The sequence below is a fragment of the Herminiimonas contaminans genome (assembly GCF_015645465.1).
Lineage (GTDB): Bacteria > Pseudomonadota > Gammaproteobacteria > Burkholderiales > Burkholderiaceae_D > Oxalicibacterium > Oxalicibacterium contaminans.
In genome coordinates, this window is the sequence record NZ_JADOEL010000004.1 from 229,204 (window position 1) to 285,983 (window position 56,780).

At 54.2% G+C, this 56,780-nt stretch carries 56 protein-coding genes, 2 tRNA genes and 1 pseudogene (2 of these 59 only partly in view); 45 read left to right on the plus strand and 14 right to left on the minus strand.

Going from position 1 to position 56,780, the window contains the following annotated elements; all coding sequences use genetic code 11:
• The 14 genes from soxC to IXC47_RS07795 form a co-directional block, all read left to right on the plus strand.
• Positions 1 to 23, plus strand: the final stretch of a protein-coding gene (soxC, locus tag IXC47_RS07730; RefSeq protein ID WP_175627042.1) for a sulfite dehydrogenase. Its footprint begins 1,336 nt before the window's first position; the window shows 23 of its 1,359 coding nt (coding positions 1,337–1,359); its start codon lies beyond the left edge, outside the window; its stop codon occupies positions 21 to 23.
• On the plus strand, positions 7 to 1,083 hold the full coding sequence (locus IXC47_RS07735) for a c-type cytochrome (RefSeq protein ID WP_195875179.1): 1,077 nt from the start codon (positions 7 to 9) through the stop codon (positions 1,081 to 1,083). The genes soxC and IXC47_RS07735 overlap by 17 nt, the downstream gene beginning before the upstream one ends.
• A gap of 89 nt (positions 1,084 to 1,172) precedes the next feature.
• Positions 1,173 to 1,607, plus strand: a complete 435-nt coding sequence (locus tag IXC47_RS07740; RefSeq protein WP_124575535.1) for a pseudoazurin — start codon at positions 1,173 to 1,175, stop codon at positions 1,605 to 1,607.
• Positions 1,608 to 1,659: 52 nt separating this feature from the next.
• Entirely contained in the window at positions 1,660 to 2,121 is a 462-nt protein-coding gene (gene soxY, locus IXC47_RS07745) for a thiosulfate oxidation carrier protein SoxY (RefSeq protein WP_195875180.1), read from the plus strand.
• Positions 2,122 to 2,164: 43 nt separating this feature from the next.
• Entirely contained in the window at positions 2,165 to 2,476 is a 312-nt protein-coding gene (soxZ, locus tag IXC47_RS07750; RefSeq protein WP_195875181.1) for a thiosulfate oxidation carrier complex protein SoxZ, read from the plus strand.
• Between the two features lie 86 nt (positions 2,477 to 2,562).
• Entirely contained in the window at positions 2,563 to 3,366 is an 804-nt protein-coding gene (gene soxA / locus IXC47_RS07755; protein WP_195875182.1) for a sulfur oxidation c-type cytochrome SoxA, read from the plus strand.
• 30 nt (positions 3,367 to 3,396) lie between these two features.
• Complete coding sequence (gene soxX, locus IXC47_RS07760) at positions 3,397 to 3,993, plus strand: sulfur oxidation c-type cytochrome SoxX (protein WP_407651090.1); 597 nt, start codon at positions 3,397 to 3,399, stop codon at positions 3,991 to 3,993.
• A gap of 116 nt (positions 3,994 to 4,109) precedes the next feature.
• Positions 4,110 to 5,828, plus strand: a complete 1,719-nt coding sequence (soxB, locus tag IXC47_RS07765) for a thiosulfohydrolase SoxB (protein WP_195875184.1) — start codon at positions 4,110 to 4,112, stop codon at positions 5,826 to 5,828.
• A 21-nt stretch (positions 5,829 to 5,849) separates the two neighbouring features.
• Positions 5,850 to 6,434, plus strand: a complete 585-nt coding sequence (locus tag IXC47_RS07770; protein WP_195875185.1) for a rhodanese-like domain-containing protein — start codon at positions 5,850 to 5,852, stop codon at positions 6,432 to 6,434.
• A 48-nt stretch (positions 6,435 to 6,482) separates the two neighbouring features.
• Positions 6,483 to 6,998: a TlpA disulfide reductase family protein gene (locus IXC47_RS07775; RefSeq protein WP_195875186.1), complete on the plus strand. Its 516-nt coding sequence runs from the start codon at positions 6,483 to 6,485 to the stop codon at positions 6,996 to 6,998.
• 7 nt (positions 6,999 to 7,005) lie between these two features.
• Positions 7,006 to 7,533: a thioredoxin family protein gene (locus IXC47_RS07780; protein WP_175627050.1), complete on the plus strand. Its 528-nt coding sequence runs from the start codon at positions 7,006 to 7,008 to the stop codon at positions 7,531 to 7,533.
• Positions 7,534 to 7,651: 118 nt separating this feature from the next.
• A complete protein-coding gene (locus IXC47_RS07785) occupies positions 7,652 to 7,984 on the plus strand; it encodes an ArsR/SmtB family transcription factor (protein ID WP_175627051.1) in 333 nt (110 codons plus the stop codon).
• Positions 7,981 to 8,412: a YeeE/YedE family protein gene (locus IXC47_RS07790; RefSeq protein WP_195875187.1), complete on the plus strand. Its 432-nt coding sequence runs from the start codon at positions 7,981 to 7,983 to the stop codon at positions 8,410 to 8,412. Before IXC47_RS07785 ends, IXC47_RS07790 begins: the two co-directional genes overlap by 4 nt.
• A 10-nt stretch (positions 8,413 to 8,422) precedes the next feature.
• Positions 8,423 to 8,860, plus strand: a complete 438-nt coding sequence (locus IXC47_RS07795; protein WP_175627053.1) for a YeeE/YedE family protein — start codon at positions 8,423 to 8,425, stop codon at positions 8,858 to 8,860.
• 95 nt (positions 8,861 to 8,955) lie between these two features.
• On the opposite strand, the gene IXC47_RS07800 is transcribed toward IXC47_RS07795, so the two are convergent.
• From IXC47_RS07800 to mutL, 3 genes are all read right to left on the minus strand, one after another.
• Positions 8,956 to 9,032 (minus strand) — tRNA-Met (locus tag IXC47_RS07800).
• Positions 9,033 to 9,128: 96 nt separating this feature from the next.
• Positions 9,129 to 10,073, minus strand: a complete 945-nt coding sequence (gene miaA, locus IXC47_RS07805) for a tRNA (adenosine(37)-N6)-dimethylallyltransferase MiaA (protein ID WP_195875188.1) — start codon at positions 10,071 to 10,073, stop codon at positions 9,129 to 9,131.
• A gap of 1 nt (position 10,074) precedes the next feature.
• On the minus strand, positions 10,075 to 11,916 hold the full coding sequence (gene mutL, locus IXC47_RS07810) for a DNA mismatch repair endonuclease MutL (RefSeq protein ID WP_195875189.1): 1,842 nt from the start codon (positions 11,914 to 11,916) through the stop codon (positions 10,075 to 10,077).
• A gap of 127 nt (positions 11,917 to 12,043) precedes the next feature.
• Between mutL and IXC47_RS07815 the strand changes: the two genes are divergently transcribed.
• On the plus strand, positions 12,044 to 12,688 hold the full coding sequence (locus IXC47_RS07815; RefSeq protein WP_175627056.1) for a VTT domain-containing protein: 645 nt from the start codon (positions 12,044 to 12,046) through the stop codon (positions 12,686 to 12,688).
• Positions 12,689 to 12,740: 52 nt separating this feature from the next.
• Here IXC47_RS07815 and IXC47_RS07820 read toward each other — a convergent pair whose 3' ends face one another.
• The 5 genes from IXC47_RS07820 to IXC47_RS07840 all read right to left on the minus strand — a co-directional run bounded on the left by IXC47_RS07820 (position 12,741) and on the right by IXC47_RS07840 (position 18,386).
• Positions 12,741 to 14,045, minus strand: coding sequence for an N-acetylmuramoyl-L-alanine amidase (locus IXC47_RS07820; protein WP_175627057.1), 1,305 nt, complete (start codon positions 14,043 to 14,045; stop codon positions 12,741 to 12,743).
• Positions 14,009 to 14,494 carry a tRNA (adenosine(37)-N6)-threonylcarbamoyltransferase complex ATPase subunit type 1 TsaE gene (tsaE, locus tag IXC47_RS07825; RefSeq protein WP_175627058.1) on the minus strand — a complete coding sequence of 162 codons (486 nt, stop codon included), beginning with the start codon at positions 14,492 to 14,494 and terminating at the stop codon, positions 14,009 to 14,011. The genes IXC47_RS07820 and tsaE overlap by 37 nt, the downstream gene beginning before the upstream one ends.
• A 179-nt stretch (positions 14,495 to 14,673) precedes the next feature.
• Entirely contained in the window at positions 14,674 to 15,564 is an 891-nt protein-coding gene (locus tag IXC47_RS07830; protein ID WP_175627059.1) for an AEC family transporter, read from the minus strand.
• A gap of 91 nt (positions 15,565 to 15,655) precedes the next feature.
• Positions 15,656 to 16,249, minus strand: coding sequence for a response regulator transcription factor (locus IXC47_RS07835; RefSeq protein ID WP_175627060.1), 594 nt, complete (start codon positions 16,247 to 16,249; stop codon positions 15,656 to 15,658).
• 100 nt (positions 16,250 to 16,349) lie between these two features.
• Positions 16,350 to 18,386 (minus strand): ATP-binding protein, encoded by a 2,037-nt coding sequence (locus tag IXC47_RS07840; protein WP_175627061.1) that lies wholly within the window; start codon positions 18,384 to 18,386, stop codon positions 16,350 to 16,352.
• Between the two features lie 253 nt (positions 18,387 to 18,639).
• Between IXC47_RS07840 and IXC47_RS07845 the strand changes: the two genes are divergently transcribed.
• The 7 genes from IXC47_RS07845 (at position 18,640) to IXC47_RS07875 (ending at position 25,600) form a co-directional block, all read left to right on the plus strand.
• Entirely contained in the window at positions 18,640 to 19,659 is a 1,020-nt protein-coding gene (locus IXC47_RS07845; RefSeq protein WP_175627062.1) for a DctP family TRAP transporter solute-binding subunit, read from the plus strand.
• Between the two features lie 418 nt (positions 19,660 to 20,077).
• A complete protein-coding gene (locus IXC47_RS07850; protein WP_175627063.1) occupies positions 20,078 to 21,055 on the plus strand; it encodes a tripartite tricarboxylate transporter substrate binding protein BugD in 978 nt (325 codons plus the stop codon).
• 179 nt (positions 21,056 to 21,234) lie between these two features.
• On the plus strand, positions 21,235 to 21,696 hold the full coding sequence (locus tag IXC47_RS07855; protein ID WP_175627064.1) for a tripartite tricarboxylate transporter TctB family protein: 462 nt from the start codon (positions 21,235 to 21,237) through the stop codon (positions 21,694 to 21,696).
• A 12-nt stretch (positions 21,697 to 21,708) separates the two neighbouring features.
• A complete protein-coding gene (locus tag IXC47_RS07860; protein ID WP_175627065.1) occupies positions 21,709 to 23,211 on the plus strand; it encodes a tripartite tricarboxylate transporter permease in 1,503 nt (500 codons plus the stop codon).
• A 568-nt stretch (positions 23,212 to 23,779) separates the two neighbouring features.
• Positions 23,780 to 24,280: a methylated-DNA--[protein]-cysteine S-methyltransferase gene (locus tag IXC47_RS07865; protein ID WP_195875190.1), complete on the plus strand. Its 501-nt coding sequence runs from the start codon at positions 23,780 to 23,782 to the stop codon at positions 24,278 to 24,280.
• Positions 24,277 to 25,182 carry a site-specific tyrosine recombinase XerD gene (gene xerD, locus IXC47_RS07870; RefSeq protein WP_195875191.1) on the plus strand — a complete coding sequence of 302 codons (906 nt, stop codon included), beginning with the start codon at positions 24,277 to 24,279 and terminating at the stop codon, positions 25,180 to 25,182. The genes IXC47_RS07865 and xerD overlap by 4 nt, the downstream gene beginning before the upstream one ends.
• 163 nt (positions 25,183 to 25,345) lie before the next feature.
• Complete coding sequence (locus IXC47_RS07875) at positions 25,346 to 25,600, plus strand: hypothetical protein (RefSeq protein WP_407651086.1); 255 nt, start codon at positions 25,346 to 25,348, stop codon at positions 25,598 to 25,600.
• Positions 25,601 to 25,630: 30 nt separating this feature from the next.
• Here the strand turns inward: IXC47_RS07875 and IXC47_RS07880 are convergent, their stop codons facing one another.
• Positions 25,631 to 26,620, minus strand: a complete 990-nt coding sequence (locus IXC47_RS07880) for an endonuclease/exonuclease/phosphatase family protein (RefSeq protein ID WP_175627068.1) — start codon at positions 26,618 to 26,620, stop codon at positions 25,631 to 25,633.
• 36 nt (positions 26,621 to 26,656) lie between these two features.
• On the opposite strand from IXC47_RS07880, the gene ybaK reads away from it, so the two are divergent.
• Both ybaK and plsY read left to right on the plus strand, forming a co-directional pair.
• A complete protein-coding gene (gene ybaK / locus IXC47_RS07885) occupies positions 26,657 to 27,148 on the plus strand; it encodes a Cys-tRNA(Pro) deacylase (RefSeq protein ID WP_195875192.1) in 492 nt (163 codons plus the stop codon).
• Between the two features lie 45 nt (positions 27,149 to 27,193).
• A complete protein-coding gene (plsY, locus tag IXC47_RS07890) occupies positions 27,194 to 27,799 on the plus strand; it encodes a glycerol-3-phosphate 1-O-acyltransferase PlsY (RefSeq protein WP_175627070.1) in 606 nt (201 codons plus the stop codon).
• Positions 27,800 to 27,838: 39 nt separating this feature from the next.
• Here the strand turns inward: plsY and tsaD are convergent, their stop codons facing one another.
• Positions 27,839 to 28,867: a tRNA (adenosine(37)-N6)-threonylcarbamoyltransferase complex transferase subunit TsaD gene (gene tsaD, locus IXC47_RS07895; protein ID WP_175627071.1), complete on the minus strand. Its 1,029-nt coding sequence runs from the start codon at positions 28,865 to 28,867 to the stop codon at positions 27,839 to 27,841.
• Positions 28,868 to 28,970: 103 nt separating this feature from the next.
• Here tsaD and IXC47_RS07900 point away from each other — a divergent pair, with 103 nt between their 5' ends.
• The 4 genes from IXC47_RS07900 (at position 28,971) to IXC47_RS07915 (ending at position 32,949) form a co-directional block, all read left to right on the plus strand.
• A complete protein-coding gene (locus IXC47_RS07900) occupies positions 28,971 to 29,642 on the plus strand; it encodes an ANTAR domain-containing response regulator (RefSeq protein ID WP_175627072.1) in 672 nt (223 codons plus the stop codon).
• A 302-nt stretch (positions 29,643 to 29,944) separates the two neighbouring features.
• Positions 29,945 to 31,168, plus strand: coding sequence for a CmpA/NrtA family ABC transporter substrate-binding protein (locus tag IXC47_RS07905; RefSeq protein ID WP_254873264.1), 1,224 nt, complete (start codon positions 29,945 to 29,947; stop codon positions 31,166 to 31,168).
• A 9-nt stretch (positions 31,169 to 31,177) separates the two neighbouring features.
• Complete coding sequence (gene ntrB / locus IXC47_RS07910; RefSeq protein WP_195875193.1) at positions 31,178 to 32,095, plus strand: nitrate ABC transporter permease; 918 nt, start codon at positions 31,178 to 31,180, stop codon at positions 32,093 to 32,095.
• Between the two features lie 41 nt (positions 32,096 to 32,136).
• Positions 32,137 to 32,949, plus strand: a complete 813-nt coding sequence (locus IXC47_RS07915; RefSeq protein WP_195875194.1) for an ABC transporter ATP-binding protein — start codon at positions 32,137 to 32,139, stop codon at positions 32,947 to 32,949.
• Between the two features lie 54 nt (positions 32,950 to 33,003).
• Here the strand turns inward: IXC47_RS07915 and IXC47_RS07920 are convergent, their stop codons facing one another.
• Both IXC47_RS07920 and IXC47_RS07925 read right to left on the minus strand, forming a co-directional pair.
• Positions 33,004 to 34,719, minus strand: a complete 1,716-nt coding sequence (locus IXC47_RS07920; protein ID WP_195875195.1) for a bifunctional protein-serine/threonine kinase/phosphatase — start codon at positions 34,717 to 34,719, stop codon at positions 33,004 to 33,006.
• A gap of 36 nt (positions 34,720 to 34,755) precedes the next feature.
• Positions 34,756 to 35,970 (minus strand): nitrate/nitrite transporter, encoded by a 1,215-nt coding sequence (locus IXC47_RS07925; RefSeq protein WP_175627076.1) that lies wholly within the window; start codon positions 35,968 to 35,970, stop codon positions 34,756 to 34,758.
• A gap of 273 nt (positions 35,971 to 36,243) precedes the next feature.
• On the opposite strand from IXC47_RS07925, the gene nirB reads away from it, so the two are divergent.
• From nirB to dnaG, 10 genes are all read left to right on the plus strand, one after another.
• Complete coding sequence (gene nirB, locus IXC47_RS07930) at positions 36,244 to 38,682, plus strand: nitrite reductase large subunit NirB (RefSeq protein WP_175627077.1); 2,439 nt, start codon at positions 36,244 to 36,246, stop codon at positions 38,680 to 38,682.
• A 94-nt stretch (positions 38,683 to 38,776) separates the two neighbouring features.
• A complete protein-coding gene (gene nirD / locus IXC47_RS07935; RefSeq protein ID WP_195875196.1) occupies positions 38,777 to 39,130 on the plus strand; it encodes a nitrite reductase small subunit NirD in 354 nt (117 codons plus the stop codon).
• Positions 39,127 to 41,943 (plus strand): nitrate reductase, encoded by a 2,817-nt coding sequence (locus IXC47_RS07940; protein WP_195875197.1) that lies wholly within the window; start codon positions 39,127 to 39,129, stop codon positions 41,941 to 41,943. Before nirD ends, IXC47_RS07940 begins: the two co-directional genes overlap by 4 nt.
• 80 nt (positions 41,944 to 42,023) lie before the next feature.
• Positions 42,024 to 43,031, plus strand: coding sequence for a DNA-binding protein YbiB (gene ybiB, locus IXC47_RS07945; protein WP_195875198.1), 1,008 nt, complete (start codon positions 42,024 to 42,026; stop codon positions 43,029 to 43,031).
• Positions 43,003 to 43,803 (plus strand): uroporphyrinogen-III C-methyltransferase, encoded by an 801-nt coding sequence (cobA, locus tag IXC47_RS07950; protein ID WP_195875199.1) that lies wholly within the window; start codon positions 43,003 to 43,005, stop codon positions 43,801 to 43,803. Before ybiB ends, cobA begins: the two co-directional genes overlap by 29 nt.
• A gap of 71 nt (positions 43,804 to 43,874) precedes the next feature.
• Complete coding sequence (locus tag IXC47_RS07955) at positions 43,875 to 45,071, plus strand: BaiN/RdsA family NAD(P)/FAD-dependent oxidoreductase (RefSeq protein ID WP_195875200.1); 1,197 nt, start codon at positions 43,875 to 43,877, stop codon at positions 45,069 to 45,071.
• An 87-nt stretch (positions 45,072 to 45,158) separates the two neighbouring features.
• Entirely contained in the window at positions 45,159 to 45,581 is a 423-nt protein-coding gene (locus IXC47_RS07960; RefSeq protein WP_195875201.1) for a VOC family protein, read from the plus strand.
• A 140-nt stretch (positions 45,582 to 45,721) separates the two neighbouring features.
• Complete coding sequence (rpsU, locus tag IXC47_RS07965; protein WP_011870001.1) at positions 45,722 to 45,934, plus strand: 30S ribosomal protein S21; 213 nt, start codon at positions 45,722 to 45,724, stop codon at positions 45,932 to 45,934.
• Between the two features lie 128 nt (positions 45,935 to 46,062).
• Entirely contained in the window at positions 46,063 to 46,512 is a 450-nt protein-coding gene (locus tag IXC47_RS07970) for a GatB/YqeY domain-containing protein (RefSeq protein ID WP_195875202.1), read from the plus strand.
• A 25-nt stretch (positions 46,513 to 46,537) separates the two neighbouring features.
• Entirely contained in the window at positions 46,538 to 48,337 is a 1,800-nt protein-coding gene (gene dnaG / locus IXC47_RS07975) for a DNA primase (RefSeq protein ID WP_195875203.1), read from the plus strand.
• Positions 48,338 to 48,503: 166 nt separating this feature from the next.
• Here the strand turns inward: dnaG and IXC47_RS19345 are convergent, their stop codons facing one another.
• A complete protein-coding gene (locus tag IXC47_RS19345; RefSeq protein ID WP_230089446.1) occupies positions 48,504 to 48,866 on the minus strand; it encodes a hypothetical protein in 363 nt (120 codons plus the stop codon).
• Here IXC47_RS19345 and rpoD point away from each other — a divergent pair.
• From rpoD to IXC47_RS08010, 7 genes and pseudogenes are all read left to right on the plus strand, one after another.
• Positions 48,778 to 51,018: an RNA polymerase sigma factor RpoD gene (gene rpoD / locus IXC47_RS07980; RefSeq protein ID WP_407651088.1), complete on the plus strand. Its 2,241-nt coding sequence runs from the start codon at positions 48,778 to 48,780 to the stop codon at positions 51,016 to 51,018. The two genes, IXC47_RS19345 and rpoD, sit on opposite strands and share 89 nt — an antisense overlap.
• A gap of 17 nt (positions 51,019 to 51,035) precedes the next feature.
• A tRNA-Ile gene (locus IXC47_RS07985) sits at positions 51,036 to 51,114 on the plus strand.
• Positions 51,115 to 51,596: 482 nt separating this feature from the next.
• Positions 51,597 to 51,944 carry a helix-turn-helix transcriptional regulator gene (locus IXC47_RS07990; protein ID WP_195875204.1) on the plus strand — a complete coding sequence of 116 codons (348 nt, stop codon included), beginning with the start codon at positions 51,597 to 51,599 and terminating at the stop codon, positions 51,942 to 51,944.
• Positions 51,910 to 52,848 carry a replication initiation protein gene (locus IXC47_RS07995; RefSeq protein ID WP_230089448.1) on the plus strand — a complete coding sequence of 313 codons (939 nt, stop codon included), beginning with the start codon at positions 51,910 to 51,912 and terminating at the stop codon, positions 52,846 to 52,848. The genes IXC47_RS07990 and IXC47_RS07995 overlap by 35 nt, the downstream gene beginning before the upstream one ends.
• A gap of 649 nt (positions 52,849 to 53,497) precedes the next feature.
• Positions 53,498 to 54,892, plus strand: a complete 1,395-nt coding sequence (mobV, locus tag IXC47_RS08000) for a MobV family relaxase (RefSeq protein WP_195875205.1) — start codon at positions 53,498 to 53,500, stop codon at positions 54,890 to 54,892.
• Positions 54,893 to 55,371: 479 nt separating this feature from the next.
• Positions 55,372 to 55,596 (plus strand): hypothetical protein, encoded by a 225-nt coding sequence (locus IXC47_RS08005; RefSeq protein WP_195875206.1) that lies wholly within the window; start codon positions 55,372 to 55,374, stop codon positions 55,594 to 55,596.
• 26 nt (positions 55,597 to 55,622) lie between these two features.
• A pseudogene (locus tag IXC47_RS08010) lies at positions 55,623 to 55,814 on the plus strand (transposase); the annotation flags it as partial.
• Positions 55,815 to 55,875: 61 nt separating this feature from the next.
• Here the strand turns inward: IXC47_RS08010 and IXC47_RS08015 are convergent.
• Positions 55,876 to 56,780: the 3' portion of an amidase family protein gene (locus IXC47_RS08015; RefSeq protein ID WP_195875207.1), read on the minus strand. Its footprint extends 493 nt past the window's final position; 905 of the gene's 1,398 nt are visible here — the last part of the coding sequence; its start codon lies beyond the right edge, outside the window — the gene reads right to left on this strand; it ends in the stop codon at positions 55,876 to 55,878.

Below are 56,780 nucleotides of genomic sequence, written 5' to 3' on the forward strand. Positions count from 1 at the left end.
TGTCGAATGTACAGGTTTACTAAAACTGTCGTCGCCCTGTTGCTGGCGACGAGTAGCACGATGGCGCTGGCACAGGCTGCCTATACAAATATTGGTCGTCCTGCGACTGCGAAGGAAATTGCAGCCTGGGACATCGATGTGCGTCCAGACTTCAAAGGCCTGCCGCCCGGTTCCGGTACGGTCGCCAAAGGCATGGCGGTGTGGGAAGGCAAGTGCGCTTCCTGTCACGGCACCTTCGGTGAATCGAATGAAGTGTTTACGCCTATCGTCGGCGGCACTACCAAGGAAGACATCAAGACTGGTCATGTCGCTGCATTGTCCAACAACAAGCAACCGCAACGCACCACCATCATGAAAGTGCCGACGGTGTCGACTTTGTGGGACTACATCAATCGCGCGATGCCATGGACTGCGCCGAAGTCGCTGACGACGGAAGAAGTCTACGCGGTGACAGCATACATCCTGAACATGGCTGAAATCCTGCCCGACGATTTCACGCTGTCAGACAAGAACATCGCCGAAGTGCAGCAGCTGATGCCGAACCGGAATGGCATGACACGCAACCATGGTATGTGGGATATCAAAGGCAAGCCTGATGTGAAAAGCGTGGCCTGCATGAAGGATTGCAAAGTCAGTACGGATTTGCGTTCCACCTTGCCGGAACCATCACGCAATGCACATGGCAATATCCAGCTGCAAAACCGTACCTTCGGTGAAGTGCGCGGCGTAGATACTACCAAGCCTGCGTCGACCAAACCGATCTCTGCGATCACAGCTGATCAAAAACTGGCGATGGCAGCACCGGCCAAGCCAGCAGCGTCTGCCAAGGCAGATGGCCTGGCCTTGGCCAAGCAATATGCGTGCGTAGCCTGTCACGGTGTCAGCAGCAAATTGATAGGCCCGGGCTTCAATGAGATCGCGGCCAAATACAAAGGCGATGCAGCTGCATCGGCCGCGCTGACCACCAAGATTAAGAACGGCAGCACCGGTGCATGGGGCCCTATCCCCATGCCAGCCCAGGCCCATGTCAAGGATGAAGACATCAAGACCCTGGTGGGCTGGATACTGGGCGGAGCCAAGTAAATGTAGCAACAAAAAACTGCAGGAAAAGATGGTTGGCAGGATGTGTAGTAAGTAGGTGTATTAATCAAAACTAAAACGAGGAGATGTAAATGTACAAACTGGTAAGCGCTGTGACCCTGGCATTATTTTCATTGAGCGTGTCGGCTGCCGAGCATCAGGTGAAGATGGTAAATAACGGCAAAGACGGCATGATGTCATTCGAGCCTACCTTCCTGAAAGCTGAAAAAGGCGACACCGTTAAATTCATCAAAACTGATGCAGCGCACAACAGCGCATCCGTCCTGGTACCTGCCGGTGCCAAGGAATGGAAAGGCAAGATGGATGAAGAAATTGTTGTGTCGCTGACGCAAGAGGGCGTGTATGTTTATGTTTGTGATCCACATAAAACCATGGGCATGGCTGGTGTGATTCAGGTCGGTAAAGCGGGCAACCTGGATGCAGCAAAAGCTGAAGCCGACAAACTCTCGAAGAGCTTTGTCATGAACAAGGATCGTTTGACCAAAGCACTGGCGCAAGTGAAGTAAGTGGCAGGCGTGCCATCTCGCGATGGCATCAATTTTTCAAGAGGAGAATCTAATGAATCAGAAACGACGTGACGCGTTGCGCATAGCAACGGTACTCGGATTGGCTATTTCAGCCGGCATATTGAAGCCTACGGACGTACTTGCTGCTGATTGGAAATCCAGCGGCTTCGATGCTAAATCGCTGCAGGAAGCATTGGCTGCACTGGGTGCGGACAAAGCGGCAATCAGCACCGATATCGCAGTCAACGGTCCTGATATCGCAGAAAACGGTGCAGTCGTTCCAGTCTCGGTATCGAGCAATGTGCCGAACACGGAATTCATGGCCATCCTGGTGGAGAAAAACCCGACACCACTGTCCGCCACCATGACCCTGCCAGCCGGCACGGAAGCCAACGTTAGTACCCGCGTCAAGATGGGCGGTACCTCGAACGTGCATGCACTGGTCAAGGCAAATGGTAAGTGGCTGATCGCCAGTAAAGAGATCAAGGTCACTCTCGGCGGTTGCGGCGGTTAATTACGCCTGCTAGTTATCCACACCAATTTTTGAGGGAAATATCATGGGAAATCCGATGCGCATACGCGCCAATGCAACTGGCGACGTCGTAGAAGTCAAAGTCCTGATGCGTCACGATATGGAAACCGGCCAGCGCAAAGATGCTTCCGCCAAAGCCGTACCGGCGCACTTCATCCAGACACTGACCGCAAAATGCAATGACAAGGTTGTGCTCGATATGTTGATGGGTACGTCGATTTCAAAAGATCCGTTCTTGTCGTTCAAGTTCAAGGGCGGTGCCAAAGGTGACAAGATCACCATCAGCTGGACCGATAACACGGGGGACAGCCGTACCGATGAAGCAGCAGTTTCCTGAAGCTAATTAAGCAAACGGGAGCAGAAGTACCCAAGTGATACGAATGTGGCATCAGACCGCATCCACTTAAATTTGAGGAGGGCGTAATGAGACAGAGAAGCTTGTATCTATTTGCAGCGGTCGCGATCAGCGCAACTGCATCTGTAATGGCGCAATCGACTACAGATGAGATTGCCAAGTATCGCCAGCTGCTGGCTGACGGTAATCCCGCTGAGTTATGGGAAATGCGCGGTGAAGAACTATGGCGCACCAAAGCCGGTCCGAAAAATGTCAGCCTGGAACAATGCGATCTGGGCAAGGGCGCTGGCGTGGTAAAAGGCGCTTATGCTGAATTGCCGCGTTACTTCAAGGACGTCAATAAGGTCATGGACCTGGAGCAGCGGCTGATCTATTGCCGTATGAACCTGCAGGGCTTGACGCGTGAACAGGCGGTGAAGGTGCCATTCGGTTCAGCCGGGAAACCGTCCGATATTGAACCGATGGTGGCCTACATCACGTCCGAATCGCGCGGCATGAAGATGTCGGTGTCGACTGCGCATCCGGAAGAAAAGCGGGCCTATGAAATCGGCAAGAAGATTTTCTTCTATCGCGCCGGTTCGCATGACTTTGCCTGCGCGACTTGTCACGCCGTTGACAATCAACGCATCCGTTTGCAGGACCTCCCCAACTTGCTGAACAAGAGCAATGCCCAGGCTGCGTATGGCACCTGGCCTGCTTATCGCGTATCGCAAGGCGAAGTGCGCACCATGCAGCATCGCCTCAACGATTGCTTCCGTCAGCAACGCTTCCCGGAACCGCTGTACGGCTCTGACGTCATCACTGCCGTGACGATGTTCCTGGCCAAGAGTGCAGATGGTGGTGTCTATAACGGCCCCGCGCTGAAACGATAGGGAGGCGATATGAAAAAAAGAATAGGTATCATGATAGCGTCCGTCGTCACCATAGCCGGTTGTGCGACGGTGGCGGCAGATACGGACTATGGCAAAGAGACGATAGCCATGCTGAAAGCCGACTTTAAATCCAAAGGTCCGGCCACCATGGAGCGTTTGCTGAACCAGGATGAGGCGCAGCAACTGTGTAGTGAATATCCAACCGATGTGCCGAAGGACAAGGCCGCAGCGCTGGAAGCTTCGCAACTGAAGCTGGTGAAGTATCCGGCTGACGGCAAGTACCTGGGTGACTGGAAAGAAGGCGAGAAGATTGCCCAGAACGGTCGCGGCATGCAATCGTCGGATGCGGTCGGTAGTGTCAATGGTGGCAACTGTTACGCCTGTCACCAGATCGGCAAGGCAGAAATTTCATTCGGCAATATCGGTCCTTCCCTCTATCAGTACGGGAAGATACGTGGCCAGAGCGAAGACATGCTGAAGTACACCTGGGCCAAAATCTACAACGCCCAGGCCTTCACTGCTTGCTCCAACATGCCACGCTTCGGTCATAACGGCATCCTGCAAGAGAAGCAAATCAAGGATGTCATGGCCTTGTTGCTGGATCCGGCTTCGCCCGTCAACAAGTAAGCAACCGGGCAATCAAGGCGCAGTGTCACATGCTGCGCTTTGATTGCTGTCACCTTATCGCATCGCTTGCACGTGCAGGCATGGCGAGGTCGTCTACCGAATAATCAGAGGAAAAAATGGGTTTGAATCGTCGTGAGTTCATTCAGGTCATGGGTATCGCAGCTGCAGGCGGTATGTTGCTGGATTCCAAAGGCGCGCTGGCTGCACCCTCCGCCAGCAAACTGTATGACGTGCCGCGTTTCGGCAATGTCCATTTCCTGCACTTCACCGATTGCCATGCGCAATTGAAACCTATCTACTTCCGCGAACCGAATGTCAATCTGGGCATAGGCGACGCGGTAGGACGCATGCCACATCTGGTCGGCGAAAAATTACTCAAGGAAGTCGGCGTCAAACCGAATACGCCGGAAGCCTATGCCTTCAGCTATCTGAATTTTGAAAAAGCAGCACAAACCTACGGCAAGGTCGGCGGCTTCGCGCATTTGTCTACACTGGTCAAACGTATGAAAGCCAGCCGTCCTGGCGCATTGCTGCTGGATGGCGGCGATACCTGGCAAGGCTCGGCGACTGCGTTGTGGACTAATGGCCAGGACATGGTCGACGCGTGCCTGGCATTGGGCGTGGATGTGATGACCGCGCACTGGGAAATGACGCTGGGCGACAAACGCGTGAAGGAAATTGTTGAGAAAGACTTCAAAGGCAAAGTCGATTTCGTTGCGCAAAACATCAAGACCACCGACTTCGGTGACCCGGTATTCCCGCCATATGTGCTGAAGGAAATGAATGGCGTGCAAATCGCCGTCATCGGCCAGGCTTTCCCGTACACACCTATCGCCAACCCACGCTATCTGGTGCCGGAATGGAGCTTCGGTATCCAGGAAGAGAATATGCAAAAGATGGTCGACGAAGCGCGTAGCAAAGGTGCGAAAGTTGTAGTCGTGCTCTCGCACAATGGTATGGACGTCGATCTGAAAATGGCGTCGCGGGTACGCGGCATAGACGCCATCATGGGCGGCCATACGCACGATGGTATGCCAGCGCCGGTCATCGTCAGCAATCCGGGTGGTAAGACACTGGTCACCAACGCCGGTAGTAATAGCAAATTCCTTGGAGTACTCGACTTCGATGTGCGCGGCGGAAAAGTACAAGGCTATAAATACCGCTTGTTGCCGGCGTTCTCCAACTTCCTGCCGGCGGACAAGGAGATGGATGCATTGATCACCAAGATACGTGCACCGTATGAATCCAAGCTGAACGAACGTCTGGCGATGACGGAAGGTACTTTGTACCGTCGCGGCAATTTCAACGGCACCTTCGATCAGCTCATCGTTGATGCGCTGATGGATGTCAAAGGTGCGGACATCGCGTTCTCTCCCGGCTTCCGCTGGGGCACTTCGCTGTTGCCGGACAGTCCTATCCTGATGGAGCACCTGATGGACCAGACCGCGACGACTTACTCGTATAGCACACTGACCGACATGAGCGGTGCAACCATCAAAACCATATTGGAAGACGTGGCTGACAACCTGTTCAATCCTGATCCTTACTACCAGCAAGGCGGTGACATGGTGCGCGTCGGTGGCATGAGCTACACGATAGCGCCGAAAGAAAAAATGGGTGCACGCATCCAGGACATGCGTCTGGACGGCAAGCTGATCGACGCCAGCAAGACCTACAAGGTTGCGGGTTGGGCGCCAGTCGCAGAAGGTGCGTCCGGCGAACCGGTGTGGGATGTGGTGGCGCAGTGGTTGCGTACCAACAAGGTCGTCACACCACGCAAACTGAATACACCGCGTATCGTCGGCATGGATGGCAATCCGGGGATCGCGAATTAAATTGCTTGAGGTTGATTCAAGATGAAAAAGTTGATTGCTGGTTTGATACTGGGTGTGACTTGTGTGTTTGCCTGGGCTTACGATGCGACGCAAGTGCCGGATATCAAGCAGACCAAGGCAGGGCTGTATCTGGATGCAAAGGAAGCTTACGCACTTAAGCAAAAGCTGGCTGACAAGGCTTATTTTGTTGACGTGCGTACGCGTGGTGAAATCACCTACGTTGGCATGCCGACCATAGTCGATGCCAGCATACCTTATGTAGAGCATCCGGATGACGCGCCGTGGGATGACAAGAATGGACGTTTCAAGCTGGACGTGAATAGCGACTTCGGGCCGGAACTGGCGCGACGTATGACCGCAGCAGGACTCGGTAAAAACGATACCGTGATCCTGATCTGTCGTTCCGGTGACCGCAGCTCGCGTGCGGCCAACTTGCTGACCGATCTTGGTTACACCAAGGTGTATTCGGTCGTTGACGGTTTTGAAGGTGACCTGGCAAAGAGCGGGCCGCAGGCAGGTCAGCGCGCAGTGAATGGCTGGAAGAATGCCGGGCTGCCGTGGAGTTATAAGCTGGACAAGAGCAAATTGTATTTCCCCAAGTATTGAAATTCGCTGCGCGCCATTGCGCGTAGCCTGCTTCCTTAGGTGAGTAGCATGATGAAGCGCCTGTCCCTCGCCGTATCTCGTTTGCTATTTTTGGCATGCGTGGCCGTGTCCGGATCGGTGTGCGCAGCCGATGTGCGGCCAGGCGACACGCCGGTATTGCCGACACTGACGACGCTGGACGGCAAGACCATCAATCCGGCCAGCTTGCGCGGCAAGGTCATCGTCATCAGTTACTTCGCGTCCTATTGCCCGTTCTGTGCAAACGAGGCACCGAAATTGCAAAAGCTGTATAGCAAGAATACGGACAAGTTGATCGTCATTGGCGTCAACATCGAAACCAAAGATCCTCAGCAGAAAGAGAAAGCGCAGCAGTGGGTACGCAAGTACCAGCTCACGCATCCTGTCACTACGGACTTTGTCGCTCTCGAACGCGTGTTAGGCAAACGCCAGGGTTTGCCGATTAACTATGTATTCGACAAGCGCGGCATGCTGCGGCGGGTTGATGTTGGTGAAATCTTTGACGAAGACTTCGACGACATTGCCAAATTCGCGCAGCAGGATTGAGTAGCGTATGAAATCATTGCTTCTTTGTTTGCTGTGCCTGGTGTTCAGTGTGCCTGCTCTTGCAGACAATAAGGCGGCCGCGATTCCCATGGTGAGCGACCTGGCGCGTGACGGCGCGCAGGCCGAGCGTGAAGGCAAGCCTGTCATACTCTTTTTCTCCTTGCCGGGCTGTCCGTTCTGTCATGTGGTGCGGAATAACTATTTGCATCCATTGCTAAGGGATAGCAAAGTTAAGGATCGACCCATCATCCGTGAAGTTGATATGGCGAGTGCACAAAGCGTGCAGAATTTTGATCGCGGCAGCGCCAGCCCGCGCAGCATCGCGCAGAAATACAAGGTGATCGCAGCACCTACGGTGATCTTCGTCGATGCCAGCGGCTGCATGCTGGCACCGCCCATCATCGGTGGCGATATTGCAGGTGTCTATGGTGGGTATCTGGATAATGCGTTTGATGCTTCCGCCAAAAAAATAGCGGCAGCGAAGAAGGCGGGCAAGGTAGTGAAACGCGGAGTACAAGAATGCGTGCCACCGTAATTGATCAAGTCTATGAGCGTAAGCAGCCTGTATATCCGGGCTGCTTTATTTTTCCTTAATAATATATATAAATATATATTAAAATATTGCATATTGTTCGATGCTTAAAAGAGTGTGTATGAGTGCAACGGAAAGTGTGGATCTGGATGCCTTGCAGCAAGCCGCGGCTAAAGCCTGCGGCTTGCTCAAGACTTTATCCAACCGGGATAGATTGTTATTAATGTGCCAGTTGGCCGAGGGCGAGTACTGCGTCAGCGAACTGGAAGAGGCGACTGAAATACGGCAGCCGACTTTGTCACAGCAGTTGACTGTACTGCGTGAAGAGCAACTGGTGCATACGCGGCGCGAAGGCAAGCAAATCTATTACAGCATGGCCAGCAAAGAAGCGATGGCCGTGATTGAAGTCTTGTACCAACAGTACTGCGCACCTGCGAAGAGGAAAAAATCATGACGATAGACTGGATGCATTTCACGCCGTGGCATGCGCTGGCTGGCGGCTTGCTGATCGGACTGGCGGCGGCCCTGTTTATACTCTTCAACGGCAAGATCGCTGGTATCAGCGGCATACTCGGCGGCTTGTTGCGACCAGTGAAAGGCGACGTGCTGTGGCGCATTGCGTTCTTGCTGGGCCTGATGATCTCGCCTTTGGTGTTTGCCCTGTTTCGCCCTTTGCCGGAGGTGACGATAGAAGCCAGTAATGTGACGCTGGTAATCGCAGGTTTGCTGGTCGGGCTGGGGACGCGCTACGGTGCGGGTTGTACCAGCGGTCATGGTGTATGCGGTTTATCGCGCCTGTCGCTGCGTTCGCTGGTTGCAACGTTGGCTTTCATGGCGGCAGGATTCCTGACCGTGTACATCGTGCGTCACCTGATCGCCTAGGAGCATCGTCATGCAAATCTTTATGGCATTACTGGCTGGCCTGATCTTCGGGATAGGTTTGATTATTTCCGGCATGGCTAATCCGGCCAAGGTCATCGGTTTTCTTGATCTGGGCGGGAAGTGGGATCCGTCGCTGGCTTTTGTGATGGGTGGTGCGATCTGCGTTGGCCTGATCGCTTTTAGCGCAGCTGCGAAACGTAGCAAGACTTTACTGGGTGAGCCTTTGCGTTTGCCGCAAGCGAAGCAGATAGACAAGCGGCTGGTATTCGGTGGCCTGGCATTTGGTGTCGGCTGGGGGCTGGCTGGTTATTGTCCGGGCCCGGCCTTAGCCTCGCTCGTCATCGGCCATAGTAAAACGGTTATCTTCGTGACGGCGATGGTGCTGGGTATGGCGATATTTGAATTGCTGGAAACGTATATGCGCAAACCGCAAGTGCAGACGAAGTAAGACGAATCAACATTCGCAAGCAACAAAAAACCCGCTTCGGCCGAGGCTGAAAGCGGGTTTTTGTAAAGTTCAGGATTGCTCCCGAAACATGTTCTTGGTGGTGATAGGTGGACTTGAACCACCGACCCCAGCATTATGAGTGCTGTGCTCTAACCAACTGAGCTATATCACCAGATAGCCGAAAATTATCGCGTTTTTGGCATTCCCTGTCAATATCCAAATTCCATTACTTGCTGAATATTCGATAAAAATATTGTGGAATTTGCAATCAGCCTTGATTTTGCGCCGTTTCTATTTGTTGCAGGATGCTGCTAGCCGCATTGGGCGCGAGGCAATCGATGACGTACCGGTCGTCCATGGAGCGCAGCCAGGTGAGCTGGCGTTTCGCCAGTTGACGGGTGGCAGCGATGCCGCGCTCGCGCAATTCTGCCAGGCCGTAAGCGCCATCCAGATATTCCCAGCTCTGGCGATAGCCTACGCAGCGCATGGACGGCAGGCCCAGATGCAGGTCGCCCCGTGCGCGCAGTGCTTTGACTTCATCCAGCAGCGCGCCGCCTTTCAGCATGGCGTCGAAGCGCGTGGCGATGCGGGTATGCAGCACGCTGCGATCCGATGGTTCCAGTGCGATCGGCAACAGCGTAAACGGCAGTTCCGTTTTCGGTGCCTGCGCCAGCAAGGCCGACATAGGCTGACCGGTGAGGGCAATGATTTCCAGTGCGCGCTGTATGCGTTGCGAGTCGTTTGGTTTCAGGCGCTCGGCAGTGACGGGGTCAAGCGCGGCCAGTTTGGCGTGCATCGCCGGCGAGCCGATTGCTGCCGCTTCTGCATCCAGCTCTGCGCGTAGTGCAGCATCCGCTTGTGGCAATGCGTCCAGTCCGTCTTTCAAACCTTTGAAGTAGAGCATGGTGCCGCCGACCAGCAGGGGCAGCTTGCCGCGTGCATGGATTTCTGCGGCGAGGCGTATCGCATCCTGGCGGAATTGCATGACGGAGTACGATTCCAGTGGATCGAGGATGTCGATCAGGTGGTGCGGTACTTGCGCTAGTTCTTCTGGGGTGGGTTTGGCCGTGCCTATGTCCATCTCGCGATAAACGAGTGCGGAGTCGACGGAGATGATTTCTGCCGGGATGCGTTCCGCGATAGCCAGTGCGGCGGCAGTTTTGCCGGATGCGGTCGGTCCCATGATGGAGACGACCAGTGGTTTAGCCGACATCTTAACGCCCGCGCTCGAAGAGTTTGTCGAGATCGGACAAGCCCAGTTGCACCCAGGTCGGACGCCCGTGATTGCATTGGTCGGCGCGTTCGGTGGCTTCCATCTGGCGCAGCAGCGCATTCATTTCCGGCACGGTCAGCATGCGGTTGGCGCGCACTGCAGTATGGCAGGCCAGGGTACCAAGTAATTCATTGCGCCTTTCCACCAGCACGCGCGAGCCGCCGTATTCGCGTACATCACGCAAGACGTCGCGCGCCAGCGATTGCGCATCAGCGTTCCGCAGCAGGGTTGGTACTGCGCGTATTGCGAGCGTGGTCGGTGACATGACGGCGATATCAAAGCCCAGCGATTGCAGGGTTTCCTTGCTGTCTTCCGCAGTGCCGACTTCGACGTCATCCGCATAGAAGGTGATAGGGATAAGCAGTGGCTGCACCTGCATCGCATTGTCATCCAATGCGTTTTTCAGTTGTTCGTAGAGTATGCGTTCATGTGCCGCATGCATGTCGATCAGCGCGAGACCTTTGGTGTTTTGCGCGAGGATGAAGATGCCGTGCAACTGCGCCAGTGCAAAGCCGAGCGGGAATTCTTCATCCGACATGGTTTGCGCTGCAGCGCCATTGAAGACGGGCAGGGATGGTGCGCTGCCGTTGCTGTTGTCGGAAACAGCCGTATCCGTATTAAACAATGCACCGTAATTCGCCGTCGTTTGCGCGACGCCATATTGCTGCTGGAATTGCGGTGCAAAGGTGGTTTGCTGTGCATCGCGCAGCCATGGCAGTGCGCCGGACGGTGCAGGCGTCGGCGATGGTACGGCACCGAAGGCTGTCGCCGATGTTTGCGCCAGTGCACGGCTGACCGCGTGGAATACGAATTGATGGACGGCGCGGCTGTCACGGAAACGTACTTCAATTTTTGATGGATGTACGTTGACGTCGACCAGGGCCGGATCGAGGTCCAGGCTGATGACATATGACGGATAGCGGTCGCCGTGCAGCACGTCCTGATAGGCAGAGCGCACTGCGTGCGTCAGCAATTTGTCGCGTACGAAACGGCCGTTGACGTAGAAATATTGCGCGTCACCGCGCGCCTTGGAGGCAGTCGGCAAGCCGATAAAGCCATGCAGGTGCAAAGGCCCGGCAGTTTCTTCCAGTGGCAGGCGGGCACCGGAGAATTCGCTGCCGAGTATGTGTGCGCTGCGTTTGGCGATGTCGTTCACCGACCAGTGATCGACGGTCTTGCCATTGTGTGTCAGCGAGAACGCGACATCAGGGCGCGACAGTGCGATGCGGCGCACGACTTCTGCGCAATGGCCGAATTCGGTTTGTTCTGTTTTCAGAAACTTCCGTCGCGCGGGCGTATTGAAGTACAGATCCTGCACATCGACAGTAGTGCCCTGGGAGCCGGACGATGGCGCGACAGTGTTTTTTTGATCGCTGCCTTGCACGCCGCAGATTTCCCACGCGTGCTGCGCATCTGCAGTGCGCGAAGTGAGCGTGAGTTGCGAGACGGATGCGATCGATGCCAGTGCTTCTCCACGGAAGCCCAGCGTGGCGACGTTTTCCAGTTCGTTCAGCGAATTGATTTTGGACGTTGCGTGACGCGCCAGCGCCAGTGGTAATTGTTCCGGGGCAATGCCGCGTCCGTTGTCGGTAATCGCGATGCGTTTTACACCACCTTGTTCCAGCCGGATGTTGATGGTGGTGGCACCGGCATCCAGTGCGTTTTCCAGCAATTCCTTGACGACGGCGGACGGGCGTTCGACTACCTCACCGGCGGCGATTTGCGAAATGAGTTGATCGGAGAGGGGCTGTATCGGCCGGAGAGGTTGGGTGGTAGCGTACATGGGGAGATTATAACTTCTGATTGCCCGGCTGCACGGTGCAGTGAACTGTCGGCGCTGTCCGCAGTCTTTCTACGGTGCCTGTCGGCAGTGCCGCTGGTGTATCATTCTGCCGCTACCGAGGAAAATTATGGATTTCATGCAGTTCTTCGACATGATTTTGCATGTCGACAAGTATTTAGGCACTTTTATCGCGCAATACGGCATGCTGATTTATGTCGTGCTGTTCGCGATTATCTTTAGCGAAACCGGTCTGGTTGTCTTCCCCTTTTTGCCTGGCGATACCCTGCTCTTTATAGCGGGTGCATTTTGTGCGTCAGGCAGCATGAATTTGTGGCTGCTGCTGGCTTTGCTGATGACGGCGGCAATCCTGGGCAATACCGTGAATTACTGGATAGGGCATGCGATAGGCGAGAAGGTGTTCACCCACGATTATCGCTGGCTGGACCGCGATGCCTTGCGCAAAACCCATGCTTTCTATGAAAAGCATGGCGGCAAGACGCTGATCCTGGCGCGTTTCATCCCGATTGCGCGTACCTTTGCGCCGTTTATTGCCGGGGTGTCGGAAATGACTTTCTTCCGCTTTCAGTTATTTAACTGTATCGGTGCGGTGCTGTGGGTAGGTTTGCTGGTGGTTGGTGGTTACCTGTTCGGTAATATTCCTATCATTCGTGATCATCTGAATACCATCGTGCTGATTGGCGTTGGCGCTGCCGCGGTGCCGGTAGCACTCGGCGCCTTGTGGAAAGTCTTGCAACGTTTCAGAAGTAAATAAAACAAAAAAGGCGCTTGGTTTTACCCAAGCGCCTTTTTTCATCGTACTTCCTTTACATCATCCGGCTTTTCGCCAGCGGTGGATTTTTCGCAAAGTATTTCCTGATACCTTGTGCCACCGCATCTGCCATCCGATCCTGATAAGCATTGTCGTTCAGCTTGGCTTCTTCTTCCGGGTTGGAGATGAAGGCCGTTTCGATCAGGATGCTCGGGATATCCGGCGCTTTCAATACCGCAAAACCTGCCTGCTCCACTGCATTCTTGTGCAGGCGATTGACGCCGCCGATTTCGTTCAGGACCGCTTTGCCGAGGCGCAGGCTGTCATTGATCTGCGCCGTCGTGGAGAGGTCGAGCAAGACACTGGCGAGTTGCTTGTCGTGGTTCTTGATATTCGTACCGCCTATCAAATCGGCAGCATTTTCCTTGTTCGCGAGCCAGCGCGCAGCGGTCGAGCTTGCACCTTTTTCCGACAGGGCGAAAACCGACGAGCCATTTGCTGTCGGTTGCACGAAGGCGTCCGCATGGATCGAAACAAACAAGTCAGCTTGTACCTTGCGCGCTTTTTGTACGCGCACATGCAGCGGCACGAAGTAGTCGCCGTCACGCGTCAGCATGACACGCATATTCGGGTGCTGTTCCAGTTTGGCCTTGAGGCGCTTGGCGATCGACAGCACGATGTGTTTTTCATAGCTGCCGCCACGGCCGACCGCGCCCGGATCTTCGCCACCATGACCGGGATCGAGCGCGATCGTCAGCATGCGGCTGACTTGCGGCGGACGATCAGGTTTGGGTTCGGCAAACGGTGGTTTGACTTCGGCTACCGGTGGCGGCATGGTCGGCTCATCCGGTTTGTCGAGCGACCATTGGCCTTTTTCTATCAGCGCAGCGATCGGATCAGGCGGATTGACCGGATACAGATCGAACACTAGGCGGTGCTGATACTTGTCTACCGGTGCCAGCGTAAACACCTGTGGATTCACTTCTTCCTTCAGGTCGAATACCAGGCGCACCACGCCCGGACGGTTCTGGCCGACGCGTACCTGTTTGATATAGGGATCGTTAGGCTGTATTTTCGCGATCAGGCTTTTCAGCGTCGGATTCAGATCGATGCCTTCGACGTCCACCACCAGCCGCTCAGGATCCTTGATGATGAAGTGATTGGTTTTCAGATTGGCGTCGTTTTCCAGCGTGACGCGGGTGTAGTCCTCGGACGGCCAGACGCGGACGGCGAGGATTTGGGAAGCAAATGCCGGGAGCGGCGAAAACAGCGAGATCAGCAGAGTGCCGCCAGCCTTGAGGACTGTGCGACGCACTTTTGCTTTCACAGGTTTGGAGCGAATTTCAGTCGGTTCAGACATTCAACACCTTGGTCGGACAACGCATGCAATTCTACATCACGCCCTTCGCCCGCAACTGCGAGCGAAATGCTGATATCGGGAGGCGGCAATACCGTTTCAGCCTTTTCCGGCCATTCGATAATGCAGATCGTTTTGTGATTGAAGTACTCGCGGAAACCAGCATCGAGGAATTCTTCGGCGCTGGCCATCCGGTACAGGTCGAAGTGGATGACGTTGACTGCTGCGTCGCCGATAGTGACCGTGTAGGGTTCGGCCAATGTGTAAGTCGGGCTTTTCACATGGCCGGTATGGCCCAGCGCGTGCAGCATCGCACGTGTCAGCGCGGTTTTGCCCGCACCCAGATCGCCGTGCAGATAGATGGTCAGGCCCGGTTGCAGCGCACGCGCGAGCGATGCGCCCAGTGCGAGGGTGCCGGCTTCTTCATGCAGATGGGCAGTGAAATTTTGCATTGAATAAGGGTATCCCTGAGTTTGGGTGCTGGATGATGCACCTCGTGCCAGTACTTTAACCTGCAGCTACGATGCAAATATGTGTCCTGAGTTCAATCTTTTTTCAGGCGAGCGTATTTTATTCCTGCGCCGGGAGCCGCGATAGTGTTGTAACACCTGCGATGCAGAAAAATTCCTGCTTACTGTAACAGTGCCAGCCATAGCGGCAGTGTCGCCATCGAAATCAGGGTGCCGGCAGAAATCAGGAAAGCCACAAACGGGCCATTGCCCCCCATGCGTACCGCCAGTACATAGGCGCTGGATGCAGTCGGCAGTGCGGCAAACATCACCACCATTTGCAAATGCGCGGTTGACAGGCCCAGCCAGAGGCCGAGACCGTAGGTGACTAGCGGCACGATCAGCAATTTGACGATGATGAAGTAAGCGGCGATGCCTTTGGATGCATGCAAACCGGTCAGGCGCAGACCGGCACCGACCATAATCAGGCCCAGTGCGATCGATGCATTGCCGAGACGTGACAGGAAAGCGCCCGCCAGTTCCGGCACATGGAAGCCGAGCAGGTTGAAGGCGACGCCGCCCACGGTGGCCATCAGCAGCGGGTTCTTCAGCAATTCGAATATCAGCCCACCCTTATTCTTCACCAGCGCGTGGACCGCCGCCATATTGCACAAGGGGACCGCAAAGCCGATTACCAGGCCCATCAGCGAAGTACCTTCGGCGCCGCCGAGACGGCTGGCGATTGCCAGTGCGATATAGGAATTGAAGCGGAATGCCGTTTGCACACCGGATTCGAACACCATGGGTTCGGATTTGAACAGCGGTTTGGCCAGCCAGCCAAAGACGATGCCGGTGACGCAGGCGGCGATCGCGACTTGCAGGAACTGGCCGGTAGCGGCGAAGTTGATCGGAGAACGTGCGCAGGAGTAGAACAGCAGTGCCGGGAACAGCACGTAGTAAATCAGTTTCTCCATCCCTATCCAGAATTCGGCGTGCCATTTGGTCACGCGGAACAGAACTGCGCCGAACAGGATCAGCATGAAGTCGGGCAGCAGGATATTGACGATATGCATGACGATCAGCGCCGGGCGCCGGAGTGGAGTAACAGTTCAGGAAAACGTCAGGGTTACCGGGGTACGATGCGCGCCCCGGTATGGTGTGATTTTACTTTAAGAGGCGTGCCAGTTCGACCGCGGTCTTTACATTCATCTTGTCGAAGATGTGAGCGCGGTGTACTTCGACCGTACGCATGCTGATGCCCAGTTTGTCGGCAATGACTTTATTCATCTTGCCTTCGAGGATCAGGTCCAGCACTTCGCGTTCACGACCCGACAATGCTGCCAGACGGGTGTGGATGGCAACGCTGGCTGACGCATGTTCGGAGGAGGCGAGTGCTTCCTGGATACGATCCATCAGCTTGTTGTCATTGAATGGCTTTTCAAAGAAATCGAAAGCACCGCGCTTCAAAGTGTCGACCGCCATCGGCACGTCACCGTGACCGGTCAGGAAAATAACCGGGAACGTCTGTGTCAGGCCGCGTGTGGTCAGCAAGTCAAACAAGGCGACGCCGCTGACTTCCGGCATACGCACATCCAGCAGGATGCATTGTCCTTGCGGGCTGGTGGCGCGGGTCATGTTATCCAGTGTGGCGAGGAAAGCCTTGCCGCTGTCATAGGCGGCGGCCGGGATGCCGCGCGACTTGGCCAGCCACATCAGCGAGTCGCGGATTACTTCTTCATCGTCAATAATGTGCAGCATTAAATATCCTGTCGGTCTGCCGGGTGTTGCGTTGTATCTGAGTGATATCAGCTGTTACATCGCTGATATAAGTATCAAAAATATATCAAAAGGATGTTTTTTATCTCCGGTTTGCACGCATTGTCGTTTCGATCAAGCGATTTTGCAATGTCGGAAGTGAAAAACGGAAGATGGTGCCACCGCCCGGATTGTCCGTATGCGTGAGTGTGCCACCGTGGAATTCTATTGCAGTACGACAAATACTCAAGCCCATACCCATACCGTCCGCCTTGGTCGAGAAGAACGGAGAATACAGGCGTTCCGCAACTTCCGGCGGGATACCGTGACCCTGGTCGCTGATCGAGACCACCACGTTCGGCGGGATCGCATCATCGACGGCTGCGGCTATACGCAGCACGCGTTTTTCCGGCGCGATGTTTTGCATGGATTCGATCGCGTTACGGGTCAGGTTGAGCAGCACTTGCTCCAGCAAGACGTGATCGGCCAGCACGGACGGCAGGTTGTCCGGAATATCGATCTTGATGAAGACGAAGTATTTTTGCGCCTGCAGTTCGACCAGTGGTGCGACGTTATCGATTAACTCTTCGATAGTGACCGCAGTACGCATAGGCTCGCGTTTCTTCACGAAGGTGTGCACGCTGCGTATGATTTGCCCGGCGCGTTGCGCTTGCGCCTGTGCTTTTTCCAGTGCGTGCGTCAGCATATCGATATTGACGTCGGCTTCCTTCGATTTGTCTCGTTCCAGCATATTCAGCGCACCGGTGGTGTAGCTCGAGATTGCTGCCAGCGGCTGGTTCAGCTCATGCGCGAGGGTAGAGGCAATCTCACCCATAGTGGCCAGGCGTGCGCTGGCTTGCAGTTTTTCTTCCTGCTGGCGGTTCAGGTCTTCGACCCGTTTGCGATCTGAGATATCGAGGATGGAACCCATCCAGCCGGTTTGCGCGCCGGTGTTATCGACCAGCGGTGATTCAAAAATCAGTACCGGTATCCGGCGTCCGTCCGAATGCTGGAAGATGGTTTCAAAGCCTTGCGGGTTGGCTGTGCCTGCCGCGACTTGTGAGAAGTGACGCTGATATTCAGTGCGGGCTTCCGGAGCCCAGTAAGGCATGGGCGGCAGGTGGCCGACGATTTCTTCGGCGGGCATGCCGACCATTTGCGAGAACGCCGGATTCACATAAGTTACGCGCCCCTCCAGGTCGCGCGCGCGCAGACCGGTGATCAGTGAATTTTCCATCGCGGTACGGAAGGCGATCTGTTCGCGCAACGCGGTTTCCGCGGCCAGCCGTCGATTAATATCGCGCCACAGTGCGATCAAGCTCCAGGCCAGACCCAGCGAGAGCAGGATGACGGTATCGACCAGCAAACTAGGCAGCAGCTTGGGCGCGCTCTTGATACTGTTGGTGCTGAGTTTGAGCGAGAGACCGGCCAGGTTGAGTGCGCGTCGGTGTGTATAAACACCGCGACCGGCACCGCCGGATGCACGTTTGTGGATGATGACGTCGTTAATATCAGTCAGGGCAATCTCGTTGTCCTGGGCAAACCACCACGGCACCATATCGTCCAGGATGCTGGAGGCGAGATAGCTGGCGATGATGCTGCCGATATATTTGTTACCAACAAAAAGCGGCACGTGATAGTCGATCATCACCGGACCACTGATATCGGTGGCTGGCTGGCTGTAGAGTGGGGTGCGGGTCGTGCGTGCGCGTTCGTACGCGCGCTTCGAAGGTGCCGACAGCTCATTCAGGCTGATCAGCGTTTCATCGGTCGAGGTCAGCAACTTGCCATCTGCATCGAGCTGGATGATGCGATGGATTTCGTGATTGTTGCGGATCAGCCCTTCCATCCGGTCCAGCAGACGCTTGCCGACCAGATAGCCGGATACAATCTCGGAACCCATCAGGCCCAGGCTTTCTTCGTTGCGTTGCAGCTGGAAGCGTATGGTTTGCTCGACCCACAGGGAGTCAGCGATCAGTTGTTCCTGGCGTTCGGCGGCTTCCTGCTGCTTCTCATGCAGCGGCAGCCAGATCAGCGTAGTCAGGAACAGCAGCGCCAGGAATAATGGAGCAAGCCAGCGCCACGCCTGTTTGCGACTTGGAAAACCGAAGCTTGGTGAGCGGGTTTGATTTGGTATCATAAATAACTAAATAAAAAACCGACCATACTATTTACATAAAAAGCGCTGATTAAATAGAACATATTGCGCTGGTATAGTTGGTGCCGATTTTTTGTGGTTCTTACAGCATTACATTCAAATTAAAAAATGCTGGTGTATTGCGAGAGCGCGCAGAGCTCATTTATCGAGGCGCAGGATGTGGTTAACCACAGTTGTGACGCCTACAGTGACTGCGCATAGTATCAACCCGAAATTGAGATTTCCTGGTCGTGCGATGAAATTAGCAACAAAACTGCATCTGTTTATGCTCGGTTTGGCATTATCGCTGACCAGCGTAATTGTATCCGCGCAAACGACCACTGTAATTAAATTCAGTCACGTTTCTCCGGCCGACAGCCCGAAAGGCAAGGCTGCGCTGCGTTTCAAGGAATTAGTGGAGCGTAATAGCCAGCGCCGTATCCGGGTCGATGTCTATCCAAATAACCTGCTCTATAAAGAAACCGATGAACTGGAAGCGCTGCAATTGGGTGCAGTGCAGATGCTGGCGCCGTCACTGGCCAAGCTGGCCCAGTTCGGGGTGCAGGATTTCGAAGTATTTGATTTGCCGTTCGCCTTTACTGACAAGGAATCAGTAACGCGTGTGACCGAAGGCCCGATCGGCAAGACCCTGCTGCGCAAGCTGGATTCCAAAGGCATGGTCGGCCTCGCCTACTGGAATAACGGTTTCAAGATCATGTCCGGCAATAAGCGCCTGCGCGTACCGTCTGATTTCTCCGGACTGGCGATGCGTATCCACTCTTCCAAAGTACTGTCATGGCAGATGGAGTCACTCGGTGCGATTCCATTGATACTGGATGCATATGAAGTCTACCCGGCCTTGCAAGGTGGTGTGGTTGACGGTGCAGAAACCTCACCTGTTAACTTTTACGCAAGAAAATGGTACGAGGTACAGAGCAATGTGACGATTTCCAATCACGGCTATCTTGGTAGTGCGGTGGTGGTGAACAAGAAGTTCTGGGATGGCCTGCCTTCCGATTTGCGCAATACGATAGATCTCGCGATGCGCGAAGCGACGGTGTATGGCAATAATCTGGCGGAAGAAGAAAACGCCGCAGCACTGCAGGCGATCAAGAAATTAAAGAAGGTCAAGGTTTATACACTGACCGAACAGGAAACCGAAGCCTGGCGGCAGGCAATGCTGCCGGTACATAAACTGCTGGAAGGCCGGATCGGCAAAGCCATCGTTTATGGCGTCACACGCGATGCTGACCAGCGCCGCAATAATCCACGTTAAACACGTATCAGTAATACATAAGCGATATTAGTTAAGGCATTTAATATGATTATTTTTCATGTTGTGCCGGCGGAAATGTATCGATAATGTGAATTCTTGTTTCACCGCGCAGGTATATCAGTGATATGTACCATTACAGGTGTAAATTGCCACGAATCTTTCTTGCCGGTGGTCTACAAAATCGTTTAGTCTTGACCTCGCAAGTTTGGTGAAAGGTTCGGTAAGTATGATCAGCCCCCTTGGATTAATTTGGGTGCATATTGTCCTGAACTATTCAAACCGTTTCTTCGCTTCATATTAGGTGCATCAATATCCTCGTATCGCTTTATTTGCGATTTTGTTAGGATGAACAAACAGCTGGCCTTGATTAGTCCGGTTGTAGTTTTTCCAATAATTATTAAATCAGGAGACACGTCACATGAAACATAAATTTCTGAAATCGGTTGCTGGCCTGGCTATGTTCGCAAGCGCATTTGCCTATGCCCAAACACCTTACCCAACCAAGCCGATCACCATGATCGTGCCGTTTGCTGCGGGTGGTCCGACCGATACAGTGGCGCGTCTGGTTGCGCAATCGATGGGCAACACACTGAAACAAACCGTACTGGTTGAAAACGTCGGCGGCGCTGGCGGCACCATCGGTGCAGCACGCGTTGCGAAATCCGCACCTGACGGCTATACCCTGTTCCTGCACCACATCGGTCAATCGACAGCACCTTCGCTGTATCGCAAACTGAGCTACAACGCGATCGATGATTTCGAGCCTATCGGCCTGATCACCGACGTGCCTATGACTTTCATCGCACGTGGCGACTTCCCTGCAAAAGACCTGAAAGAATTGCTGGCCTACGTTAAAGCCAACAAATCCAAAGTAACTTACGCCAATGCCGGCGTTGGTTCGGCTTCCCATCTGTGCGGTATGTTGTTCATGACAGCTATCGACACCGAACTGACTACTGTGCCTTACAAAGGTACCGGTCCTGCAATGAACGATTTGCTCGGCGGTCAGGTTGATTTCATGTGCGATCAAACCACCAACACCACCAGCCAGATCAAAGGCGGCAAAATCAAGGCTTACGCTGTCACCACCAAAACACGCGTACCTTCGTTGCCTAACCTGCCAACCATGAACGAAGCTGGCTTGCCAGGCTTTGAAGTTGCCGTGTGGCATGGTCTGTATGCTCCTAAGAGCACACCAAAACCTATCATCGACAAACTGGAACACGCTTTGCAAGTCGCTTTGAAAGATCCGACCGTCAAGCAACGTTTTGCTGATCTGGGTACCGAGCCGGTTGCAGAAAACCGCGCAACACCAGAAGCACTGCGTGCACACCTGAAAGCGGAAATCGCCAAGTGGGCACCAATTATCAAGAAAGCCGGCGTCTACGCTGACTGATCACTCCATGCAGTAAATTTAAAAATGACGAGATACGCGCAGGTGTATCTCGTCATTTCAGTAAGTGGCCCGGTAAAATCGCACCCACCGGGACACGGCAGTACAGAAAGTTTTTTGTTCGACGTTTGATGTTTGTTATTCAACGTTGAGCCATCTGGTTTTTAGAGAAGGGGAGCAACTTGTTATCATTCATTCGACATCCCAAGGACTTTTGGACTGGGGTTATTTTTATCTGTATCGGTCTGGCCGCCGTCATCATCGGCCGCGATTACACGATGGGTACGGCCGGCAAAATGGGTCCTGCTTATTTCCCTACCATCCTCGGTGGCCTGCTGTCCCTGATCGGTCTGGCTGCCATGGTGCGTTCATTCTTCCGTGACGGCGAGCCGATCGGGAAGTTTGCCGTCAAAGAAACGATTCTGATCCTGACCGGCGTTCTGCTGTTCGGTTTTCTGGTACGTGGTGCGGGTCTGGTGGTTGCTGTATTTGCGATCATCATGTTCAGCGCATACGCCAGTTCAAAATTCAAATGGGTACCGGCGATCTTGCTGGCCACAGGTGCTGCCGTTTTCTCGGTAGTGGTTTTCGTCCAATTGCTCGGCTTGCCGATTGCGATTATTGGCCCATGGTTCGGCGGTTAAAAGGGTACTCACATGGAATTATTTGCTAATTTGGCGCTAGGTTTTGACACGGCAATGTCCTTGCAGAATCTGGCGTACTGTCTGGCCGGGGTATTCCTCGGTACTGCCGTCGGCGTGTTGCCAGGTCTGGGCCCTGTGGCCACGATCGCGATGCTGTTGCCGGCGACTTTTGCTTTGCCTCCGATTTCCGCTCTGATCATGCTGGCCGGTATTTACTACGGCGCCCAGTACGGCGGCTCCACTACCGCGATTCTGGTCAACCTGCCCGGGGAGTCATCCTCGGTGGTGACCGCGATCGATGGTTACCAGATGGCGCGTAACGGGCGAGCGGGTAAGGCGCTGGCTACTGCGGCTATCGGCTCCTTCTTTGCCGGTACTGTGGCAACCATCCTGCTGGCATTGTTTGCACCGCCACTGGCTGACCTCGCATTGAAATTCGGTCCTGCCGAATACTTCTCGCTGATGGTGCTGGGTCTGGTTGCTTCCGTCGTTCTGGCCAGCGGTTCGCTGCTCAATGCGATCGGTATGGTGATCCTGGGTCTGTTGTTGGGCCTGGTCGGTTCCGACGTTAACTCGGGTGCGGCGCGTTATACCTTCGACTTGCCTGAGCTGGCCGACGGTATCAACTTCGTCATCGTGGCGATGGGTATGTTCGGTATCGGTGAAATTATCCGCAACCTCGAACATGAAGAAACCCGTTCGCTGCTGATGAAGAAGGTTTCCGGCCTGATGCTGACCAAGGATGACTTCAAACGCATCATCGCTCCTGTCCTGCGTGGTACGGCACTCGGCTCGGCGCTGGGTATCCTGCCAGGCGGCGGCGCGATGCTGGCATCGTTTGCGGCGTATTCGATCGAGAAAAAAGTATCGAAGAACTCGGCAGAATTCGGCAAGGGTGCAATCGAAGGTGTGGCAGCTCCTGAATCGGCCAACAACGCCGGTGCGCAGACTTCGTTCATTCCTATGCTGACTTTGGGTATCCCGTCGAATCCGGTGATGGCGCTGATGATAGGTGCGATGATCATTCAGGGTATCCAGCCAGGTCCTGCAGTGATGACCGAGCAACCAACCCTGTTCTGGGGTCTGATTGCTTCGATGTGGATCGGTAACTTCTTCCTCATCGTGCTGAACCTGCCGATGATCGGTTTGTGGGTACGCATGATTACCGTGCCTTACCACCATCTGTTCCCGGCGATTCTGCTGTTCTGCGCGATCGGTGTCTTCAGCTTGAACAACAGCGACTTTGATATTTACCTGATGGCCCTGTTTGGCCTGTTTGGTTATATCTGCGCCAAGCTGGATGCAGAACCTGCACCTATGCTGCTGGGCTTCATTATCGGACCGATGATGGAAGAATACCTGCGTCGTGCATTGCTGCTGTCGCGCAGCGATCCGATGGTGTTTATCCAGCGTCCGATCAGCGCCACCATGCTGGCAGTTGCCGTATTGGCGATGGCAGTGGTGTTGATGCCTGCATTGCGCAAGAAACGCGAAGAAGCATTCAAGGAAGACTAATAACACGGCCACTGCCTGTCACAGGCAGCAGGCCGGTGAGTCGAGGAGACCTGTGTTACACGAAGCTATTGAGGTCAGTTATTCATAGCCGGTAATGCAGAGAAAAATTCAGGGCGCATCGTCAGATGCGCCCTTTTTATTTGGCTGGAGGCAGGTGCATGTCAGCCAGATGCCTACAATAAGTAGCGAAATTCTGTCAAAAATATTATTGCGGATGTTGCGGAAAACGTTGTTAAAAAACATACCATTTGCAGTTTTCCTCGGCTATGATCCGTTTCAGATGAGTGCTTGATTTCTGTGGGATAGCTTCCTATAATCACCCCACTTTGGTGCAAGGCTCGGCCGGCACCAGCTCAGTAGGCAGTACAGGATAGTCAGGATATATAGCAGGAGACAGATACACACACGGCATCGATGCCGGATAGTAGGGGAGACCTGTATCAATAAAAGCGGCGATAGCTGATGCTATACGCGGCAAGGGTACAGTAGAGGTATTTGAGGGCGCATCGCGAGATGCGCCTTTTTTGTTTTATGCTTAGGCTCTTGAGTTTTTATCCCATCCGTCGCCATGCAACAGAACGCAGCCCAGTCCCTATTCACCGCTATCGTTGAAGCGTCCTTCGGTGCCATCGGCATCCGTGTCGAAGACGGGCATGTACGCGAGCTGGTGTATCTGCCTGCCAGCTTCCATGAGAAGGCCGCAGTCGATGCGGTATCGGAGCGTGCCGCGGTGCAGGTCGACCGCTATCTGCACGATGCGGATTTTCGTTTCGATTTGCCCTTGGCGCCGATAGGTACGGCCTTCCAGAACAAGGTGTGGAAAGCGATTGCTGAAATCCCGCGCGGCGAAGTACTGACCTACGGTGACATAGCGCGCCGGGTGAAATCTGCGCCACGTGCGGTGGGACAGGCTTGCGGTGCCAACTGGTATCCACTGGTCATACCCTGCCATCGCGTGACGGCGGCGAATGGCCTCGGTGGTTTCTCGCATTACGATGATGAGACCAGCTTCCATGTCGGCGTGAAGCGCTGGTTGCTGGCGCATGAGAAGGTCGAAGGGTATCGATGAGCAAAGAAGCTTTGCGCAGTCAGGGCGAGATAGACGAGTTCTGCGATACCTTGTGGCTGGAGGATGGCCTCGCCAAAAATTCACTGGAAGCCTATCGCCGTGATTTGCGCCTGTTTGCGGTCTGGCTGCAACAGGAGCGCGGCAAGCCTTTGCTGGAGGCACATGCCGAAGACCTGAATGGCTATTTCTACGCCAAGCACGCCACCACCAAGGCAACTTCATCGAACCGTCGCCTGGCCGTGCTCAAGCGCTTTTATCAGTTAGCCCTGCGGCAGAACAAAATCAAGGACGATCCCTGTCTGCACCTGCGCTCGGCCAAGCAGCCACCGCGCATGCCCAAGACTTTGTCGGAAGCGCAGGTCGAAGCCTTGCTGGCAGCACCTGATATCAATACGCCCTTGGGTTTGCGTGATCGCACCATGCTGGAACTGATGTACGCCAGCGGTTTGCGTGTGACCGAGCTGGTATTGCTGAAGTCGGTTGAGGTCGGCATGAATGAAGGTGTGCTGCGCGTCACCGGCAAAGGCGGTAAAACGCGTTTGATTCCGTTTGGTGAAGAAGCGCGGGCGTGGATAGAGCGCTACCTGAAGGAAGCGCGTAGCGTGATCCTGGACGGGCAGATAGACGACGCGCTGTTTGTGACGGCACGGGGCGGGGCGATGACGCGCCAGATGTTCTGGACCCTGATCAAGAAGCATGCGCTGGTAGCGGATATCAACGCACCGCTGTCACCGCATACCTTGCGCCATGCCTTTGCCACCCATTTGCTGAATCACGGCGCGGATTTGCGCGTGGTGCAGCTTTTGCTGGGTCACTCGGATATTTCCACCACGCAAATCTACACCCATGTCGCCCGCGAACGTTTGAAGCGTTTGCATCAGATGCACCATCCGCGCGGCTAAAATTGGGGGGAATTATGTTTGCGTCATAAAGCATGGGCATTGCGTGCTCTTGCCCGTCATAGGCTGACGTTCGACGAACTTTCCATCGGGTAATGTCTGTGTCCGCCTGCCGATATGACACGTAAAGGACGGTGGCATGCTAGCATTCGTCCCATAGCAGGGCGTGTATGCAGAAAGTGCGCCGCTGACTACCCACCTTCAACAGAACATCCACTCAAAGAGCGACCACTTGGCTAAACCTAACTTCCAGTACGAAAAGCGTCAAAAAGAGTTGGAAAAGAAGAGAAAGAAAGAAGAAAAGCTCAAGCGCAAGCTGGAAAAGGGCAATGCCCCTGACGACAGCGTTGCTGCGGAAGGTGATGATGACAACAACGATGCTGAGCAAGTGAGCAGCGACCTGCCTGCTGCAGACAGATAATCGACCAGTTCTTCTGCCGCGTCTGCGTCCTTAGTCGTCGGATGCCGGTTCCACTGTCTGCTCATGCAGCAGTATGCGCGCCAGTACCAAACCATGATCCGAAGCATAAGCCTGCCTGAAAACCATATGGTCATTCAGGTACATCACTTCGACGACCTCACCTAGCGCCGATGGCGAACCAGGATTGAATTCTTCCGATACCAGGATGTGATCTATCGTCTCGTAGCTGTTGTCGTGGATATGCGTATAGCCGACATCACGCAACACATCACGGCGTGACTGGATACGGTAGCTTTCAAACAGGCGGTCATCGACCCCGTTCAATGGATATTTGCCCAGGCCCATCACCATCTGGGTCGGGATCGCATCGGCAACATCGTTGAAGTCACCCATGACGACGATGGGTTTGCGCTGCACCTGTTTGATATCCGACAGCAAATGCCGCAAGCCCAACGCATCGGTGCCCCGCCGTATCAGCGAGCGCAGCATGGCGATGCCAGTCTGGTCCGGCAATTCATCATCCAGGTCATTGCGGTAATCTGGCAGCTTCGACTTCAGGTGACAGACGAAAACATCGACCGCCAGCCCGGGCGCGGCCTCTATCTGGGCGTGCAGGATAGGGCGGGTGAAATGCGTGACCGGGTGGGCGACGCCAGGCAGCGTGATTGCCAACTGGTGCGGTAAGTCACGAAAAACCGTCGCACCGGCCAGTACCGGCAGGCGTGTAATCATGGCCACGCTGGGCGTCAGGTGGTCGGCGTCGGGATCGGGATCAAAGCCCAGCTGTTGCGCATGGCGATATTTTTGGGTTTTTGCCAGCACGTCGCTCAGCGCCTGCTGGGAAAAAATCTCCTGCAGGCCGATCACGTCGGCATCCAGCCGGTCCAGCTGCTGCGCTATCCAGGTGATCTTGGCATCGTATTCTTCGGCAGAATACGGGATCTGGTCTTCATAGTATTTCGTGCCCGGCAATGCCAGATTGCAGACATTGAAGGTGGCAAAGCGGAGTTCTTGTTGCATAATGTGCTCCAAATTTTATAGATGAGCGTAACACGCATGGCCAAAAAAGAGCATATTTCCGAAACGCCAGCGACCCAATGGTTGCGTCGTAACGGGATAGGTTTTTCCGAACACCCCTACGATTATGAAGAACATGGCGGAACCACGGTTTCGGCGCAAAAACTGGGTGTCGATGAGCACCATGTAGTAAAAACGCTGGTGATGCAGGATGAGGCAGCCAAGCCATTGATCGTGCTGATGCACGGCGACCGCAAGGTCTCGACCAAGAACCTGGCGCGCCAGATCGGCTGCAAGTCAGTGGAACCGTGCAAGCCGGAAGTGGCGAACCGTCATTCCGGCTTCCTGATTGGCGGCACGTCGCCTTTCGGCACACGGAAACAGATGCCGGTCTACGTAGAGCAGAGTATCCTTGCGCTGGAACAGATTTATATCAATGGTGGTCGGCGCGGTTACCTGATTGGTATCGCACCGCAGGTGTTGACAGATAGGCTGGCGGCCAAGCCGGTGCAGTGTGCGCTCGAAGAATAGTGGTTGCCGCCATGCAGGCGGCGCAGAAATACTAAAAAGGTTGGTATGAATACAGTTTTATTTGCGATCGGAGCGTATCTGATCGGTTCGATTTCTTTTGCAGTGGTGGTCAGCAAATGTTTCCGTTTGGCTGATCCGCGCAGCTACGGTTCGAAGAATCCTGGCGCGACCAATGTCCTGCGCAGCGGGAACAAGAAAGCCGCGATCCTGACCCTGCTCGGTGATGGTGCCAAAGGTTTTGTCGCAGTCTGGCTGGTCAAGCATTTCGGGCCAGCCTATGGTGTGCATGAGAATGGCGTGGCGCTGGTCGCGATCGCTGTTTTCCTCGGTCACCTGTGGCCTATCTTCTTCCGCTTTGTCGGCGGTAAAGGTGTGGCGACTGCGCTCGGCGTATTGCTGGCATTGAACGGCTGGCTGGGCCTGGCGACGCTGATTACCTGGCTGGTGATCGCCTATGCATTCCGCTATTCGTCACTGGCCGCTTTGATCGCCAGCATCTTTGCACCGTTCTACTACGGTTTGATGTTTGGCCCGGATGTGATTTTGCTGGCAGTGCTGGCGATGAGCATCCTGTTGGTCTACAGACACAGCAAAAACATTGGTAACCTGTTGGCAGGAAAAGAAAGCCGCCTGGGCAGCAAGAAGAAGTGAGTGTGCGGCGAGACGGAAGCTATCCTGTAAGGCTTAGCTTCAGATCTCACGTATGCTATCCAGCGGCCAGCGTGGCTTCACATTGAAAGCGTAATCGCGCTTGGCTGCATCAGGATTCAGTTGTAGACGCATCGCTCCGGCGAATGCAATCATCGCACCATTGTCAGTGCAAAATTCCAGTTCCGGATAAAACACCTTGAAGTGCTTCTTGGCAGCTGCCGCATTCAACGATGCGCGCAATTGTTGATTCGCACCGACGCCACCGGCGATCACCAAGCGCTTGAGGCCGGTGTGCTTCAGTGCGGTCACGCATTTGGCGGTCAGTACTTCAACGATGGCATCAACAAAGGCACGTGCGATATTGGCTTTGTCCTGCTCGCAGATATTCGTGGTTTGATTCTTGACGACTGTCAGCACTGCGGTCTTCAGACCGGAAAAGCTGAAATCCAGATTCTTTGAGTGCAGCATAGGGCGCGGCAGCTTGTAAGCAGTCGGATCACCGAACTCAGCCATGCGTGAAATCGCCGGACCGCCCGGATAGCCGAGACCCAGTAACTTGGCAGATTTGTCGAAGGCTTCACCCGCCGCATCATCCAGCGTTTCACCCAGCATGGTGTACTGGCCGACGCCGTCGACCCGCATCAATTGCGTATGGCCGCCGGATACCAGCAAAGCGATGAAGGGAAACTCAGGCGGTTCGCTAGCCAGCAAAGGCGACAGCAAATGTCCTTCCAGGTGATGAATGCCGAGGACTGGTTTATCCAGCGCCAGGCCGAGGCCGCAGGCAACGGATGCGCCTACCAGCAAGGCACCCGCCAGGCCTGGGCCCTGGGTGTAGGCTATCGCATCGACCGCATCATGCTGGACGCCGCTATCTTTAAATACTTGCTCCAGCAATGGAATCGCACGACGGATATGGTCGCGGGACGCCAGTTCTGGCACTACACCACCGTATTCCTCATGCATTTTCACCTGTGAATAAAGAGCGTGCGCCAGCAAGCCGCGTTGTGTGTCATACAACGCCAGACCCGTTTCATCACAGGAGGATTCGATACCAAGAACAAGCATGGGGAGTAAAGTTGCCAATCAGATGCAACATGTGGTGTGATTCTTGCGTGGATTGTAGCGTATTCTGCTCACCGACCGCAGGACTTGCTTTTGGAATGTTGTGATGATTGAAACTACACCACCCGATTTTCGCCCTGATTTGCGTTCCGACGTGCGTACTTTGCGCATCATCGTCGTCAATACCGTCATGCCGCCAGAAGGTGAGCAGGATGAAAACGCCTGGATGCAGGCTGAGCGCTCCCGTGCCTTGCGCATAGGTTTGCTGGAGGCCGGTTACAACATCATTGCGGTTTTTCCGGCTGATATGCATTTGCCGGATCGGGTCGCGCAATTGCAGCCCGACATGATCATCATCGATGCCGAATCCGACTCGCGCGACGTGCTGGAACACGTGGTGATGGCGACCCGCGATGCGCGGCGTCCCATCGTATTGTTTACTGAAGATCATGCGACCTCCAGCATGGAAGCGGCGATGGCAGCCGGGGTTTCCGCTTATGTGGTGGCTGGCCTGCAGTCCGAACGCATCAAGCCGGTGCTGGATGTGGCGCTGGCGCGCTTCAATGCCGAGCAAAAGCTGCGTACTGAACTATCTGATACCAAACTCAAGCTGGCCGAGCGCAAGACCATAGAACGCGCCAAGGGTTTGCTGATGGAGCGCCATCGTATTTCCGAAGATGAAGCGTATTCCAAGCTGCGTCGCATGGCGATGGACAAGAACCTGAAGCTGTCTGAGCTGGCGCAGCGCATATTGGATGTCGCCGATTTGCTGGGCTGATGTTTGCACCTGTCATTGCACTAAATAAATGCCGTTGCACGAAAAAAGAGCGGGAAATCTCGTTTAAGTGCGTCGTGTGTTTGGCTAAACCGGCGATAAACGCTGGCATGCATATTGCTGAACTGTAGCTAACACCAACGACGGTGTTAAGAATTAAAAACTGTGCTGACCAATGATGGCCGGTATGGTTTGGGACAAGGACGTCCGTGTCGCAAGAGCGCTGCTCTTGCTGACCGGGCGTCCTTTTTTTATTGCTGAAGACCTAGAGGAAAACCATGACCATGAACGACAGGAAATTCAATATGACACGGCGCACAGTCTTGAAAGCAGGCACAGCTATTTCAGTATCAGCCTTCAGCGGTCTGGCAACCCAGGGTGTGTGGGCTGCAGGTTCGGACAAGCCGGAAAAAGAAGAAGTCAAAGTCGGTTTCATTCCGCTGACCGATTGCGCTTCGGTCGTCATGGCTTCCGTCATGGGCTTCGATAAAAAATACGGCATCAAGATCGTGCCGACTAAAGAGTCTTCCTGGGCCGGTGTGCGCGACAAACTGGTCAACGGCGAGCTGGATGCAGCGCATGTCTTGTATGGCCTGGTGTATGGCGTGCATGAAGGCATAGGCGGTGCGAAGAAAGACATGGCGGTGCTGATGGGCCTGAACAATAACGGTCAGGCTATCACCCTGTCGAAGAAGCTGGCTGATAGCGGTGCGATAGACGGTCCGGGTCTGGCCAAGCTGATGCAAATGGAAAAGCGCGAATACACCTTCGCGCAAACTTTCCCGACCGGCACTCATGCGATGTGGTTGTACTACTGGCTGGCGACCTACGGCATCAATCCGATGAAAGACGCCAAAGTCATTACCGTACCGCCACCGCAAATGGTGGCGAATATGCGCGTCGGCAATATGGATGGCTACTGCGTTGGCGAACCGTGGAATCACCGTGCGATCGTTGACGGCATCGGCATTACCGCTGCGACGACACAAGACATCTGGAAAGATCATCCGGAAAAAGTACTGGGCACTACTTCCGAGTGGGTCGCGAAGCATCCGAATACAGCACGCGCGCTGACCGCAGCAGTGCTGGAAGCCGGTCGCTGGATCGATTCTTCGTTATCGAACAAAAACAAAATGGCCGAAGTTATCGCCGCCAAATCCTATGTGAATACTTCAGTTGATGTCATCAACCAGCGCATCCTCGGTCGTTACCAAAATGGCCTCGGTAAAACCTGGGATGACCCTAACTACATGAAGTTCTACAACGACGGCCAGGCGAATTTCCCTTACCTGTCGGATGGCATGTGGTTCATGACGCAGCACAAACGCTGGGGTCTGGCCAAGGGTGAACCGGATTACCTGGGTACCGCCAAATCGGTCAACCGCATCGACCTGTACAAGGAAGCTGCAGCGCTGGCCAATGTACCTGTGCCTAAGAGCCCTATGCGCTCGTCCAAGCTGATCGACGGCGTGGTGTGGGATGGCAAGAATCCAAAAGCTTATGCGGAATCATTCAAGATCAAAGCCTAAGGAAACATCATGAGTGCAATTATGCCTGCAGTAGAAAACGCGCCTGTCAGTGCGTCAGCCGATAACGGAAAAGCGGAGCAAGTCATGCAAAATACGGCAGCATCGGCCAGCGTTGCCACCAAGCCCAAAGTGAAGGGAGGCAAATTATCTTTGCGGCCTTTCTTCCTGGCCGTGGTGCCACCTGTACTCGGCCTGATTTTCCTGGTGCTGGTATGGGAAATCATCGCCGTGAAAAACAGCGGTATTCCATCTCCATCACTGACGCTGAAGTCGGCGATAGAGCTGTTCTCCGATCCGTTCTACAGCAATGGCCCGAATGATCAGGGCATAGGCTGGAATATCCTGGCATCGCTGAAACGGGTAGGTGTCGGTTTCGGTCTGGCTGCATTGGTCGGTATTCCACTGGGCTTCATGATAGGCCGTTTCTCTTTCCTGTCGGGCATGTTCAATCCCATCATCAGCTTGCTGAAACCGGTGTCGCCGCTGGCATGGCTGCCTATCGGCCTGCTGGTATTCAAGGCAGCGGATCCGGCTGCGATCTGGTCCATCTTTATCTGCTCGATCTGGCCGATGATTATCAACACTGCAGTCGGTGTACAGCGCGTGCCGCAAGACTATATGAACGTAGCCAAGGTGTTGAACCTGTCCGAGTGGAAGATCATCACCAAGATTCTGTTTCCATCGGTACTGCCTTATATGTTGACAGGCGTACGCCTGGCGATCGGTACCGCGTGGCTGGTCATCGTCGCGGCCGAAATGCTGACTGGTGGCGTCGGTATCGGTTTCTGGGTATGGGATGAGTGGAACAACCTGAACGTGGCACACATCATCATCGCCATTGTGGTCATAGGCATAGTCGGCCTGGTGCTGGAACAGGTGCTGGTTGCTATTGCCAAATTCTTTAGCTACGAAGATGTGAAAAATTGACGCTGGCTGCAAGCGATCTCAACGTATAGGAAAGCACCATCATGGATAACATACATAGCAAGTTCATCGATATACAGCATGCGGAAATGTCCTTTCATACCAAGAAGGGTGTGTTCAATGCGCTGAGCGATATCAATCTGACGGTAGCGAAAGGTGAGTTCATCACCCTGATCGGGCACTCCGGTTGTGGCAAGTCAACACTGCTCAATCTAATCGCAGGCCTGACGCATGCGACCAACGGCATGCTGCTGTGTGCCAATCGCGAAATAGCCGGGCCGTCGCCGGAGCGCGCAGTGGTGTTTCAGAATCATTCGCTGCTACCGTGGCTGACCTGCTATGAGAATGTGTACCTGGCAGTAGAGCGCGTATTCGGCAGCACCGAAGCAAAAAGCAAATTGCGTGAACGTACCAAGGTTGCGCTGGCGCTGGTTGGCCTGACACATGCAGAGCAAAAACGGCCGAATGAAATCTCCGGTGGCATGAAGCAACGTGTCGGCATCGCGCGTGCCTTGTCGATGGAGCCCAAGGTATTGTTGATGGATGAACCATTCGGTGCGCTGGATGCATTGACGCGTGCACACTTGCAGGATGAGTTGCTGAAGATAGTCGCAGCAACCGGGTCCACCGTGGTGATGGTGACGCATGATGTCGATGAAGCCGTACTCTTGTCCGACAAGATCGTCATGCTGACCAATGGTCCGTCCGCCACCATAGGCGAAATCCTGGAAGTGAAACTGGCGCGTCCACGAGAGCGGGTGGCGTTGGCGCAGGATCCTTTGTACTCGCAATACCGGACAGCGGTGCTGGAGTTCCTGTATCACCGTCAGTCGCATCCGTCCAAGGAAGCGGCTTGATCGGACTGGCTTTGCGGAACCATGGATCCGCAAAGTCAGTTTTGTAGCTCTGCGTTAACGTATCACCAGCAAGTACAGCAACAAGAGATTCAACACGATGGAGATGGCCGCCACTGCACGCCACAGGGAAGCAGGATCACGTTCTGCCAGCGGCTTGGGGGTAATCGCAGGCAGCGGCCGACTCGCGCCACGTTCCAGTGCCAGCAGAAATTCTTCTGCAGTTTCGAAACGATCTGCCGGATCGCGTGCGACTGCTTTCAGTAAAACATTCTCCAGCCATAGCGGTAAATCTGGCCGGTAACGGCTGGGTGGTATGGCTTCGCCAAAGCGCGGTGTCTGGAACGGTTCGATTTCTCCGTATGGGAAATGCCGTGTCAGCAATAAATACAGCGTCACACCAGTTGAGTACAAATCGGTTTGTTGTGAGGCTGGCGCATTATTGAACTGCTCAGGTGCGAGGAAGGACGGCGTACCGGCACGCGGTGCGCGCACTTCATCTTCTGCTTCCAGCCCGGATTGCGCGACGCCCAGATCGAGTATGCGCAACTCGCCATCCTTGCCCAGATGGATATTGCCTGGCTTGATATCGCGATGAATGATGCTGCGCCTGTGCAGCGCACCTATCGCACGGACCAGCTTGGTGCCGTGCGCAATGACATCCGGTATCGTGAAATGTTCACCGGCATCCAGATGCTGTTGCAGCGTATTACCGTCATGCCAGGTGGTGAGGTAATACAGGTAGGTCTTGTTTTCCGGCGTAATGATTTGCGGGAAGAAGCGTGCGACGACGCGTTTGGTCAGCCATTCTTCATGTGCAAATGCCGAACGTTCATGCACATCCTGCGCGCGATCAGGATGCAAGGTCTTCAGCACTAGATAGCGCGGCGTCTGATTCGCCGCGCGCGGTTCGGAGACGCGGTAGAGCAGGGTGGTGTTGGATGCGTGTATCTGTTCCTCGACCGTATAGCCGTCTATTTGCTGCCCGACCTTGAGCTTGGGAGGTACCGGGAAATGCTGCGAGCCGGATAGCGCATCGCGCAGATTCGTTTCCGGCAACGCATCGACCCGTACCACCAGCGCGCTGACATTATCTTGCGCACCGGCTGCCAGCGCCTTGTCGATCAGCGTATGTGTGATGGCTTCTGTTTCCTGTTGCTTGCCGACCAGCTGCAACAACTGCTCTTTCAGATCGTATTCCGATACCGAAGCCCACACACCATCGGTGGCCAGCAGGAAGGCATCGCCTTCATGCAACTCACCCATGCCATGATCAATCGCCAGTTGCGAGTCCAGTCCGATTGCACGTGTCAGCACGTGCTGCATTTCCGGGCGATCCCACACGTGATCGGCAGTCAGGCGAGTCAGCACACCATCACGTAACAGATACAGACGTGTATCACCGACGTGTGCGAAGTAATAAAAATTGCCACGCAACACCAGCGTGGTCAGCGTGGTTGCCATCCCTGCCAGCTCGGCACGTATCGAACCCTGGTGCTGTACCCAGCTATTGATGGCCTTGAGGACGCGATCCAGTGATTGCGTCACCGGCCAGGTATCGGACGTCGCATAGTAGTCACTGAGCAAGCCACGTATGGTGTACTCCGATGCTTCGCGTCCGCCTTCATTGCCCGATACACCATCAGCGATCGCCGCGATCATGCCCTTGCTCGACAATTCGGGTTCGTCCGGCATGACCATGCCGACAAAATCCTCATTGTGCGGACGCAGACCGGCGCGGGTCGAGTAAGCGGCGGTGAGTGTCAGCGGCATGGCAGCGAGTGTAAAAGCATGATGGGCATGGCTGCTTCAGATTTTTGCATTGGTCATGGCAGCGCTGCCCCAGGTTGTGCGCCAGCGATTTTTCACTGCCGACAAACCGAGCAAGGCAACAATGGCCAGTGCGGCGAAGACGATCAGACCACCCTGGTAGCTGCCCGTCAATTGTTTGGAGTAACCGAGGCTGGAGGCCAGATAGAAGCCGCCGATACCACCGGCCATGCCGACCAGTCCGGTCATGACGCCGATTTCCTTGCGGAAGCGCTGTGGTACCAACTGGAATACTGCGCCATTGCCGACGCCGAGTGCCAGCATCGCCAATACAAAGATCGCGACCGCTGCCATCGCCGACGACAGGCCGAAGCTGGCGATCAGCATGAAGCTGGCTGCCAGCATATACATCATCGACAAAGTCTTGATGCCGCCGATGCGGTCAGCCAGGCGGCCACCCAAAGGACGCACGGCGGAACCGGCAAACACGCAGGCGGCGGTGAAATAGCCTGCGGTCACCGGCGATAAACCATATTGACCATTGAAGTAAATCGTCAGCGACGAAGCCAGGCCGGAGAAACCACCGAAGGTCACGCTATAGAAGAACATAAACCACCAGGCATCCTTGTCCTTGAGCACGTGCAGGTATTCGACCAGTGATTTAGGTGGCGGGGCGGACGGAGCATCTTTGGTAAAGACCAGATAGACCAAGAATGCGATGCTGAGTGGAATCAGGCACAGCCCGAATACGTTTTGCCAGCCGAACAGGATAGCCAGCGTCGGCGCAAACAGCGCGGCGAAAGCGGTACCTGAATTACCGGCACCGGCAATCCCGAGCGCCGTGCCTTGATGTTCCGGCGGATACCAGCGCGAAGCCAGTGGCAGGGCAACGGCAAAAGCAGCACCGGCGAAACCGAGGATGACACCGAAGGTCAGCATGGTGTGATAGCTGCTGAGGTCACCCAGCCACGCCCACAACAAACCGCTCATGACGATGACCTGGCCGATGATGCCCGCCTTCTTGGGTTTCAGGTGATCGACTAATACACCCATCACGATACGCAGCAAGGCGCCAGCCAATAGCGGCGTTGCCACCATTAAACCTTTTTGCGCCGCAGTCAGTCCGAGGTCGCCGGAGATTTGAACGGCCAGCGGCCCGAGAATGACCCAGACCATAAAACTCAGGTCGAAGTAAAAGAAGGAAGCAAGCAGGGTCGGTGTGTGACCAGCTTTCCAGAATGACGTTTTTTGCATGAGAGCTCGCAGAGTTAGACAGGGTTGCGTCTAAATATGCAAAGGCCATGCCACTTTAGTGCGGGCGTGATCCACGAATGGGCGCGCACTTTTCACGTGTTGACGAATATGGGCGGCTGCACCAAATAAACCGGCTGCCGCACTTGTTGAGTGCGAAATGCAACTTTAAATGGTGCGGAAACAGTAGTCCCTTACCGAAAGTGCACTAAAAGTAAAACTGGCATTTGTTTTGCTTATTTAAATTTGCGAACAACAAATCTGTGGGATGCAGCGATGAAAAAAATGAAATTGGTCATGGTTGGTAACGGTATGGCAGGCGTGCGTACTTTGGAAGAACTGCGCAAGATCGCTCCTGACTTATATGACATCACGGTATTTGGCGCGGAAGCGTACGCCAACTACAACCGTATTCTGCTGTCGCCCGTACTGGCGGGTGAGCAAACCATCAAGGACATCATGCTCAACGATGTCGACTGGTATGCGGAGAATGACATCACCCTGCACCTGGGGAAAAAGATCGTCGAGATCGACCGCGTCAAACGTGTGGTGATAGCCGACGACGGTACCGTCGCACCGTATGACCGCTTGCTGATGGCAACCGGCTCGAATCCTTTCATGCTGCCGATACCAGGCAAGGATCTGGAAGGCGTGATCTCCTATCGCGACATACAAGATACCAACGCGATGATAGAAGCGGCCAAGGTACACAAGCAGGCGGTCGTTATCGGTGGCGGCTTGCTGGGACTGGAAGCAGCGAACGGCCTGAAGCTGCGCGGTATGGAAGTAACTGTCGTGCATTTGCCGACCACCTTGATGGAACGTCAGCTCGACGAAGCGGCAGGCAAGATGCTGCAAAAATCTCTGGAAGACCGAGGCTTGAATTTCTTGCTGGGTAAGAATTCGCAAGAAATCATCAGCGACGCGAACGGTCGCGTGCAAGCCTTGCGTTTCACCGACGGCACCGAAATCCCGACACAACTGCTTGTGATGGCGGTCGGTATCCGTCCGAACACTGCGCTGGCTGAATCCGCCGGCCTGCATTGCAATCGCGGCATCGTCGTCAACGACACCATGCAAACCTATGACCCGCGCGTGTACGCAGTCGGTGAATGCGTGAACCATCGTGGTACGGCGTATGGCCTGGTTGCGCCTTTGTTTGAAATGGCCAAGGTGTGCGCGAATCACCTGGCGAACTTCGGTATCGGTCGTTACCAGGGTTCGGTCACTTCGACCAAGCTGAAAGTAACTGGCATTGATTTGTTCTCGGCTGGTGAATTCCTTGGTGGTGAAGGGACGGAAGAAATCCTGCTGTCCGATCCTATCGGCGGTGTCTATAAAAAGCTGGTGTTGAAAGACGACAAGCTGATCGGTGCCTGCCTGTATGGCGATACGGTCGACGGCAGCTGGTACTTCAACCTGCTGCGCGAAGGTAAAGACATCAGCGAGATCCGCGACACCCTGATGTTTGGCGAAGCCAACACTGGTCGTCCCGGCGACGTTGGTCACGAAGGTTTCAGCAAGGCGGCAGCGATGCCGGATACCGCTGAAGTATGCGGCTGTAACGGCGTGTGCAAAGGCACCATCGTCAAAGCGATCAAGGAAAAAGGTTTGTTTACGATCGAAGACGTGCGCAAACACACCAAGGCTTCCGCCTCCTGCGGTTCCTGTACCGGTCTGGTTGAGCAAATCATCATGGCTACTGCCGGTGGTGATTACTCGGCATCGAACAAAGCCAAGCCGATGTGCGGATGTACTGACCATACACATCAGGAAGTGCGTGATGCGATCAAGGCCGAGAAGTTGTTAACGGTTGCCGGCGTGATGGCGCATATGAACTGGCGTACGCCGAACGGCTGCTCCAGCTGCCGTCCTGGCATTAACTACTACCTGATCTCGACCTGGCCGGGGGAAGCGAAGGATGATCCGCAATCACGCTTCATCAACGAACGTGCACACGCGAATATCCAAAAAGATGGCACTTTCTCCGTCATCCCGCGCATGTGGGGCGGCGAAACCAACTCGTCGGAGCTGCGCCGCATCGCTGACGTGGTCGATAAATTCAAGATTCCTACCGTCAAGGTCACAGGCGGACAACGTATCGATTTGCTGGGTGTGAAGAAAGAAGATTTGCGCGCGGTCTGGCAAGACCTCGGCATGCCATCCGGCCTCGGTTACGCCAAGGGTTTGCGCACCGTAAAAACCTGCGTGGGTTCCGAATGGTGCCGTTTCGGTACCCAGGATTCAACCAAAATGGGGCAGCAACTCGAACATCAACTGGCACGCATGTATGCACCGCATAAGGTCAAGCTGGCAGTCTCGGGCTGTCCGCGTAATTGTGCCGAAGCCGGTATCAAGGACGTGGGCGTGATCGGTGTTGATTCGGGCTGGGAAATCTATGTCGGCGGTAACGGCGGCATCAAAACCGAAGTGGCTGAATTCTTCGTCAAACTTAAAACGCATGAAGAAGTACTGGAGTACGCCGGCGCCTTCCTGCAACTGTATCGCGAAGAAGGCTGGTACCTGGAACGAACCGTGCATTACCTGGCACGTGTAGGCCTGGATCATGCAAAGCAAAAAGTACTGGAAGACGAAGCCAACCGCAAAGCGCTGTATCAGCGCCTGCTGTTCTCGCTGGAAGGTGAGTCCGATCCATGGCATGAACCGGAAAAAGCGATGGTCGATACGCGTCAGTTCGAACCATTGTCGATCTGATCAGGCGGATGTCAGTGCACTAAGCGCGGACATCCGGCAAGTACACAGCACATTTGTTTATAACAACTCATCACAATTTTTATCAAGGCCACATATGTCTAATCAATGGAAAGTCATCTGCAAGGTAAGCGACATTCCTGTACTCGGTTCCCGCGTCGTCAATCGCGTGGATAAACCGAATGTCGCCATTTTCCGTAACAGCGAAGACAAAGTCTTTGCTTTACTCGACCGTTGTCCGCACAAGGGTGGCCCCTTGTCGCAAGGTATCGTATTCGGCGAACGTGTCGCCTGCCCGTTGCATAACTGGAGCATAGGCATGAACGACGGTTGCGCCGCAGCACCGGATGAAGGCTGCACTCAAACCTTCTCCGTCAAGATCGAGAGTGGTGAGGTCTATCTGGATGTCGTCGAATTGAATGCACCTGTCAGCGAGGCTGCTACTGCATGAATGCATCCTTGCTTTCTACTGCCCGGCTTGAACCTTCTGCGAGCGCTTTGCTATCGACAGAAACCAAAGCCACCTGCTGTTATTGCGGGGTGGGCTGTGGTGTCTTGATAGAAAGCGATGGAGAGAAAGTCATCGGAGTACGCGGTGACCCGGATCATCCGGCCAACTTTGGTCGTCTGTGCACCAAGGGCAGCACGCTGCATCTGACGGCGCGCCCCAACCTGCAACAGCAATCGCGCGCGCTGTATCCGGAAATGCGCCTGGCGCGCAGCGATGAACGTGAACGTACATCGTGGGCAACCACGATGGATTTCATCGTCAATAAATTCGCTGCGACCATACGTGACCACGGTCCCGATAGCGTAGGCTTTTACCTTTCGGGGCAGTTGTTGACCGAGGATTACTACGTCTTTAACAAACTGGCCAAGGGTTTGATCGGTACCAATAATGTCGATACCAATTCCCGCCTGTGCATGTCGAGCGCGGTTGCCGGTTACAAGCAAACCCTGGGTGCGGATGCCCCACCGCCATGCTACGAAGATATCGATCATGCACAAGTCATCTTTATCGTCGGCTCCAACACGGCGTATGCGCATCCGATCATTTATCGCCGGATAGAAGATGCACGCAAAGCCAATCCTTTACTGAAGGTCATTGTTGCCGATCCGCGCCGGACGGATACCGCACGTGAAGCGGACCTGTTTCTGCCTATCTTGCCGGGTACTGATGTGGCGTTGTTTAACGGCATGCTGTACATCTGCCTGTGGGAAGACCTGGTGGATCTCGATTACATCGCTGAGCACACCGAAGGCTTTGCCGAGCTCAAGCAAACGGTGCGTGACTACACGCCGAAATTTGTCGCGGAAATTTGCGGCATCAAGGAAGAAGAATTGATGCAGGCGGCGCGCATGTTTGGCAAGTCGCAAGCATCCTTGTCCATGTATTGCCAGGGCCTGAATCAATCGTCGTCCGGCACTGCGAAGAATGCAGCACTGATCAACCTGCACCTGGCCACACATCAAATCGGCAAGCCGGGTGCTGGCCCGCTGTCACTGACTGGTCAACCGAATGCGATGGGTGGTCGTGAAGTCGGTGGCCTGTCCACCATGCTGTCGGCGCATCGTGATCTGGCGAATCCTGAACATCGCGCCGAGATCGCCAAGCTGTGGGGCGTGCCTGATGTGCCAGCGACGCCAGGTAAGAGCGCGGTAGAAATGTTCGAAGCGGTGCGCACCGGCGAGATTAAAATTATCTGGATCGTCTGTACCAATCCGGCGCAATCCATGCCGGAGCAGGCGATGATACGGGAAGCCTTGCGCAACGCAGAATTGGTGATCGTGCAGGAAGCCTATAAGACTACGGCCAGCTGCGATTACGCTGACGTATTGCTGCCAGCTTCGACCTGGAGCGAGAAAGAGGGCACGGTCACTAATTCTGAACGCCGCATCACGCGCTTCAAATCGGTACTGCCCAAGCTGGGTGAAAGCAAACACGACTGGGAAATCGCAATTGAATTTGCACGCAAGCTGGAAGGTGTGCTCGGTAAAACAGCGTCGCTCTTTCCGTTTGCGAACACCGAAGAAATCTGGAATGAACATCGCGAGTCGACACGTGGTCGTGACCTCGACATCACCGGCTTGAGCTTCAAGCTGCTGGAAGAGCAGGGGCCACAACAATGGCCATTTCCGGAAGGTGCGAGCAGCGGCAAGAAGCGTCTGTATGAAGACGGCATCTTCCCGACTGCCAACGGCCGTGCAAAGTTTGTGAATACGCAGTACCAGCCGCTGGCGGAACAGGTTGACGCGCGTTATCCTTTCCACCTGACCACAGGTCGTTTGCGCGATCAGTGGCATGGCATGAGCCGCACCGGTACGGTGGCGCAATTGTTTTCGCATGCATCGGAACCGTCTATTGTCTTGTCCAAAGTCGATATGGAGCGTCGCTTGCTCAATGTCGGTGACCTGGTGCATGTCACCAGCAAGCGCGGTTCACAAATCTTTCCAGTGGCAGTCGGTGATGATATGCGCGCCGGGCAAGCCTTCATCGGCATGCACTGGGGCGAAGAGTATGTCTCCGGTCGCGGTCGCGACGGCGATGGTAGCTACGGTGTGAATGCACTGACGACACCGGCTTTCGATTGCAGCTCCAAGCAACCTGAACTCAAGCATGCTGCGGTCAAGATCCTGAAAGCGGAATTTCCGTGGCGCTTTATCGTGTTTGGCTGGGTAGATGAAGCGAAGTTGCTGGATTTGCAGTCGGCGTTACGCCCTGCGATGCGCAAGTTTGCCTATGCTTCGTGCACCTTGTTCGGACGCGATAAAGTTGGTGTGCTGTTCCGTGCAGCAGATGACTATGCTGCTGACCCGGCACTGACAGCGGAGATCGAAAGCAAATTCAACATCACCGGTACCCAGGTGCTGCGTTATGACGATACCAAGCGCGGCAATTCACGCCGCATCCTGGTCGGTGATGGTAAATTGCAGGCGGTGGCGCTGGCAGGCGATATCTCGGCTGAAGGCTGGCTCAAGGAATATCTGGAGAGCGAACAGTCGGTTGCTGCACTAGGTCGTTTGTTGCTGATGCCTTCGAACAAACCGCCGCAAAACTTCAAGTCGCGTGGCCGTATTGTTTGCAACTGTTTCAATGTATCTGAAACGGAAATCAACGATAGCCTGGTCGGTATGCATGGTGATGCGGATGCGAAGCTGGCTGTTTTGCAGCAGGGCCTGAAGTGCGGTACCAACTGCGGGTCATGCGTGCCGGAACTAAAAAAAATCATATCCAGCCAGATCATGCCAGCCAAGGCAGCGTGAGCTATTCCTTGTAATTTTTAAAATGGCCGGGCCCGCTTCCACCCTTTCGGAGAAGCGGGCTTCGGTGTACCCTCTGCAGCATGCAAAATCCTTCCCATACTGAACCTTTCGCCACTGCTCGTTTCATCAAGGAAATCGGCCGTGGCGTCAAAGGTGCGCGCAGTTTGTCGCGCGACGATGCTTATCAACTATATGCCGCGATGCTGGACGGTCGTGTGTCTGACCTCGAGATGGGCGGCATCATGTTGGCGATGCGCATCAAGGGCGAATCGGTGGATGAGATCGCCGGTTTCATCGATGCGGCGGAAGCGTCGTTCGAACCTTTGTCTGCACCTGCAGGCGAATACGCACCTATCGTCATTCCGAGCTATAACGGCGCGCGCCAGATGCCTAATCTGTTGCCCTTGATGGCTTTGCTGCTGGCACGTGCCGGTGCGCCGGTATTCATCCACGGCGTAACCACCGATCCCGGACGCGTGACCACTGCAGAAATCCTGCATGAGATGGGTTACCCGCTATCGCATACCGCAGCGCAAGCGGCAGAGCAATTTGCGCTGCGCGCGCCGGTACTGATGCCGATCGCCGACCTGGCGCCGCGCCTTGAGCGTTTGCTGGCGATGCGACGCATCCTCGGCGTGCGTAACTCGACCCATACCCTGGTCAAAATCATGCAGCCGTTTGCCGGTCCGGCCTTGCGCCTGACTTCGTACACGCATCCTGAATACCTGACCATGCTGACAAGCTACTTCACCACGGCTGCACCATCCGAGCGCGGTGAGGCCTTCCTGATGCGCGGTACGGAGGGGGAAACGGTCGCCAATGCCAAGCGTGCACAACAAATTAGCTGGATGCACGACGGTGTATGCACTGTCCTGGTGCAAAGGCAGGAGCCGGTAGACGATATGCCACCTTTACCAGCCGAGCGCGATGCCGTTACGACGGCCAGATGGATAGAAGCCGCGCTGCGCGGTGAGCAGCCGATACCGGTGTCCATTTCGGAGCAGGTGGAACAGTGTTTGCTTGTAGCTAAGAACCTAAAAAGCAAACAAGGTGTACAAGATGGAGCAGCAAAAACAGCAAGCAGCTAAGGTCTATCTGGTCGGTGCAGGTCCCGGCGATCCGGACTTGCTGACCCTCAAGGCTGTCAAAGCAATCGCCCGTGCAGACGTGATCCTGATCGACGATCTGGTCAATCCGGAAGTATTGCAATATGCACCGTCTACCGCGCGCGTCGTCAACGTCGGTAAACGCGGCGGCTGCCAGCAAACCCCACAAGAATTCATAGAACGCCTGATGTTGTCCGAAGCGCAAGCAGGGCAGTGCGTGGTGCGCCTGAAAGGCGGCGATCCGTTTATCTTTGGGCGCGGTGGCGAAGAGCGCGATCACCTGCAGGCAGCCGGTATAGAAGTTGAAGTCGTCAATGGCATCAGCAGCGGACTCGCTGCACCTGCTTCGATAGGCGTGCCCCTCACGCATCGCGACTGGAGTCAGGGCGCGATTTTCATTACCGGTCACGGCAAGAATGCCGAATCGAATCCTGACTGGACGACACTGGCCAAGCTGAACCTGACGCTGGTGATTTATATGGGTATCGCGCGCTGTGCTGAAATCCAGGCGGCGCTGCTGGCTGGCGGCAAGTCGGGCGCGACACCGGTAGCCGTCATTCAGTCAGCAACCGGCATGGCGCAGGCGCAATTGATCACGACCTTGTCGGCCTTGCCGCAGGCACTGGCTGAATCGGGCATAGGCAGCCCCGCGATTATCGTGATTGGCGACGTCGTGCGTTGCGCCGTGCAGGAGACGACATCAGCATCCACGCAGACCTTGCGTGACGCAGTTCTTGCACAACTGACAGCATAGTATGCAAAACAAGCGGCTGGCTGAAGCCGGCTGCGCTTACAATCACGGCTTATTTCCATTTGTAGTAAGCCATGACTAAACAGTTTGATGTTGCCGTAATCGGCGCAGGCGCAGCGGGCATGATGTGCGCATCAGTTGCCGGCCAGCGCGGCAAAAGCGTAGTGCTGATCGATCACGCAGCCAAACTCGCAGAAAAAATCCGTATCTCCGGCGGCGGCCGCTGTAACTTCACCAATATAGACGCGACGCCGCAAAACTTCCTTTCGCAAAATCCGCATTTTTGCAAAAGCGCCTTGTCGCGCTACACGCCGCAAGACTTCCTCGCGCTGATGAAGCGCTATCGCATTGCCTACCACGAGAAGCATAAAGGCCAGCTGTTCTGCGATAACTCGGCAGAAGACATCATCAGCATGCTGAAAGCCGAATGTGCACTCGGCAATGTGTCATGGCGTATGCCGTGCACAGTGGGTGCTATCAGTAAAAGCGGTGAGCAGTTCAGGATAGAAACGAATACCGGCGAGATCCTCGCCAATAGCCTGGTCATCGCGACCGGCGGTTTGTCTATCCCGAAAATAGGCGCGACTGATTTCGCCTATCGCATCGCTCAACAATTCGACCTGAAAATGGTCGAGCCGCGTCCCGGCCTGGTGCCGCTGACCTTCGATGCTAACGCCTGGCAACCTTTTGTGCCCTTGTCCGGCATAGCCTTGCCGGTAGAAGTCGAAACCGGTGCGAAGAAAACGCGCGGTTACTTCAAGGAAGACTTGCTCTTCACGCATCGTGGCCTGTCCGGCCCGGCCATCCTGCAGATTTCCAGCTTCTGGCAACCCGGTACGCCACTGACTATCAACCTGGTGCCGGAGACTGATATTGCCGAAGCATTGATAGCAGGCAAGTCCAGCAGCAAGAAAAACCTCGGCAATCAATTGGCGCAGTGGCTACCATCGCGTCTGGCGGATGAATGGCTCAAGGTCAACGGCTTCAAGGCGGATGCACGTGTGGCGGACATGCAGGACAAGCAATTGCGCAGCCTGGGGGCGTCGCTTAACCAGTGGAGCATCATCCCGAATGGCTCGGAAGGCTACCGCAAGGCTGAAGTGACACTGGGTGGCGTCGATACACGTGAACTGTCGCAGCAAAGCATGATGGTGAACAAGGTGCCGGGTTTGCACTTCATAGGCGAATCGGTTGACGTGACCGGCTGGCTGGGCGGCTACAACTTCCAGTGGGCCTGGGCATCAGGTGTTGCAGCGGGGCAAGCTGTTTAAACTGGGTAAAGACTACTGACATCTAGTGTCAGTAGTGCAAGCTATGCTATCGGCTGTTTACATACTCATAAATAACGGAGCGACCCCATGAGCAACGAGAATCCCAGCATCATTTCCCATGTTTCGATAGGTACCAACCAATACGAGAAGGCTAAGGCTTTCTATGACGTCGTGCTGGCGGCGCTGGATATCAAGGTCATCATGGAGCACCCGGGTGCGGTCGCTTACGGTCGTCAGTATCCCGAATTCTGGGTGCAGACGCCGCATAACGGCAAACCGGCGGAAATCGGCAATGGCTTCCATATGGGCTTTATCGCCACCAGCAAGGAGCAGGTGCATGCGTTTTATGATGCGGCGCTGGCGGCTGGCGCCACTGACGACGGTGCGCCGGGCCCACGTCCGCTGTACGGCGATCCGTATTACGGCTGCTTTGTGCGGGATCCGGAAGGGCACAAGCTGGAAGCCGCCTACTGGGATGCCGAGCTCAGCCTCAAGCTGTACGGCCACTAAGCCCAGTCTGCACGGGGCCTGGCGCTGCATGTGTGGCGTTTTGGCCCCGTATCTGCTTGGGCTTGAATAAAGAGCCTTCCCTTTGTGGAACAAGGCTGCTATAATCTTCGACTCACTACCCAACATTGGTTTACATTTACATGACCACTATCCGCCTTAAAGAAAACGAGCCGTTCGAAGTCGCTATGCGTCGCTTCAAGCGCACCATTGAAAAAACTGGTTTGCTGACCGATTTGCGCGCGCGCGAGTTTTACGAGAAGCCAACTGCTGAACGCAAGCGCAAGCTCGCTGCAGCTGTGAAACGCCACTACAAGCGTATCCGCAGCCAGCAATTGCCTAAGAAACTGTACTAATTCCAATGGCTGCGCGCCCTTGTGAGCGTGCGGTACTCAGAATTAGTCGCAAACCCGCTCCGGTGTTGGTCCGCAGCGGGTTTTGGCGTTTTTAATGATCGCTTGATTAATCAGATATCGGAGTGCGTATGAGCCTGAAAGAACAGATCACAGAAGATATGAAAGCGGCGATGCGCGCCAAAGAGGCGGGCAAGCTGGGCACGATTCGCCTGATTACCGCTGCTATCAAGCAAAAAGAAGTCGATGAGCGTATCGAGCTCGATGACGCGCAAGTGCAAGCCATCATTGAAAAAATGATCAAGCAACGCAAGGATTCGATTTCGCAATTCCAGGCTGGCGGTCGTCAGGATCTGGTTGATATCGAACAAGCCGAGCTGACTGTGCTGACTACTTACATGCCTAGCGCATTGTCGGATGCTGAAGTGCAGGGCGAAGTTGCCGCTGCGGTCGCTGCGTCCGGCGCTGCTGGTCCGCAAGACATGGGCAAAGTCATGGCTATCCTCAAAGCGAAACTCGCTGGCCGTGCCGACATGACAGCAGTGTCCGGCTTGGTAAAAGCTGCTCTGACCAAAGCCTGATCGTCTTCAGCATACTGCTGCCGGCGTGATACCACAGTCGTTTATCCAGGATCTCCTCAACCGCGTCGACATCGTCGACGTGGTGGGTCGTTACGTGCAGCTGAAAAAAGGCGGCGCGAACTTCATGGGCTTATGCCCGTTCCACAACGAAAAATCCCCCAGTTTTACCGTCAGTCCGACCAAGCAGTTTTATCACTGCTTTGGTTGCGGTGCGCATGGTACGGCGATCGGCTTCCTGATCGAATATTCGGGCATGGGCTTTGTCGAAGCGGTCAAGGATCTGGCGCAAAACGTCGGCATGATCGTGCCGGAAGCAGAGGATCGTTTGCCACCGGCGCAGCGTGCCGAGCATCAGGCGAAAAGCCTGGCCTTGTCGGAAGCGATGTCACGTGCCTGTGACTACTATCGCCAGCAATTGCGTCATGCCGAAGGGGCAAAAAACTACCTCAAAGGGCGTGGCCTGACTGGTGAAATCGCGGCTCGTTACGGCATGGGCTATGCGCCGGAGGGCTGGGATGGTTTGCGTTCGGTCTTTCCTGATTATGAAGTCGAGGCGCTGGTCGAATCCGGCCTCGTCATCGACCGGGTGGAGGAAGACGGCTCGCATCACAAACGCTATGACCGTTTCCGTGATCGCATCATGTTCCCGATCCGCAATACCAAGGGGCAGGTCATCGGTTTTGGTGGTCGCGTATTGGACGGTGGCGAGCCTAAATACTTGAATTCGCCCGAGACGCCCTTATTTCAAAAGGGTAGCGAACTCTATGGTTTGTTCGAGGCACGCCAGGCTATCCGCGAAGCTGGATATGTGCTGGTGACCGAAGGTTATATGGACGTGGTTGCGCTGGCGCAGATGGGTTTCCCGCAGGCCGTAGCGACTTTGGGTACGGCATGTACGCCTATCCATGTGCAAAAGCTATTGCGCCAGACCGACCAGGTCATTTTTAGTTTTGATGGTGACAAGGCAGGGCGTCGTGCTGCACGTCGTGCGCTGGAAGCCAGCCTGCCGCATGCGGGTGACAACAAAGTCATCAAATTCCTGTTCCTGCCGAGTGAGCATGATCCGGATAGTTACATCCGTGAACTCGGTACAGAAGCATTTGAAAAACAGGTGCAGGATGCGATGCCTTTGTCGCAGTTCTTGCTGAAAGAAGCAGTCGGTGACAACGACCTTGGTACGCCGGAAGGCCGCGCCCGTGCGCAGTTCGATGCGAAGCCCTTGTTGCAGGCATTGCCGCCGTCGTCATTGCGTTTGCAGATAGTACGCAGCCTGGCGCAGATCACGGAAAGTACGCCAGCTGAAATCGAAGCGTTATTTGAGCTGTCGCAGCCAATTTCCCATGTGCGGGCGCCGCCGCCGCGTACCAAGCGCGCTGCGCCGCAAGGGCTGGAGCGTCAGATCATACGTTTGCTGGTTGCGCACCCGATGCTGGCTGGTGAAATGGATCAGGCGGCTATCGATGCCGCGGTGCGTCTGGCACCTGACGGTGAAGAAATGCTGATGCAACTGGTCACCATGGCGCGCGACATGGGTGCGCAGGCGAACTTTGCGATCCTGGCGGAAATGCTGCGTTCCAGCGGTTCGGATCTGGAGCCGCTGATTGCAGAAATTGCCGCTGAACCGGAGTCCGATGTGGCGCTGGCCCGGTTGGAGCTGGCAGGTGCGATCAGGCAGATCAAAATGCAGGCCTTGCGCGATGAATTGCAGCAATTGGTAGCAGGCGGACTGGCCGGAGAAGCAGCGCAGGCGCGCTTCCGCGAATTGACCATGCAACAAGAGCAATTGCGACGTCAGGCGCAGGCGGAAATGATGCAAAGAGGCTAATTTTGCTCTCCCGGGGAGGGGAAGTGTTCCCTCTTATGTTATAATTAAAGGCTTTCGATTCAAGCTCTTAGACATGGTGGTAATAAAGTAATCGGAAAGAAAATCAATAAACTTGCGCGGGCGTAAGCCGGAGTTGAATGCGCAAATCAGCTCGTCGAGCGCAAGCTTAACCGCGCTTCAAGAGCATAACCTTGGTAGTCGATCCAATGGCGAATGCAATGAAGAAACCCGCGAAAACCCAAACGCTCACCGCGAGCAAAGCCAAATCGGCTGCAGCGGTGAAGACAAGTAAAACTGTTGAAAAGAAAGTAGTTGCCGCAAAGTCGGCTGGCCAGGCTAAAGCCGTGGCTGCCAAAACCAAAGCGGCGGCGAAAACGCCTGCAGCCAAAGTTTCATCCAAAGTAGCTGCAAAGCCGGTATCAGTGCAATCGAAAGCCCCTGTGACAAATAAGAAATCTGAAGTGAAGTCTGCTAGTAAGTCAGCAAAAGTCGAGCCAAAAGTCGAGTCGCGTCCTGGCGTTAACGTCATGATCACGGCGACCGTCAGCCAGACTACCGACGCCGCTACCCTCGCTGCGATCGATACCTCCGGCTACATCCTGCCGTCGGTGAAAGTACCTGGACGTCGTGGCCGCAAACCAAAAGAATTCCAGCCTGAGAACGATGAAATCGCAGCATTGAATGCGGTCGAACGCGCAGAAATGAAAGCCGTCGACAAAGCGAAAGCCAAAGATCGCAAGGCCAAAGAAAAAGCATTGTTGAAAGACGCATTCTCGTCCGATACAGAAGCCAGCGAAGAAGAACTCGAAGCGCGTCGCCAGAAACTCAAGACGCTGATCAAGTTCGGTAAAGAGCGCGGCTTCCTGACCTACGCAGAAATCAACGATCACCTGCCAGAAAACATCATCGATCCGGAAGCGATCGAAGGCATCATCGGTACCTTCAATGACATGGGTATCGCGGTCTACGAACAGGCACCGGACGCAGAAACACTGCTCCTGTCCGACAACGTAGCCACCGTTGCCAGCGATGATGAAGCCGAAGCTGCTGCTGAAGCAGCGCTCTCGACCGTCGATTCCGATTTCGGCCGTACCACCGATCCTGTGCGTATGTACATGCGCGAAATGGGTTCGGTAGAACTGCTGACCCGCGAAGGCGAGATCGACATCGCAAAACGTATCGAAGACGGCCTGCGTGACATGATCCAGGCGATCTCCGCATGCCCGACCACGATTGCAGAAATTATCGCTGCTGCTGAGCGCATCTCCAAAGACGAAGCCAAGATCGACGAAATCGTCGACGGCCTGGTCGACCTGGATGCGGTTGAGCCAGTAGTTGCCGCGCCTGCTCCTGCCGCTGCTTCGGATGACGAAGAAGACGAAGAAGAGGACGAGGACGAAGAAGAGGAAGAAGAAGAAACCGCGTCCGCATCTGGTGGTGCTGCCGGTTTCTCGAGCGAACAGCTGGAGCAACTCAAGCGTGACTCGCTCGCCAAATTCTCGACCATTGCCCAGCAATTCGACAAGATGCGCAAAGCGTTCGAGAAAGAGGGCTACAACTCCAAGCCTTACGTCAAGGCGCAGGAAGTCATCTCGAATGAACTGCTCAGCATTCGCTTCACCGCCAAAGTTGTCGAGAAACTGTGCGACACCTTGCGTGGTCAGGTTGATGAAGTCCGTCACATCGAAAAACAAATTCTCGACGTTGCAGTGAATCGTTGCGGCATGCCGCGCGGCCACTTCATCAAAGTCTTCCCAGGCAATGAAACCAATCTGGACTGGGTAGATGGCGAAGTAAACGGTAAGCATGCATACAGCGTCGTGTTGGCACGTAACGTACCGACCGTCAAAGAACTGCAGCAAAAACTGATCGACCTGCAAGCACGTGTAGTCTTGCCGTTGCCTGACCTGCGCGCCATCAACAAAAAGATGGCTGCCGGTGAAATGAAGGCACGCAAAGCAAAACGTGAAATGACAGAAGCTAACTTACGTCTGGTCATTTCCATTGCGAAAAAGTATACTAACCGCGGTTTGCAATTCCTGGATCTGATCCAGGAAGGCAATATCGGTTTGATGAAGGCAGTCGACAAGTTCGAATATCGTCGCGGCTTCAAATTCTCGACTTATGCAACCTGGTGGATCCGTCAGGCCATCACTCGTTCGATCGCCGATCAGGCTCGCACCATCCGTATTCCGGTGCACATGATCGAAACGATCAACAAGATGAATCGCATCTCGCGTCAGATTTTGCAGGAAACCGGTGCAGAACCGGATCCGGCAACACTGGCGATCAAGATGGAAATGCCGGAAGACAAAATCCGCAAGATCATGAAGATCGCGAAAGAGCCTATTTCGATGGAAACACCGATAGGCGACGACGACGATTCGCATCTGGGCGACTTCATCGAAGACAACAACACATTGGCTCCGGCCGATGCAGCGTTGCACGCTTCGATGCGCGGTGTAGTCAAGGACGTACTCGATTCCCTGACACCACGTGAAGCCAAAGTCCTGCGTATGCGTTTTGGTATCGAAATGTCGACCGATCACACGCTGGAAGAAGTGGGTAAGCAATTCGACGTTACACGTGAGCGTATTCGCCAAATAGAAGCAAAGGCGTTGCGCAAACTGCGTCACCCATCGCGGTCAGATAAATTGAAGAGCTTCCTGGAAGGTAATTAAGCTCTCATCAAGTTGTCGGGCCTCTAGCTCATGCTTGGTTAGAGCAGCGGACTCATAATCCGTTGGTGCCGTGTTCGACTCACGGGAGGCCCACCAAATAAAATAGGAAATAGCTTTATTTTTCAATAATTTAGCTTGATTCCTATTAATAGGGATTAGTAGTGATTGGTAATAAATCTACTGTCCCACTGTCCCATGATTGTCCCAAAAAGCCACTTGACGCTAAGTGGCTTTTTTTATATGCTGTTACTTGTAGGTAATAAAAATGGAAGCGGAGTTAATTGCCATCGTCATGGACTCCCTTCGTAAACAAACGCGATCATGACGATTGAGCGAACCCAAACAAAGTGATAAGGGTTTGCAATAAAGACAAAATGCAAACGACACCCGAAATAGCGTTCGGGAGGGGACGTAAGCGATACAGCCAAGCGAGAAGCTGTGTTCTGCTGAAGCCTGATTAGCAAACTCCTTGAAGTACTAAGCGAAGGTGAATCGTGATCACCAGCTTAGCTACTAACAGTAGGCACTACTCGTTTCCGCCAATCGATGAGATCGGCGGCTTACGCTTAGGTGTCTATATGAGTCAAAATACTTCCTATCCCAAGGCCTCTGCGGCCAAACGATCAAATTCTCCATCTTCAGTTCCGCGCGTTCTTAGTGTCGAAGATCTATCCCCCATACTTAAACTGGCTCCGACTTCGATTCGGCACTACACAGGCAACAGCGAAACGCTAGGTCACCTGCTGCCCAAGTGGTTTAAATTGCCCGGCGGAAGACGCTTGTTGTGGCTTGAAGAAGATGTTCTTGCCTTCATCCAATCCGGAATAGACGCAACCATTCCAGAAAAACCACGTAAACGTGGGCGACCGACCAAGGCTGAACAAGTGCGAAATGCTGCGCTCGTTTTTACCCGAACAAAAAACTAAGCAGATGTCCGGTATGTCTGCACCTTCAACTAAAAAAGAGTTGCATCCCTCAACACGCGTGGCGCTGCGCATTGCTCAAGACCGAAATGATGCAGCGATTGAAGCAAGCGAAGCCAAAAGAGCATTAGAGCCGAAACAAATATTTTTGCCTGGCTTTGATATTGGCGCGATGCCGAACCATTTGAACAGGTCCAGCCTAATTGCCCCTATCGCACGGCGTGCTCGTACGTTTCACAATAGGGTGGTGATGGTCACCCGAAAGGATTGCGTCCTTACATATACAGGCGAGCAATTGGATGAAGCCGACGGCGATTTAATGATGGCTCTGATATTTTTTGCGCAAGCACGGCCATTTGGCACCGTGGTCGTGCTCAAGCGAAAAGAGATACTCCGCAAAATAAAAACTGGACTCATAGGCAGCACTCAGTACGCATGGCTTCAACAAAGCATACTGCGACTCCGAGCCGCGATGTTGGTTCTAGAAGCTAAATACACGAACGGATCGCAGCGATACACAATCGGTAATACGTTGACCTTCAACCTTATCAAGGACCTTGAGTACGACGACAAAACAGATAAGTACAGCTACATACTAGACCCCCGCTGGGAGCAGATGTTCGGCAATCGTGAATACAGCCTGATCGACTGGAGCAAGCGAATGCTTATTGGCAGGGGTCAAGAAATGGCCAAAACGCTCCAACGATTGGTGGCAACCTCCTCAAATCCAATTCAGCGCTTCCCACTCGACAAACTTAGACAACAAATGCAGTACGGAGGACGTGATCGTGATTTTAAAAAGGCACTGGAAAAAGCAGCAGCCGAATTAGTGCGACTTGAACTGATAAAAAATGCGCGGATAGGGCAAAACACAAAGGGTGAGGAACAGCTAACTATTCAAATATGAGTAGTGGCATAGCGTCGCGCCTGAAGTGGCATAGCGTCGCAGATTAGTGGCATAGCCTCGCGGTTTAGTGGCATAGCGTCGCTCCCCCATCACTGAAAGCCGCATGAATAAAGGATTTGCCGATACATCGATGCCCTTTACCTTCTTCTTACCCTTTATTTACTCAAGGCGACCTGTGGATAACTGAATTGAATTGGCTTTATCAATATAAAAACAAAAGGTACACAAACGTATGTACACAAAAACAGAACTGAGGTCGGTAGAGCGGGCTCACCCTGCTCTGCAGGGCTGCGGGCAGCCTGTTTTTGAAAGCAGGCGGGTGGTGTTTTAATGTTTTAAAAACGCTCTGTAAGGTAGCGACGGCTATGGCTGTAAAAACGGTCACGGTGCGCAGGCCTGAGAGCATAGCAAAGCCATACTGAAATGACGGGCCCGTAGGTCACTTAGGGCAGTCAATTGCGATTAGCAACAATAAAAAAAGGATGAAAATGAACCGAAATAAAAGTGAAAGCAAATCTTCGGTGGTGCCGTTGACCTTAAATTTTTACCTCCCCGGAGTGGCTTACCCTGCCAGCAGCGGGACAATTTCGAAGAAATTGTGTAGTAAGTCCACATACGATGTGGGCCTTACCACGGATGCAAGCTAACCATGGGATATGCCATCCTGCGTACCCAAAAGCTGAAATCAGGCCATGCGGTGAGGCGATCACTGAAACACGCTTTCCGCGAGCAAGACACGCCAAATGCTGACCCTAATCGCAAGCACAAAAACACGCACATCGGCGCGACTAACGTCGCCCAGGCGTTGGAGCGATTCAACTCGAGATTGCCTGCCAAGGTACGCAGCAATGCCGTGCTTGCCATTGAATATTTGATCACCGGCAGCCCCGATGTTATGAACGGTAAAAGCCCGGAAGCGCAAGACGCCTACTTCGACGATGCGCTCAAGTGGCTTAAAGCCAAGCATGGCGAGGAGAATGTTGTCTATGTCGGCATACACAGAGACGAAACTACGCCCCATTTGTATGCTTACGTAGTGCCGCTTGTCGAGGGCAGTAAGCTGAATTGCCGAGCGTTCTTAGGCGGAGCTAAGGCGCTTAACCAAATGCAAACTGATTTTGCGCTGAAGGTCGGTCTGGCTCACGGCTTGCAGCGTGGCATAGAAGGCAGTAAAGCTCGACACACATCGATTCAACACTACTACGCCAGAGCCAATGCTGCGTTTGAGCCGTTGCCCGTGGTTAAAACCGTCCACCAGAAACTGCGCGAAGAGCCGGTGAAGCCGAGTTTGTTCGCCAGTAAAGAAGTAAGAGCGTTCTGGCAGAATGATTACGACACATGGCTGCGAGAGAAGGCTGTAGCCGTCAAGCTGACAGAGCAGCGGAGGGAGGAAATGAAAGCCCAGCGCGATGTGGCAGTAGCCATGGCCAGCCAGTATCAGGCGCAGGCTAAGGAGGCAGAAGCACTCAAGGTTCAGGTGAACGAGTTGAAGGTGGCCAACAACCGCTACGCGGCTAGGTTTACAAAGCAGGAGACAACCACGCGCAAGTTGCAGGCGGTTGCTCAGTTGTTCACTATGGAGGAGGTCAAGGTCGCACAAGTACGCCAGTACCAGAAGGACGCGGAGAAGGCTAGGCAGACGGAATTGGCACGCCAGAAGGCAGCAGTCGCGTCAATGGCCAAGAGCTTCGAGGCAGAAACGACCAAGCGCGTGCTGAACATTCAACAGTTATTGCGGGGAGGTAGTGGTGCGGCGCACACGTTCGGTATGAAAGCGGCAGCAGCAATGAGAGTCGCCAATGGTGACGCAAGCAAGGTTGACTGGATAGAAATAGAGGTGCGCGTGGCACATGAGGCAATTGGACAACACGGTCAGACCCCTGAAAACGTCATCAAGGTACTTTTAGAGCATTCTCCAGCCTGTTCTGATCCGGAAACGCACCTGAGACTAAGCAGTGCTATCTGGGATATCGAACTGGAGTCTAAAGCCATGTATGAGCAGGAGAGCGACCGATCTAATGATCCGAAAAATGCAATGCCTTAAATAGTGCGAGCATATTAATTTAATAGTGCGATGTAATAAAAAATGGCTCGCACCATTTAATTTAAATGGTGCGACCTAATTAAATTTCAGTCGCACAATTAATTTCAAAATCATCTGGGTTTATCTTTCGATGATTTCTGCGCTGCGTAGGAAGAGCCGCCCAGCTGTAAAAGACTACGGGCAACTGCTATGTTTCCTGCTTCGACCGGTTGAAACCGCCGCCGATTGCAGACATACAGAGGAGAGCGAGACTAGAGCCAACATCATGCCAACGCTATGAATATTTAAACTAAATATTGAGTGGCAGGTTTGAATGAAAATCGGTGGCAGCTTTGGATGCAACTGAGCGGCAGTTTTAAATGCAATTCAGTGGCAGGATTCATGCAATTAGGCATCTGCGCGCCTGAACTTGGAGTTCAGTGGAATTTTTTGTACTACGAAATTAAAATTGATGACGGGCAGGCTGCACAAAGGAAGCAATGAAAGCGACGATAAGATTAACGGGAACTGGTTTTCGTGCTGCCTTGGAAGATGGGCGACAGTTTGAACGTGAGGGAATAGAAGACTTGGCAAAGGATATTTTTAATGCTGGCATTACTTTCAATGAGGCCTTTTGCGGCGACTGGCGCGACGGCGACGATATCCTTATGATCGGATCGCAAATTGCGCTCAAAGCGGAATTACGCAGACTTGAGAAGGATTGAATGGGCCAGTAAACAAAGCCCCACAATGGCAGCGCGGCTCGAACGAAAATACCAACGGCCTGCTACGTCAATACTTCCCGAAAGGAATGGAGATCTCGGGCTACTCGCAGACTCCATTGAATGCTGTTGCCAGACGACTTAATGAACGACCAAGAAAAACTTTAAACTATGAAACGCCGACTCAACGGTTTTATCAATCTGTTGCATCCACCGGTTGAAACCGCCGCCAAAAGCGGACATTAGTTTTTTGATAAACGCCTTTGACTCATGCTCCTGACTTCATCCCGTTGACTTCGCCTCGATACCAGTTGGAATAGCTAGAAGGTCCTGAAGCTTTGTACCTATTGATCTTAATTTTCCGTCCTCTCCAGCAATAGCTACTAGAGAAATGCCAAATGGAAGGCCGTCTGGCCTGATTGAAGTCGGCAGCGCCAGTGCGCAAAGGTCGAGTGGACTAATAGGGTAAGTGTAGTAGCCAATGTTGTTATTGATCTCGATTGGATTTTCTTTCACTTCGTTGCATTTGTAAGCGCGGCCAGTAGTCGGTGTGACCACGATATCCATAGTGGAAAGCAGTTCTTTTGCTTTTCTACGCAACGCCGTCATTTTGTAGATGGCCTTGATCGTGTCGACGCCGGAATAGCTTAATCCCTTGGCGATCATCGCCGATACCGCTGGGTGTACGGTTTCAGGCCGGTTGGTGACGACATCGCCATAACTTGCTGCACGCTCGGCAAGCAGGCCGCTGTCAAATGGTAGTCGTCCGGCTTCAATGAAAATCGAAAAATCGAACTCGACAGCAGTGCCACCGATAGTCTTTAGGGCCTCAATTGCTTGACCGTACGCTGCCTGGGCTTGCTCATCGCCAAAAAATTTCAGGTGCTCTGCTGCGGGAACACCGAATACAAAAGTATCTATATCGCTGCAGCCGAGAGCAATGTCATTTGCATCTTCGCGACTGAATGTGTCGGTGGCGTCGTATCCTCGAATAGCGTCTAGTATGTAATAACCATCCGCTACCGTACGCGCAAATACAGGAACGCAATCGAAGTAATGGTTGTTGATGACCAACCCGCTACTGCTTACCAACCCTAACGTCGGTTTAACACCAACAATATTGTTCATTGCAGCGGGAATTCTTCCGGAGCCTCCTGTATCGGTTCCGAGTGAAAAGCAAACTACTC

Bases quoted from the DNA above. Each gene is read 5' to 3' on its own strand.
- IXC47_RS07785 (WP_175627051.1), top strand. From the start codon at position 7,652: ATGAGTGCAACGGAAAGTGTGGATCTGGATGCCTTGCAGCAAGCCGCG.
- IXC47_RS07775 (WP_195875186.1), top strand. From the start codon at position 6,483: ATGATGAAGCGCCTGTCCCTCGCCGTATCTCGTTTGCTATTTTTGGCA.
- IXC47_RS07970 (WP_195875202.1), top strand. From the start codon at position 46,063: ATGAGCCTGAAAGAACAGATCACAGAAGATATGAAAGCGGCGATGCGC.
- IXC47_RS07780 (WP_175627050.1), top strand. From the start codon at position 7,006: ATGAAATCATTGCTTCTTTGTTTGCTGTGCCTGGTGTTCAGTGTGCCT.
- IXC47_RS07790 (WP_195875187.1), top strand. From the start codon at position 7,981: ATGACGATAGACTGGATGCATTTCACGCCGTGGCATGCGCTGGCTGGC.
- IXC47_RS07830 (WP_175627059.1), bottom strand. From the start codon at position 15,564: ATGCATATCGTCAATATCCTGCTGCCCGACTTCATGCTGATCCTGTTC.
- IXC47_RS07925 (WP_175627076.1), bottom strand. From the start codon at position 35,970: ATGCAAAAAACGTCATTCTGGAAAGCTGGTCACACACCGACCCTGCTT.
- IXC47_RS07820 (WP_175627057.1), bottom strand. From the start codon at position 14,045: ATGTCTGAACCGACTGAAATTCGCTCCAAACCTGTGAAAGCAAAAGTG.
- soxA (WP_195875182.1), top strand. From the start codon at position 2,563: ATGAGACAGAGAAGCTTGTATCTATTTGCAGCGGTCGCGATCAGCGCA.
- IXC47_RS07915 (WP_195875194.1), top strand. From the start codon at position 32,137: ATGGATAACATACATAGCAAGTTCATCGATATACAGCATGCGGAAATG.
- IXC47_RS07955 (WP_195875200.1), top strand. From the start codon at position 43,875: ATGACTAAACAGTTTGATGTTGCCGTAATCGGCGCAGGCGCAGCGGGC.
- IXC47_RS07860 (WP_175627065.1), top strand. From the start codon at position 21,709: ATGGAATTATTTGCTAATTTGGCGCTAGGTTTTGACACGGCAATGTCC.
- IXC47_RS07835 (WP_175627060.1), bottom strand. From the start codon at position 16,249: ATGCTGCACATTATTGACGATGAAGAAGTAATCCGCGACTCGCTGATG.
- IXC47_RS07995 (WP_230089448.1), top strand. From the start codon at position 51,910: ATGCTGCGCTCGTTTTTACCCGAACAAAAAACTAAGCAGATGTCCGGT.
- IXC47_RS07840 (WP_175627061.1), bottom strand. From the start codon at position 18,386: ATGATACCAAATCAAACCCGCTCACCAAGCTTCGGTTTTCCAAGTCGC.
- IXC47_RS07845 (WP_175627062.1), top strand. From the start codon at position 18,640: ATGAAATTAGCAACAAAACTGCATCTGTTTATGCTCGGTTTGGCATTA.
- ybaK (WP_195875192.1), top strand. From the start codon at position 26,657: ATGGCCAAAAAAGAGCATATTTCCGAAACGCCAGCGACCCAATGGTTG.
- cobA (WP_195875199.1), top strand. From the start codon at position 43,003: ATGGAGCAGCAAAAACAGCAAGCAGCTAAGGTCTATCTGGTCGGTGCA.
- xerD (WP_195875191.1), top strand. From the start codon at position 24,277: ATGAGCAAAGAAGCTTTGCGCAGTCAGGGCGAGATAGACGAGTTCTGC.
- IXC47_RS07850 (WP_175627063.1), top strand. From the start codon at position 20,078: ATGAAACATAAATTTCTGAAATCGGTTGCTGGCCTGGCTATGTTCGCA.
- IXC47_RS07940 (WP_195875197.1), top strand. From the start codon at position 39,127: ATGAATGCATCCTTGCTTTCTACTGCCCGGCTTGAACCTTCTGCGAGC.
- IXC47_RS07905 (WP_254873264.1), top strand. From the start codon at position 29,945: ATGACACGGCGCACAGTCTTGAAAGCAGGCACAGCTATTTCAGTATCA.
- mobV (WP_195875205.1), top strand. From the start codon at position 53,498: ATGGGATATGCCATCCTGCGTACCCAAAAGCTGAAATCAGGCCATGCG.
- IXC47_RS19345 (WP_230089446.1), bottom strand. From the start codon at position 48,866: ATGACGTTAACGCCAGGACGCGACTCGACTTTTGGCTCGACTTTTGCT.
- IXC47_RS07770 (WP_195875185.1), top strand. From the start codon at position 5,850: ATGAAAAAGTTGATTGCTGGTTTGATACTGGGTGTGACTTGTGTGTTT.
- nirB (WP_175627077.1), top strand. From the start codon at position 36,244: ATGAAAAAAATGAAATTGGTCATGGTTGGTAACGGTATGGCAGGCGTG.
- IXC47_RS07740 (WP_124575535.1), top strand. From the start codon at position 1,173: ATGTACAAACTGGTAAGCGCTGTGACCCTGGCATTATTTTCATTGAGC.
- ybiB (WP_195875198.1), top strand. From the start codon at position 42,024: ATGCAAAATCCTTCCCATACTGAACCTTTCGCCACTGCTCGTTTCATC.
- nirD (WP_195875196.1), top strand. From the start codon at position 38,777: ATGTCTAATCAATGGAAAGTCATCTGCAAGGTAAGCGACATTCCTGTA.
- IXC47_RS07990 (WP_195875204.1), top strand. From the start codon at position 51,597: ATGAGTCAAAATACTTCCTATCCCAAGGCCTCTGCGGCCAAACGATCA.
- tsaE (WP_175627058.1), bottom strand. From the start codon at position 14,494: ATGCAAAATTTCACTGCCCATCTGCATGAAGAAGCCGGCACCCTCGCA.
- IXC47_RS07815 (WP_175627056.1), top strand. From the start codon at position 12,044: ATGGATTTCATGCAGTTCTTCGACATGATTTTGCATGTCGACAAGTAT.
- soxX (WP_407651090.1), top strand. From the start codon at position 3,397: ATGATAGCGTCCGTCGTCACCATAGCCGGTTGTGCGACGGTGGCGGCA.
- rpsU (WP_011870001.1), top strand. From the start codon at position 45,722: ATGACCACTATCCGCCTTAAAGAAAACGAGCCGTTCGAAGTCGCTATG.
- IXC47_RS07735 (WP_195875179.1), top strand. From the start codon at position 7: ATGTACAGGTTTACTAAAACTGTCGTCGCCCTGTTGCTGGCGACGAGT.
- soxZ (WP_195875181.1), top strand. From the start codon at position 2,165: ATGGGAAATCCGATGCGCATACGCGCCAATGCAACTGGCGACGTCGTA.
- soxY (WP_195875180.1), top strand. From the start codon at position 1,660: ATGAATCAGAAACGACGTGACGCGTTGCGCATAGCAACGGTACTCGGA.
- IXC47_RS07920 (WP_195875195.1), bottom strand. From the start codon at position 34,719: ATGCCGCTGACACTCACCGCCGCTTACTCGACCCGCGCCGGTCTGCGT.
- IXC47_RS07880 (WP_175627068.1), bottom strand. From the start codon at position 26,620: ATGCAACAAGAACTCCGCTTTGCCACCTTCAATGTCTGCAATCTGGCA.
- IXC47_RS07960 (WP_195875201.1), top strand. From the start codon at position 45,159: ATGAGCAACGAGAATCCCAGCATCATTTCCCATGTTTCGATAGGTACC.
- IXC47_RS07795 (WP_175627053.1), top strand. From the start codon at position 8,423: ATGCAAATCTTTATGGCATTACTGGCTGGCCTGATCTTCGGGATAGGT.
- miaA (WP_195875188.1), bottom strand. From the start codon at position 10,073: ATGTCGGCTAAACCACTGGTCGTCTCCATCATGGGACCGACCGCATCC.
- mutL (WP_195875189.1), bottom strand. From the start codon at position 11,916: ATGTACGCTACCACCCAACCTCTCCGGCCGATACAGCCCCTCTCCGAT.
- tsaD (WP_175627071.1), bottom strand. From the start codon at position 28,867: ATGCTTGTTCTTGGTATCGAATCCTCCTGTGATGAAACGGGTCTGGCG.
- ntrB (WP_195875193.1), top strand. From the start codon at position 31,178: ATGAGTGCAATTATGCCTGCAGTAGAAAACGCGCCTGTCAGTGCGTCA.
- IXC47_RS08005 (WP_195875206.1), top strand. From the start codon at position 55,372: ATGAAAGCGACGATAAGATTAACGGGAACTGGTTTTCGTGCTGCCTTG.
- IXC47_RS07865 (WP_195875190.1), top strand. From the start codon at position 23,780: ATGCAACAGAACGCAGCCCAGTCCCTATTCACCGCTATCGTTGAAGCG.
- IXC47_RS07900 (WP_175627072.1), top strand. From the start codon at position 28,971: ATGATTGAAACTACACCACCCGATTTTCGCCCTGATTTGCGTTCCGAC.
- soxB (WP_195875184.1), top strand. From the start codon at position 4,110: ATGGGTTTGAATCGTCGTGAGTTCATTCAGGTCATGGGTATCGCAGCT.
- plsY (WP_175627070.1), top strand. From the start codon at position 27,194: ATGAATACAGTTTTATTTGCGATCGGAGCGTATCTGATCGGTTCGATT.